Genomic DNA, 55,440 nt, shown 5'->3' with positions numbered 1-55,440 from the left:
GCGTAGCTGTTATGGCTGGAGCGGGCAAAAAAAGTTTCCTTCGAGCTGCCATTCATGTACACGCGCAATTCACCGGTGCCGGCCACCGCTGACCAGTCGGCGCGCACCACCATGCAGTGCCAGCTGCCCAGGGTTGCCTGGCCCGCCCACACCGTGCGGCGCGCGGAATTGGCTGGCGTGATATCGCCGGTCCGATGATTGAAGTTCATGTTCAACATCAGTTGCTCACCATGTATTTGCAAGGCCAGCGGCGGCGCCAAGCCAACTGCCGCGCCACCCGCATCAACCTGCGCCAAGGTGATGGGGACAGTGGTAATACTCCAGTCTGCCGGCAGGAACACGCTCATGGCATACCAGCGGCGGGCCGCCTGCACGGGATGCTGTTTATTCAGCGGGTAAACATCGCTGTGGCGTATTGCATCCGTGCCGTACCAGTCAGTGCGCACCACGGGGCGTGCGACACCCCCCAAGTTGACCGTCGTAACAAGAACCCGTCCCTGAGCATGCTGGCGCACGCCATAGTAATCAGTGAAATGCTGGGCGACGTCCGTCGCTGGAACGGCGGGCAAGACGGCGGCCAGAACCGATGCGTGCCAATATGCCGTGGCCAATACAGGGATGAGGGCGAGACGAAATGGCTGCATGCATGCCTTTGAGAGTGGGCCATCGAAAGACGATGCATGCAATTATATTTAAATATACTATTTTTGACAATGCTGGCGTGATTTCCTGCTTGCTCGCCTCCATCCGCGCATTGCCTAGCGCAAGCCGCCGTGAAGTGACGCGATAGAAATGAACGGGCCCGCCATATTGCGACACATGGCGGGCCCATCAAGCATGACAGGACAGTGCCGGACCCGACTGGCGGGTGCGGCGAAAGCGGTCAGTGCTGGCCGATCTTCATGATCTTCAGCGCGTTCGTGCCGCCCACCTTGCCCATCGGCTCGCCCCAGGTCAGCACGACGGTGTCGCCCTTGGCCACGACCTTATGCTCCACCAGCAAGTCTTCCGCCTGCTGCAAGACCTTGTCGCGGTCCGTGCCGGACGTCAGTTCCAGGGTGCTGACGTTGCGGTACAGGGCCAGCTTGCGGCGCGTGCCCACGCTCGGGGTCAGGGCGACGATGGGGATGTCGATGTTGCAGCGGCTCATCCACAGGGCCGTAGAACCCGATTCCGTCAGGGTGGCGATGGCTTTTACGCGCAGGTGATGGGCTGTAAACAAGGCGCCGTAGGCGATCGACTGGTCGATGCGCGAGAATGTGGCGTTGAGGAAATCGGCATCGAGCTTGCAGGTATCCCATTTTTCCGCATCCAGGCAGATGGCGGCCATGGCTTCCACCGTTTCGATCGGATAGCGGCCGGAAGCCGTTTCCGCCGAGGTCATCACGGCATCCGTGCCATCGAGCACGGCATTGGCCACGTCGGACACTTCCGCGCGCGTCGGCACGGCGTTGACGATCATCGATTCCATCATCTGCGTGGCCGTGATCGCCAGTTTATTAGACGCGCGCGCCATCTTGATCATGCGCTTTTGCAGGGCCGGCACGGCCGCATTGCCCACCTCGACCGCCAGGTCGCCGCGCGCCACCATGATGCCGTCGGAGGCGTCAAGGATTTCCTGCAGTGCGGGAATGGCTTCCGCGCGCTCGATCTTGGCGATCATCATCGGCTTGTGGTCCCACGCCTCGCCGGCGATGTTCGCCAGCTGGCGCGCCATCACCATGTCGGTGGCGTTTTTCGGGAAGGACACGGCCACGTAATCGGCCTGGAAGCTCATCGCCGTCTTCACGTCTTCCATGTCCTTCGCCGTCAAGGCCGGCGCCGACAGGCCGCCGCCCTGGCGGTTGATGCCCTTGTTGTTCGACAATTCGCCGCCGATTTTCACTGTCGTATGGATTTCGCTGCCGATGACCTTATCCACCGTCAAGACGATCAAGCCGTCATTCAGCAGCAGCACGTCGGCCGTGCGCAAGTCGCGCGGCAATTCCTTGTAATCGAGGCCGCAGCGCTCGAGGTTGCCCAGTTCGCCGTTTTCGCCCCACTTCGCGTCGAGGATGAACTTGGCGCCGTTTTCCAGGAAAATCTTGCCTTCGTCAAACTTGCCAACCCGAATCTTTGGGCCTTGCAAGTCGGCCATGATGGCCACTTCGCGGCCGCACAGGGCTGCCGCTTCGCGCACCATGCGGGCGCGGTCGATATGGTCTTGCGCCTTGCCATGCGAGAAGTTCAGGCGCACGACGTCGACGCCGGCCTTGAACATGCGGACCAGGGTATCGATATCGTTGGAAGCGGGGCCGATGGTGGAAACGATCTTGGTGGCGCGTTGCTGTACTTGCATGGTCATGGTGTGCTGCCTTCTATTAATGAGTCGTGTTACTGCAAGGCCAGCCTCGTGGGCCGGCCGTCCTGGTGCGCTGGATCAGCGCTGGTACTGTGTGCTTATTTGGCCGCCATCAGGGCGACCGTGGTGTCGAGCATGCGGTTCGAGAAACCCCATTCGTTGTCGTACCACGACGATACTTTCACGAGGCGGCCCGACACCTTGGTCAGGGTCGCATCGAAATTCGACGAGGCGGGGTTGTGGTTGAAATCGATGGAAACGAGCGGTTCCGTCTGGTAAGTGAGGATGCCTTTCAGCGCGCCTTCCGAGGCCGCTTTCAGCAGGGCATTGACTTCTTCCACGGTGGTGTCGCGTTTGGCGATGAAGGACAGGTCGACCAGCGAGACGTTAATCGTCGGCACGCGCACGGCAAAGCCGTCCAGCTTGCCATTCAATTCCGGCAAGACCAGGCCAACGGCCGCCGCCGCCCCGGTCTTGGTGGGAATCATCGAATGCGTGGCCGAGCGGGCGCGGCGCAGGTCTTCATGCATCACGTCGGACAGCACCTGGTCATTCGTGTAGGCGTGCACGGTGGTCATCAGGCCCGATTCGATGCCGATGGCGTCGTTGAGCGGCTTGACCAATGGCGCGAGGCAATTCGTCGTGCACGAGGCATTCGAGATGACCGTATCGGAAGCTTTCAGCACATGCTGGTTCACGCCAAACACGATGGTGGCGTCCACGTCCTTGCCGCCCGGGGCAGAGATGATGACTTTTTTCGCCCCGCCCTTCAGGTGGGCCGACGCTTTTTCCTTGGTGGTGAAGAAACCCGTGCATTCGAGCACGACGTCGACACCCAGTTCGCCCCACGGAATCAGGGCCGGGTCGCGCTGGGCGAAGACGCGGATGCGGTCGCCATTCACGAGCATATTGTCGCCATCGATGGTGACGACGCCGGGAAACTTGCCGTGCACCGTGTCATGGCGCGTCAAATGGGCGTTCGACTTGGCGTCGCCCAGGTCGTTGATGGCGACGATGGCGATATCCTGCTGCTTGCCGCCTTCATAAAACGCGCGCAAGACATTGCGGCCGATGCGGCCATAGCCATTGATGGCAACTTTGATGGTCATGCTGTCTCCTTGTTGTTTTGCTAAAACCGTCCCAAGTACAAAGCTGGGGTCTGACCCCGGAATGTCGCTTGGGCGGTCCAACTAACACTCACGGCACCGAACAAAACCGTAGCGAGCGGAAGGGATTTGTGGCTGAGAAGCGAAACTGTGCTATGGCACAGTGAGCATCGCAGGCCGCAAATCACGACGCGCAGTAGGCTTGGTTCGGTGCCATCTAACCGCTGTTGCGCAACCCTGCCGCAATCCCATTGATCGACAAATGTATGCCCGTGCGCGCGGCCGCATCCTGCTTGCCCTCGCGGAAACGCTGCAGCAATTCCACCTGCACGTGATTGAGCGGGTCGATGTAGGGAAAGCGGTTGCGGATCGAGCGCTGCATCAGCGGGTTGGCTTGCTGTAGTTCTTCCTGGCCCGTGATCAGCTTCAGGGCGTCCAGGGTAGCCGCGTATTCGGCGCGGATGCGCGTGAAGATGGCCTCGCGCAAGACCTTGTCCTTGACCAGTTCCGCATACTTGCCGGCGATGGCGATGTCGCTCTTGGCCAGCACCATGTCCATGTTCGACAGCAAGGACGTGAAGAAGGGCCAGTCCGTATACATGCCGCGCAGCACGTCCGCGCCATCGGCAGGATGGGCGGCCAGGTAGGCTTGCACGGCGGAACCGAAACCGAACCAGCCCGGCAGCATCAAACGGCATTGCGCCCAGCTCAGCACCCACGGAATGGCCCGCAAGTCTTCGATGGACGTGGACTTCTTGCGCGAAGCGGGACGGCTGCCGATGTTCAGCGCGGCAATCTCCGCGATCACGGTCGATTCCCAGAAATACTGTTCGAAGCCGTCCGTGCCATACACGAGGTCGCGATAGGCGTTCAGGGCCGTGCCGGACAGCTCTTCCATGGCAGCCAGGTGGCCCGCGCCGGCCGAGGCCTTCGGCTGCAACTGGGCCTGCGGCAGCAGGGTCGACTGGATGGTGGCGGCCACCAGCACCTCCAGGTTGCGGCGTCCCACTTCCGGGTTCGCATACTTGGCCGTGATGACTTCGCCCTGCTCCGTCAGGCGGATCTGGCCTTGCACGGCGCCTGCCGGCTGGGCCAGGATGGCTTCATAGCTGGGTCCGCCGCCTCGGCCCACGGAACCGCCCCGGCCGTGGAACAATCGCAGCTTGATCTGGTACTGCTTGAACACATTCACCAGCTCGATCTCGGCCTTGTAGAGTTCCCAGCCGGACGTGAGGAAACCGCCGTCCTTGTTGCTGTCCGAGTAACCGAGCATGACTTCCTGCTGGTCGCCGCGCGAAGCCAGCAAGCCCCGGTAGAACGGCAAGCCGAAGGCGCGCGCCATGATGGCGGGGCCGGCCCGCAAGTCGGCTATGGTCTCGAACAGGGGAATGATGTTGACGTCCACTTCGCGGCTGTCCTGGCGCAGCAAGCCCACTTCCTTCAGCAGCAAGGCCACTTCCAGCAAGTCCGAGACGCTGGCCGCCTTCGAGATAATGCAGTTCGGCACGGATTCCTTGCCATACTTGACATGCGCTTCGCGCACGGCGCGGAAGATGTCCAGCTCGGAGGTGGTTTCTTCCGAGTATTGCGCGTATGGCGAAGTCAGCAGGCGTGGCGACGCCAGTTCGGCCAGCAGCAAGGCGATGCGCTGCTCTTCGTCCAGCTCCAGGTAGACGAGGCCGGGCTGGGCGCCGGCAAACAATTCGCCTACCACACGTTCGTGCACGTCGGAATTCTGGCGCAAGTCCAGCGGCGCCAGCGAGAAGCCGAAGACCTTCACGGCGCGGCGCAGCTGGCGCAACCGGCCACGCGCCAGCGAACGCAGGCCATTGCTGACCAGCGAATGCCGGACCACGTCCAGGTCGGCCAGCAGGTCGGCGGCGGCGGCGTAAGGCTGCACCCCATCGGCCTGCTTGCCCTTGCCAGCCAGAACGACCCGCGTCGCTTCCAGGCGCGCGTGGATGCCGTGCAAGGCGCGGCGGTACGGCTCGTCCACGCGGTGCGGCGACGCATCGGCCGAGCGTTCGGCCAGCGCGCGCAGCGGCTCGCTGCAGGAATTCAATATTTGCGCCAGGGACAGTTGCGACGCCAGCTTGCGCAGTTCCCCCAGATAAAAGTCCAGCACTTTGTCGGCCTGGGTTTGCAGGGTGCTGCGCAGGATGTCGGCCGTGACGAAAGGATTGCCGTCGCGGTCGCCGCCGATCCAGCTGCCGACCTTCATGAAGTTGGGCAATTCCACATCTTCCCAGCGTGCATCGCGCTGGGCCAGCATGGTTTCCAGCGAGGAATACAATTTGGGCAGTTCGCGCAGGATCGTGTGATCATAGAACGACAGGCCATTGGCCACTTCATCCATGACGGACAACTTGCTCGTGCGCAGCAAACGCGTTTGCCACAAGGTGACGATGCCGCGCCCCAGCGCTTCTTCGTTCTGTTCCGCCTCTTCCGGCGTCATCTGCACGCGGTCGCGCTCGTTCAACAGGCGCGCGATGGCCATCTGGCAATTCTGGATGCTCTTGCGCTGCACTTCCGTCGGGTGCGCCGTAAACACGGGACTGACGAAGGCATCGTCAAAGAAGCTTTCCAGCGCATCGGCCTGGCCGGCGTCGAGCACATTGCCCACGGCGTGGGCGAGGCTGCCCTGGCGCGGCGGCGAGCCGGCGATCAGGTGGGCGCGCGTGCGGCGGATGTGGTGCTGGTCTTCGGCAATGTTGGCCAGCAGCGAAAAATAGCTGAAGGCGCGCGTCAATTGGGTGGTTTCTTCCTGCGACAGCGCTTGCAGCGCGTCCGACAGTTGCGTGCCGGCCACGGCATCATTGTCGCGGCGGAAACGAATGGCCAGCTGGCGCACATGTTCGATGCGTTCGAAGGCGGGATCGCCCAGGTGGTTGCGGATGGCGTCGCCCAGCAGACGGCCCAGCTGGCGGATATCGCTGCTCAGCAGCTCGTCTTTCACTTCATTCATTTGCATGGTATTCATTTCCTGGGGCGGCCACCGTGCCGGCACCGCACAGATTGCGTAGTACGCGTTCCCCGGCCGGGAAACGCCCATCATCCAATTTGTAGTAAATTTACCTTATTGTTTCACCATCCTCTTGATTTCCATCAACAAAATCCATGCTCAAAGGGCTTTAAAGGGCGCGCGAGCTGTTTGCCAGGGCAACAATATGAAAATTTACTACGCATTTGAGCGAAAGGCAACCAACTTTTGTCTTTCTCGAATGAAAAGTGAGGCGAAAATGCGCAAGGCGCCGGCGCTGCCGCGGCGCTTTTCCTGTATGCTGGCGGCTTGAAACAAGGATGTAATCCACATCTTTACTGACACCCGTGCCGATGCGACTGACTGCCTACACTGATTACACCCTGCGCACCCTGATGTATTTGGGCACGCACCGCGAGCGGCTCGCCACCATCCAGGACATTGCCGACCTGCACTCGATCTCGAAAAATCACTTGATGAAGGTGGTGCATCAGCTGGGCTTGTCCGGCATCGTGGAAACGGTGCGCGGCAGAAATGGCGGCTTGCGCCTGGCGCGCGACCCGGCCGAGATCAACATCGGCACCGTGGTGCGCGAAACGGAGAGCGACTTCTTCATGGCCGAGTGCTTCAACAAGGACAGCAACACTTGTCCGCTGACGCCCGACTGCCTGCTGAAGGCCAAACTGGGCCAGGCTACGGCCGCCTTCCTGGCCGTGCTCGATACGCTGACCCTGGCAGCCATCCTGGAACCGGCTGGCAACGCGCCCGCACCGATGGCAGGCGTGATCCGCCTGCACGTGGAAAATACGCAATGAGTGCCTGGACTAGGCAATCAGTCCGGATAGGCTCGATGTGCGCCACCTTGCATCGTGGTGAAGGGGGCTGCGCAGCAGAGCATGCTTGCTATTTTTTAATTTTCTGCTTTGTATGTTTTGTCTGCTTTTTCGGCTTTGTTTTTGAAGCGCTGCTCTTGGCATTGGCAGCGGGCTCCTCCTTCCCTGCAATCGCCTTCGCAAAATCCGCATTAAACTTCCCGCTATCTATTAACTCGTCCACAATCCCTGGATAATCCTTCAATTCGGGCACCCAAGCCCTGATCTCCGCAAAAAGGCCTGCCATATGCCCTTTTTGCCTGTATTTGACAACCATCTCATTCCATTCCTCAGCATACGTGTTCGGTTTCGAATATTCAGAGAATGTTTGATAGAAAATGGCGTTGGCGCGGAATGGATCGGCCAGTTTCAGGTCGAAACTTTGCCTTAACGGGTTATGTTCCACATGCAGACCATTATGGATTTTACGTACGTGTGGGCGGTCACCGGGTTTGTCCGGGTGTAGGAAAGCATCCGTATTCGATTGAAGATCGTCGCTATTAAAAAATAGCGGCCGCGTTACGCTGGCCCGCATTTTCTTGGCATGGTAATGAAGTTTGCTGAATTCCCCTGCCAATTCTTCGCTTGTCTTTCCGCGAAGCATGAATTTCGCTGCTTCATTGTAAGCGTTGAATCCGGCATTCAGATTCTCGGGCAAAAGGGCGGCGGCTGTACCGCGTTCCTTTAAAAATACAACATTAGGTTGATCAGGATCAGGGTAAAGCAATGACGATGGAGAAGCGCCAAGCGAAGGCAGGACCGACCCTGGCAATTTGCTTTGCTGCTTGTAATGCCTGAATTTTTCGGGGTCGAGCACGGTTTTGAGATTATCGGCGCCAACAAGTTCCCTCCCGTCAGCCTGTGACGCCCCTAGGCCGGTGGAGACGGAAATATGGCTAGGCGCATGCCATGTTCTGTAAACAAGCCGAGTCTCGTCAAATGCCTTGTCAAGCGTATCGCTAGCCTCATGCTTATCGATATCTTCTTCAAGCAGGTGTCCAATTTCCTGCAATTGCGCGGCTGACAAGCTTTTCAGCTGATGGTAAAAGTCAGAAAGCAGGCGTACTTTCATCGCCTGTTTTTTCTCTGCCTCCATGTCCAAGCCATCGGCCGCAGCAAGCGCCTGCATGAATCCACTATACATGTTGTCGGAATCGTACGGTTGCGCTGGTAGGTGCTGGGGAAGCACGCTGCACCATTCCACGCCCAGCTCGATCGGATGCTGATCGCCGTCCTTGTACTGTCTCTGCGGGCCGATCATATTGGGATCGGCCTCCAATTCCGGCAATGCGCGTCCCGTCGCCACGGACACCCAGGGGTTGAGCTTTGCCTGGACTTCAAAACGCCCGCTCGAGGCTGATATGATGCGCGTTGCCTGCGGACGAAGCACACCTAGCTGATGGGCGATCGCCGCCGGATCGCCTGCACCGCCGATGCCCGGCATCCGCACCCGCCCATTGCCGATGCTGGCCGAGCCCGATTGCAAGGCGTCGGCCACCGGCCTGCCAGGCGCAGTGGCCGTCGCTTCCAGCGATTGGGCGAGATGACGCAGCTGCATGGGTCCGAGGTCGGGCCGCTGCATCACTTCCACCTCGCCATCGCGCAGCCTGCCTTGCCGGGCCCTGGCCAGCAGATCCTGCACCCGGGCCTGATCGGCCATGCCATGCATGGCATGCCTACTCATACCGCCAGCCCGGTCCGCCATGCCCGGCCATTTACGCGAACCTGTGGCTTGCGGCAGGTCACTGCCGGAATGGAATGCCGCGGCCAGCCGCCCTGCTCCAGGGCCAGCGCCGGGGACGAGCAAACGCTCCCCACTACCCTGTCTTTTTACCGCGTATGTGTGCTTCATTGGCTCTCTCACGTTGCACTTAATGACAGTAACAACAACAAGCGGACCTACTTTGGGCGAGCGTACACCGGCTGATCCGATCATGCAAATCGCAGGCAAAAAAAAACACCCCTGCGAAAGGGGTGTTCCAGGTCTGGAGCGATTCTACATGCTCAATGCGCGCTGGCACCCGCCGCGCCGATGCCCGTTTCCGAGCGCATCTGCTGCGCTTCGTAGCCGGCACGGTCGATGCGCGCGCGCGGGCTCCTGTCGAGCACGGAGAACAGCCAGATGCCGGCGAAGCCGGCCGTCATCGAGAAGATGGCGGGCGAGGCATACGGGAACAGCGCCTCCGCATGGCCCAGCACGTCGACCCACACGGACTTCGACACCACCGTCAAGCCCACGGCCGTGATCAGGCCCATGAAGCCGCCGATGGTGGCGCCCCGCGTGGTGCAGTCTTTCCACAGCACCGACATGAACAGCACGGGGAAATTGGCCGAGGCGGCAATGGCGAAGGCCAGCGAGACCATGAAGGCGATGTTCTGCTTTTCAAAGGCGATGCCCAGCACCACGGCAATGATGCCCAGCACGATGGTGGTCACGCGCGACACCTTCAATTCATTGGCGCCCGTCGCCTTGCCCTTCTTGATGACGGTGGCGTACAGATCGTGCGACACGGCCGAGGCGCCGGACAGCGTCAGCCCCGCGACGACGGCCAGGATGGTGGCAAAGGCGACGGCCGACATGAAGCCGAGGAAGACGTTGCCGCCAACGGCCTTGGCCAGGTGCACGGCCGCCATGTTATTCCCGCCTAACAATTTACCAGCGGCATCCTTGAACTCGGGATTGGTGCTCACCAGCACGATGGCGCCAAAGCCGATGATGAAGGTCAGGATATAGAAATAGGCGATCCAGGTGGTGGCCCAGAACACGGATTTACGGGCTTCCTTGGCATTTGGCACCGTGAAGAAACGCATCAGGATGTGCGGCAGGCCGGCCGTGCCGAACATCAGCGCCATGCCGAATGAGATGGCGGAAATCGGGTCCTTGATGAAGCTGCCGGGCCCCATGATGGCTTCCTTGGTGGCATGCACTTCCACGGACTTGGCGAACAGGGCTTCCGGGCTGAAATTGAATTGCGCCAGCACAGCGATGGCCATGAAGCTGGCACCGCCCAGCAGCATCACGGCCTTGATGATCTGTACCCAGGTGGTGGCCGTCATGCCGCCAAACAGCACATAAATCATCATCAGGGTACCGACCAGCACGACGGCGATCCAGTACTCCAGGCCGAACAGCAGCTTGATCAGCTGGCCCGCGCCCACCATTTGCGCGATCAGGTAAAAGGCCACCACCACCAGGGTGCCGGAAGCGGAGAAGATGCGGATCGGCGCCTGTTTGAAGCGGTACGCGGCCACGTCGGCGAAGGTAAAGCGGCCCAGGTTGCGCAGGCGCTCGGCCATCAGGAAGGTGATGACGGGCCAGCCGACGAGAAAGCCGATGGCGTAGATCAGGCCATCGTAGCCGTTCAGGAAGACGGCGGCGGAAATGCCGAGAAAGGATGCGGCCGACATGAAGTCGCCGGCGATCGCCAGGCCATTCTGGAAGCCCGTGATGCCGCCGCCCGCCGTGTAGAAGTCGGCGGCCGACTTGGTCTTGGCGGCCGCCCATTTGGTGACGAACAGGGTGAAGACGACGAAGACGGCGAACATGATGATCGCCGTCCAGTTGGTGGGCTGCTGCTGGGCCTGGCCCAGGTCGGCGCCGGCCGCCAGCGCGCCGTTGCTGGCCGTGGCGCCCAGCAATACCAGGGCCGCCAGGCGGGACAGTGTGCGCGGCATCGGGACGGCGCCGCTCATGCCTGCACCCGCGCCTGGATGGCTTGCGTCAGGTCATCGTATTGCTTGTTGGCGCGGCGCACGTACACGCCGGTGATCAGCACGGTAAACACGATGACGAACAGGCCGATCGGCATGCCCCAGGTCATCACGCCAGCGCCAGTCTTGGAAGCGAGAAATTCCTTGTTGAACGCGATGAGCAGGATGTAGCCGTAGTACACCAGCATCATCAGGGCTGTCAGCGTCCAGCCGAAACGGGAGCGCACCTTGACCAGCTCGTGGTAGCTAGGGTCGCGCTTGATTTGTTGCACCAGATCGTCATGCATTGTATTGCCTCCTGTTATGTAAAAGCTGCTCTTTTGTTTTCGAGCTTGGATTCACAGTACAGCGCGAGGCTTACCCGCCCCTTACGGCAAGCAGTTTTTCTCGCCGAGGCAACACACGGTGCGCAAGGACAGTCCGGTATCAGTTCAGCGCCGAGGCCGGGCCGAAGAATTCATGATGCGTCTGCTGTTCCGGCACGCCCAGCTCGCGCAGGGATTGCTTGACGGCCCGCATGAATGGCTGCGGTCCCAGGAAATAGGCATCCACGTCGCGCGACGCGGGCAGCCACTGCGCCAGGCGATCCTTGTCCAGCAAGCCGACGGCGTCCGGCGCGGTGCCGTCCGGCGCGCCCTGCCCGCCGCCATGTTCCGCGTAGCAGTAATAGCGTTGCAATTGCGGATGCTGCGCGGCTAGGTCATCGATCTGCTGGCGGAACGCATGCACGCCGTGGTGGCGCGCCGCATGGATGAAATGCACGGGGCGCTTGCCGCGCAGCGCGGCCGCCAGCATGGCCAGGGTCGGCGTGATGCCCACGCCGCCGCTGATCAGCACCAGCGGCTTGTCGCTGTCTTGCAGCACGAAGTCGCCCGATGGCGGCGTCAGCTGCACGGTGTCGCCTGGCTGCACATGGTCGTGGAAGAAATTGGACACCTTGCCGCCCTGCTCGCGCTTGACGCTGATGCGGTAAGTCTGGCCATTGCTGGCGGCCGACAGCGAATACTGGCGGCGCATCGGCACGCCATCGACAGTGACCACCACGCCGATGTACTGGCCCGGCGCAAAGTCGAGCACGGGCTGGCCATCGGCGGGCGCCATCAGGAACGAGGTGATCTCCCCGCTTTCCACCGTCTTGCCTTGCACGAGAAAATCGCGCGCGCCGCTCCAGCCGCCCGGCGCGGCCGCTTGCGCCTGATAGATGCGCCCTTCCTCGCCGGCCAGGATGTCGGCCAGCTGGCCGTAGGCCGCGCCCCAGGCATCGATGACGGCGTCGCTGGCCACTTCCGCCCCCAGCACCTCGCGGATGGCTTGCAGCAGGCTGGCACCCACCAGCGGATAGTGCTCGGCGCGGATCTGCAGGGCCACGTGCTTGTTGACGATGGTCGACACCAGGCCGCCCAGCGCTGCGAGCCGGTCGATATGCTTGGCATACATCAGCACGCCATTGGCCAGGGCGCGCTGCTGCTCGCCGCTGTGCTGGTGCGCCTGGTTAAAGTACGGCAGCACCTCGGGATGGTCGCGGAACAGATTCTGGTAGAAATGGCGGGTCAGCGTTTCGCCGCCCTGCTCGAGGATGGGAACGGTGGCGGTGATGATGGCGCGTTGTGCTTGGGTCAGCATGTGGAACTCCTGTGTGAATGTCAGTAATCGGTGTCAGGCCAGCGTCTCGACAGCTGGATACAGCTCGGCGTCTTCGCGCCGCATGCGCTGGTACAGCGCGTGCAGCACGGTGTTGGCTTCGCTGCGGAAGGCTTCCGGTTCGGCCGCCAGCCGCACGGGCGTATTCCAGCGAGCGGCAAATGCCAGGTAGGCGCCGGCGATGCCGTGCATCTCGCTCTCATACTGGCGTCCCAGCTGGGCAACTTTTGCCACCCCGCATGCTTGCGCGGCCGGATACAGGTAGCGCTGCTCCACGGCCAGGTGCAGCTTGATGAGGCCGCTCATGGCGATGATCTGGCTGGCGATCGCCTGGGCCTGGACGGCGACACCGCCGCGCGCCAGCTGGCGCAAGTCATCGATGGCGGCCAGGATGGCCAGGTGCTGCTGCTTGAACTTGTCGATATTCATGGCGCGCTTCTCTTGTTGAGTGCGCCCAGTGTAGCGGAATTCCCTTAAACATGCAAATCATCTACATCTTTAAAGGCGCGCATTTTTTTGATCGAAATACAGATCCGGAAATATTGGTCCGCCTGCAGCAATATGTGCGCCAAAGAACATAATAATTTGTTCATTGTCGCCTATAATCACGCAGACAGCGCGGCCGGGTATTTCACTCTGTGTGGCCGTGCAGCACCTTCCACTCCAGCCAAGGATCAGCATGAAAAACAAGACGGGGACGGGTCAGCCGCAACAACTGGCCAGCATCATTAGCGCACACCACACGGAACTGCTGGACGGCTGGATGGCCAGCCTCATCGCAGGCCTCGTTCGCCGCGACAAGATTGCTGAAAATGAATTGCGCCAGCAGGCCTCGCAATTCCTGCCGCTGCTGGTGCGCACGCTGGAAAGCAGCGACTCGTTCGACATCGAAGGCGGCGCCTGGGACGACACGCGCCAGCTGCTCAGCGAAATGTCGCAGTCGCGCGTGCGCCAGGGTTATTCGCCGATCGATACGGCCAGCTTCGTGTTTTCACTCAAGGAACCGCTGTTCACCTATCTGCGCAAGGAAATCGGCGAGCAGCCGCAGCAGCTGGGCGACGCCATCGTCAGCACCAGCAAGCTGTTCGACGAGCTGGGCCTGCTGACCATCGCCATCTATCAAAAGGCGCGCGAACAGGTGATCCTGCGCCAGCAGCAGGAGTTGCTGGAACTGTCCACCCCCGTGGTGCAGCTGTGGCAAAACGTGCTGGCCCTGCCCCTGATCGGCACGCTCGACAGCGCCCGCACGCAGGTGGTGATGGAAAGCCTGCTGCAAAAGATCGTCGATACGGGCGCCCTGATCGCCATCATCGACATCACGGGCGTGCCCACCGTCGACACCCTGGTGGCGCAGCACTTGCTGAAAACCATCGCGGCGGCGCGCCTGATGGGCGCCGACTGCATCATCAGCGGCATCCGTCCGCAGATTGCGCAAACCATCGTGCACCTGGGCGTCAACCTGGAAGACGTGATCACCAAGGCCACCCTGGCCGATGCGTTCGTCGTGGCCCTGAAACGCACGGGCTCCACGATCACCTACCAGCAGCAGCAACACTGAGGCGCCCATGGAGAGAATCCCCATTTTACGCATGGGTCGTCTGCTGCTGGTGACGATCCAGGTGGACATGCACGACCGCCTGGCGATGACCTTGCAGGATGACCTGACGACACGCATCGTCAAGGACCGCGCCACGGGCGTGCTGATCGACATTTCCGCGCTCGACATCGTCGATTCCTTCATCGGCCGCATGATCAGCAACACGGCGGCAATGGCGAAAATCCTCGATGCGCGCACGGTAGTGGTCGGCATGCAGCCCGCCGTCGCCATCACCCTGGTCGAACTGGGCCTGGCGCTGGAAGGCGTGAGCACGGCCCTGAATGTGGAGCTGGGCATCAAGCTGCTGGAACGAGGCAGCCTGTGGGAATGACGCGCGCGGGTGTCGCGTGTTAGGCGCGGGCGCGAGGGAAGGCCCGCAGGCGGGCATGCAGGAGGCGGTGCAAGTGCTGCCGCTGCATACCGATGAAGACGTGGTGCGCCTGCGCAAGCAGGTGCGCGACAGCATGGTCGCCATGGGTTTTGGCCTGATCGAACAGACCAAGATCATCACGGCGGCCAGCGAGCTGGCACGCAACACGCTGCGGTACGGCGGTGGCGGCGAGGCACGCATCGTGCGCCTGCGCGACAGTGCGCGCCAGGGACTGGAACTGAGTTTTGCCGACAAGGGAGCCGGCATCGAAGATATCGACCAGGCGCTGACCGATGGCTACACCAGCGGTGGCGGACTGGGACTGGGGCTGGGTGGCGCCAAGCGCCTGGCCGACACATTTCACATCGACACGGCGCCCGGCATGGGCACCACCGTCACCATCGCGAAATGGAAGCTGTTTTGAATCACCAAGCGTCGCACCCTGACCAGCGCAGGCAACAAAGTTTTTCCATCGGCGAACCAAGCGAGATCGCCGCGGCCCGCCGCGCCGGCAACGAGCTGGCGCGCCACGTCGGCTTCGATGACGTACGCGCGGGCCAGCTGGCCATCATCATCAGCGAGGCGGCCACGAATATCGTCAAGCATGCGCGCCGCGGCGAAATCCTGCTGCGCAAGGTGCTGCGCGGCGGCGTCAGCGGCATCGAGGTGCTGTCCATCGACAATGGCCCCGGCATGGCCAACGTGCGCCAGCACATGCAGGACGGCCATTCCACCACGGGCACATATGGCGTGGGCCTGGGCGCGATACGCCGATTGAGCCAGGAATTCGACCTGTACACGGCCCCCGGCAAGGGCACCGTGCTGATGATGGTGGTATGGGGGCCGCACGCCAGCAGCACCATTCCCGCCAGCCCCAACTGGCAAATCGGCGCCGTGTGCCTGCCGCTGCCATCGGAACAGGTCAGCGGCGACGCCTGGAATGTCGTCTGCGAAGGCCATGAACTGAGCCTGATGGTGGCCGATGGCCTGGGCCACGGCCCGCTGGCGGCGCAGGCCTCGGAACTGGCCGGCGCGCTGCTGGAAAACAGCGCGCCCGGCCTGCCTCCCCTGCCCGCCCCGTTCATCGAATTGGCCCACGGCGCCCTGCGGGGCACGCGCGGCGCGGCGCTGGCCGTGGCGCACATCGACAGCGCGCAGCGCGAACTGCGCTTTGCCGGCGTGGGCAATATCGCCGCCTGCGCCTTCGACGCGCAGCAGCGGCGCCATCTGCTGTCACATAACGGCATCGTCGGCAGCAATCTGCGCAAGGTACAGGAATTCCGCTATCCATGGCAGCCGGGCACCATGCTCATCATGCATTCGGACGGCCTGCACACGCGCTGGGACCTGGAACAGTATCCGGGCCTGGCGCACTGCCATCCCAGCCTGATTGCCGCCGTGCTGTACCGCGACTTTTCGCGCGGACGCGACGATGTCACGGTGGTCGTGCTGCGGGAACACGCAGGACACGAAGCAGTATCAAGTGAAGGAGAAGGTGCAGCATGACGCAACGCATATTGACGGCGAATATCGCCAGCGAACTCGATGTGGTGGGCGCGCGCCAGCGCGCGCGGCAGATCGCCGCCCTGTGCGGCTTCGGCGTGCAGGACCAGGTGCGCATCGCCACGGCCGTGTCGGAACTGGCGCGCAATGTCTACAACTACGCGGGCAGCGGAAAGATCCATTTCGCGATCGACGGCATGACGGCGCCCCAGCTCCTCACCATCCGCATCGAGGACCAGGGGCCGGGCATCAAACAGCTCGAGCAGATCCTGGGCGGCACCTACCGCTCGCAAACGGGCATGGGCCTGGGCATCCTCGGCGCGCAGCGCCTGATGGATCGCTGCCATATCCACAGCGTGCCGGGCGAAGGCACGGAAATCACCTTGCAAAAGCTGTTCCCGCGCGACGCGCCCCTGCTCGACGGGCAGAAAATCGGCGCCCTGGGCGGCAGCCTGCAGGCGCTGCCATCGGATATCACCGTGGCCGAAGTGCAGCAGCAGAACCGCGAGCTGCTGGCCACGCTGGACGAGCTGAGAACGCGCCAGGAAGACCTGCTGCAGCTGACGCGCGAGCTGGAAGACACCAACCGCGGCGTGGTGGCGCTGTACGCGGAGCTCGATGAAAAAGCCGACCACCTGCGCCGCGCCGACCAGATGAAGTCGCGCTTCCTGTCGAACATGAGCCATGAATTCCGCACGCCGCTCAGCTCCATCCGCGCCCTGTCCAAGCTGCTGCTCGACCGCGTCGACGGCGCGCTGACGGACGAGCAGGAAAAGCAGGTGCTGTTCATCCTGCAGGGCGCCGTCAGCCTGAACGACCTGGTCAACGACTTGCTGGACCTGGCCAAGATCGAGGCGGGCAAGGTCGACGTGCACGCCAACAGCCTCCGGGTGGCCGACCTGTTCAGCGCCCTGCGCGGCATGCTGCGCCCGCTGCTGGTATCCGAATCGCTGACGCTCACCTTCATCGACCCCGATCCGGCCCTGCACATTTACACGGATGAAGGCAAGCTGTCGCAAATCCTGCGCAACTTCATTTCCAACGCGCTCAAGTTCACGGAAGCGGGCACCATCGTCGTCAGCGCCACGCCGCTGCCGAAACAGGATGCGATCCGCTTTTCCGTCGCCGACACGGGCCTGGGCATCGACACCGAAGACCTGCAACTGATCTTCGAGGAATTCAGCCAGGTGGAAAACCACATGCAGCGCAGGGTCAAGGGCACGGGCCTGGGCCTGCCCCTGTGCCGCAACCTGGCGACCCTGCTCAATGGCACGGTGGCGGTGGAAAGCACACCGGGCAAGGGTTCGCTGTTTTCCGTCGTGCTGCCCACCAGTTATCACCCGCCCGAAGGCAGCCTGCCAGCGTGCGCACCCGCCAACGACGACGGCAACGACCAGCGCATTCCCGTGCTGGTGGTGGAAGACAACCCGCCCATCCGCCTGCTATATGAAAAATTTTTGGCCGGCAGCGAGTTTCGCGTGGTGGCCGCGCGCAGCGTGCGCGAGGCGCAGGACCGCTGGGAACAGCAGCGCCCCGCCGCCGTCATCCTCGACATCCTGCTGCACGGCGAGAACGCCTGGCACTGGCTGGCGGAGCTGAAGAACGACCCGCTGCGGCGCCAGGTGCCCGTCATCGTCGCCACCGAGATCGACGACAAGCGCAAGGGCCTGGCGCTGGGCGCGGACGCGTATTACGTCAAGCCCCTGCTGCGCCAGCAATTGCTGACAACCCTGCGCACGCTGATCGGCCATACCCACCACCGGCAAGAGCCGGCCCCGCCGCGAGGCACCACCACCAGGGATAATGCGCATGCTACCGGATAACAACAGCGATGCTCTGATCCTCAACGTCGATGACAGCGACGGCGCACGCTACGCCAAGTCGCGCATCCTCACGCGCGCCGGCTTCAAGGTGATCGAGGCCTCGAACGGCGGCGACGCGCTGCTGCGCGCGCGCCAGGAGCGCCCCAACCTGATCCTGCTCGACGTCAAGCTGCCCGACATCAACGGCCTGGAAGTGTGCCGCCAGCTGAAAGGCGGCGCCGAGACGAACACCATCCTGGTGCTGCAAACGTCGGCGTCGTGCATCGGCACGGCCGACAAGATCCGCGCCCTCGACGGCGGCGCCGACAATTATCTGGTCGAGCCGATCGAGGCGGACGAATTGATCGCCAACGTGCGGGCGCTGCTGCGCCTGGGCCAGGTCGAGCGCGAACTGCGTGAAGTCGACCGCCGCAAGGACGAATTCCTCGCTACCCTGGCGCACGAACTGCGCAACCCGCTGGGTCCCATCCGCACGGCGCTGGCCCTGCTGTGCAAGCTCGACCCGGTCGTGCCGGCCATGCAGGACAATGCGCGCCGCACCATCGCCCGCCACACGGACCACCTGGTGCGCCTGGTGGACGACCTGCTCGACGTGTCGCGCATTTCGCTGGGCAAGATCTCGCTGCAGTGGGAAAGCGTGAGCCTGGCCGGCGTGATCCGCAGCGCGCTGGAAACGAGCTCGCACAGCATCGAAGCACGGGGCCATGCGATCGACATCGACCTGCCCAAGGAAGAACTGTGGGTCTGCGGCGACGCCGTGCGCCTGTCGCAGATCGTCGCCAACCTGCTGCTCAACGCGGCCAAGTTCACGGCGCCGGGCGGACGCATCGCCATCGGCGCCGCGCGCGAGGGCGACAACGTGCGCATCCGCCTGAGCGACAACGGCATCGGCATCGCCGCCTCCAGCATCGACAGCATCTTCGGCCTGTTCGCGCAGAGCGGCCATTCGCCGGACCGGGTGCAGGATGGCCTGGGCATCGGCCTGTCGCTGGTGCGCACCCTGGTCGAACTGCACGGCGGCCAGGTCAGCGTCAGCAGCCCCGGCGTGGGATTGGGCAGCACCTTTGAAGTCCGTCTGCCGCTCGACGCCAACGTGCCGCTGCCGGCCGCAGCACCGCCGCCAGCGGCGGCCGGCAGCAGCCAGCGCATCCTCGTCGTCGACGACAACAGCGATGCGGCCGACACCCTGGCCGAATTGCTGGAAATGTACGGCCACACGGTGCGCACGGCCTACACGGGCGCGCAGGCGGCCGAGCGCACGCTGGAATTCAAGCCCGACATCGTCTTCCTCGACATCGGCCTGCCCGACATGAATGGCTACGAGGTGGCCGTCAAATTGCGCCAGCTGCCGATCCCGCAGCAGTTCCTGCTCGTCGCGCTGACGGGCTACGGCCAGGAGCACGACCGGCAGGCGGCCCTGGCGGCGGGCTTCAATGAACACTTTGCCAAGCCAGTCGATTTCGGCAAGCTGGCGTCACTGGGACTGCACATCGGCCAGTAATGCCCGTCCGGCCGCGCGCCTGGTTTTTTATATAACGCTTCGGCTATAATCGGGCCGTGCGAAACGCGACAGTTTCGGGACACCTGGGATGATCAATTGCAGCTTCAACCGATGTACGATGGCGCAGTTGCGCCGGTTCCCCGATCCTTCCGCCGTGGCCCGTGGCGGCTGGCCGCCGCGCTGGCCACTTCCGTCCTGCTGATGGCGGCGCCGGCCAGCGCCGACGCCGGCGAGAGCTTGCCGGCACGGCTGGTCTGCCACGACGACGTCTTCGTGCCCTACTTCATGCAAAACCAGGGACGCGTCGAAGGCTTGAACGTGGACGTGCTGCGCGAGGCGGCATCGCGCCTGGGCATCATCATCGAATTTCGCGCCATGCCGTGGCGCCGCCTGGAGAGTGAACTGGCCCGGCCGCAAGGCACGGTCGATTGCGCCTTCGCCATGAGCCGCACCCCGGCGCGCGAACAGTACCTGGAATTTGGCAAGGTCCCCTTGCAGCCGACCGAGTATGTACTGTTCGTGCGCCAGGCAGCCGCCGCGCGCGCCATCACCCGGTTCGATGACCTGGCCGGCAAGGTGATCGGCGTGCGCGCGGGCTTCCGCCTGCCCGAAGCCATCGCCGCCGGCGCGGCGCAAGGCCGCTGGAGCATCGCCGAAGTGCCGACGGATGCCGCCAACTTCCAGAAACTGGCGCTGCACCGCATCGACGCCGTGCTGGCGGACGGCATCGTCGGCCAGTACACGGTAAGACAGCTGAAACTGGACGGCATCGCGCGCATGGCGCCCGCCTCGCCATCATTGCCGTCCATGCGCTTCGATACCTATATCGTGTTTCGCAAGAACGCGGCCTCACCGGCGCTGGCCGCCGCCTTCGACCGCGTGCTGCGGCACATGCGCCAGGATGGCAGTTTGGCGCGCATCACTTCCGCCTATCTGGGCACCCCACTTCTGGAACCATGACATGAAAACCCGCACGCCCCTGCTGCGCATCACCATGATACTGGGCGCCCTGCACGCCCTGCTGGGCTGGTTGCTTCTGCCGGCGCTGCCCGTCGGCCTGGCCGGCTGGCTGCTGGGCGGCCTGGTCTTGCTGGCCTCGACCATGCTGATGCCGATGACGATCTTCGCCCGCGCCGTCACCAGCGATGCGCGCCTGGCCGACCGCCTGAGCTGGGCCGGTTCGCTGAGCATGGGCTTTTTTTCCTCGCTGTTCGTGCTCACCGTGCTGCGCGCGCTGCTGATGCTGATTCCCGCCGCGCGCCCGCATGCGCAGGCGTCCGCCGTGGCGGTCCTGGCCCTGGCGCTGCTGGCCACCGTCGTCGGCTTCATCAATGCCCGCCGGGTGGCGCGCGTGCGCGAGGTGACGGTGCCCATCGCCGGCCTGCCGCCGGCGCTGCACGACTTCACCATCGTGCAGCTGAGCGACATCCACGTGGGGGCCACCATCAAGCGCGCCTACGTGGAAGCCATCGTCGCGCGCGCCAACGGCCTGCAGGCCGACCTCATCGCCATCACGGGCGACGTGGTCGATGGCACGGTGGCGCAGCTGAGCGCGCACACGGCGCCGCTGGGTGAACTGCGCGCGCGCCATGGCGTGTTTCTGGTGACAGGCAACCACGAATACTATTCTGGCGCCGCGCCGTGGGTGGCGGAATTTCGCCGCCTGGGCCTGCGCGTGCTGATGAACGAACATGCCATCCTCGAACACGGCGGCGCGCGCCTGGCCGTCGCCGGCGTCACCGATTTCAATGCGGCCGCCTTCGACCCGGCCCAGGCAAGCGACCCGCAGGCGGCCATCGCCGGCGCGCCGGCGACCATCCCGCGCATCCTGCTGGCGCACCAGCCGCGCAGCGCGCCCGAGGCGGATGCGGCCGGCTACGACCTGCAACTGTCCGGCCACACGCACGGCGGCCAGTTCTGGCCATGGAACCTGTTCGTGCCGCTGCAGCAGCCCTACGTGGCGGGCCTGCACCGGCGCGGCCGGCTGTGGATTTATGTCAGCCGCGGCACCGGCTACTGGGGCCCGCCAAAGCGCATCGGCGCGCCGGCGGAGATGACGAGAATCCGGCTGGTGGCGGCGTAATATTTAGTCCGCCCAGCTGGCCATCCACGCCTCGTAACGTGCGACCACGGCCGGCGGGTTCAGGCGCGCCATGGCGCCGTCCACCGGCTCGCTGTCGCTGACGTCGAACAACAGCACGAACTCGTCGCGCTGGGCAGCCGTGCCGAATATGCCTTCCGTGTCGAGCCGCGCCAGCGCCGCGATGCAGGCGTCGAACACGCCGCTGCGGAAGGTGGCGAAATCCACGTCGAACGGCAGCTCGCGGTGCGCTTGCAGGAGCAGGCGGTAGGCGCTGTCGAAGTAGGCGCCGCCGTCCTCGAACGCCCATTCGGCGGGATTCCACAGCATTTCCTCGCCATACTCCGAGGCGGCCAGCGCCTCGCGGCTATTCGCCATGAGACCGATGGTCATGGCGCTGTCGTCGCTCACCAGCGCGACAGCGTCGATGTGCTGGCCGGGATGCGCGCGGCGCACGGCGGCGAGAGCCAGGCGCGCGGCATCCGCCAGCAGGCCTTGCAGCAGCGCGAAATCGAACATGGCGGGGTCGATGACCGTGCTGCGCGCTAGCGCATGGCCATCGGCAAGGGCGGCCTGGCAATGCGCCAGGTAGGCGGCATGCGCTTGCGCTGCGCTGGCGTAGTCATTGCGCGTCTCCTCGCCCCACGTCATGGCCGCGCCGCTGGCCGTCCAGACGGTCGTGCCGAATACGCGCACTTCCCGGAAGCGGGCCGGCCGGTCGCCGTCGAAGGTGTAAAACAGGCTGTAATTGCTATGCATGGGAATTGTTCATCGTTTAATCGGGCCGCATCTGCGCGGCGAAATCGCGCTGGCGGAACTGTTCCAGCAAAAAATCGACAAACACGCGCGTCTTCGCGGGCAGCAGCTTCTTGCTGGGATAATACACGGACAGGGGGCCGGAATCGGCGTGCCAGCCAGGCAGCAGCCGGACCAGCGCGCCGCTGCGCAAGTGCGCCAGCGCGTGCGGCATGGGCAGCAGCGCCACGCCCACGCCCAGGATGGCCGCCTGCGCCATCGCTTCCGGGTCGTCGAAGATGGCGCGCGGGCGCGATTCGGCCACGCCTTCGCCGCCGCGGCCGTCGCGCAGTATCCAGCTGCGCAGCCGTCCGCTGCCGGCCGAGCGCCGCGCCACGCCGTCGAATTGCGCCAGGTCCGACGGATGCGCGGGCATGCGCTTACCCTGCATGTAGGCGGGCGACGCCGTGGCGACGATGTGCGCGTGCCCCAGCTCTCGCGCCACCACGCCCGGCGTCAGCTCGATGCCGCCGCCGATGGCGACATCGAAGCCTTCGCCGATCAGGTCCACTTGCCGGTTGTCGAAATGGCAGTCGGGGATCACGCCCGGATAGCGCGCGATGAATTCGCCCAGCAAGGGCACCACGTAGCTGCGCCCGAACGACGGCGCCAGGCTGATTTTCAGGATGCCCGCCGGCTGCCCGCCCTCTTCGGCCACGCCGGCGATGGCTTCCTGCAAGGTCGACAGGGCGCCGCCTATCTGCTGCAGGAAGCGCTCGCCCCCTTCCGTCAGGGTCAGTTTGCGCGTGCTGCGCTGGAACAGCCGCAGTCCCAGTCCCGCTTCCAGACGCGCCACGTTCTTGCTGACGGCGGCCGGCGTCAGGCCCAGGCGGCGCGCAGCCGCGGAAAAGCTGCCCAGCTCGGCGGACAGCACGAATGATGGCAAGTGATTGAATGCATCCATGCGCCTATTCTACCCGCTCATTTGATCCAAATGGTTGAAAGTAATTGTAGCGATTCATGGCTAGCGCGGCAGGAATGAAAGGCAGATACTGAACTCCTCGACACTCCACACAGAAAGCCCATCATGCAAACCCAAGCCACCACCAGCACCGCCCTGTCACTGCAAGACAAGATCGCTTTTGTGACGGGCGGCTCGCGCGGCATCGGCGCCGCCATCGTGCAACGCCTGGCGCGCCAGGGCGCCACCGTCGTCTTCACGTACCAAAGTTCGTCCGCCGAGGCGCAGGCGCTGTCCGCCAAGGTGGAAGCGGCCGGCGGCAAGGCTCTGGGCGTACAGGCCGATGCGGCCGACGCGGCCGTGCTGGCGGCGGCCATCGACAAGGTGGCGGCGCAGTTTGGCCGGATCGATATCCTCGTCAACAACGCGGGCGTGTTCCTGCCCGGCGCCATCGACGATTTTTCGCTGGCGGATTTCGACAAGACGGTGGCCGTCAACGTGCGCGCCGTGTTCGTGGCCATCAAGGCGGCCGTGGCGCACATGCACGCGGGCGGGCGCATCATCAACATCGGCAGCACGAATGCGCACCGCATGCCGTTCGGCGGCGCGGCCGCCTACGCCATGAGCAAGTCGGCGCTGAGCGGCCTGACGCAGGGCCTGTCGCGCGACCTGGGACCGCGCGGCATCACCATCAACAACGTGGAACCGGGTCCCGTCGCCACCGACATGAACCCGCCGACAGGCGACTTCGCCGACCTGATGCACGGCCTGATGGCGCTGCCCCGCCATGGCACGGCCGAGGAAATCGCCGGCATGGTGGCCTACCTGGCCAGCGAAGAAGCGGCCTTCGTCACGGGCGCCGGGCTGAAGATCGACGGCGGCTTCGCGGCGTAAAAAAAGGGCCAGACTTTCCAGTCTGGCCCCAGCGTCTGCTTCAGGGTTTGTTTTTCTTAACGTGCCTATGCATCCCTGCGCCGGCGCGCCCGCCACCACAGCAGCAATGCCAGCAGCACCAGCACGCCGACGATGATGCCCGCGCGAGCCAGGCCGATCAGGTTCGAGGCAGGACCGCCGTTGCGCAGGGTCGTCACCTGTTCCGCCGTCACCTTGACGTCTGGATTGCCGTACATCTTCTGCACATAGTTACCGAGGGTGACGATCTGCTCGTCCGACAGGGTCTGGCGGAAGGCCGGCATCAGGTGGCCCGCGGCATGATTCCCCTTGCGGTCCTGGCGCTCCACGCCATCGAGGATCGCCATCACCAGGTTGTTGCTGTTGCTGCGGCCCGTCACCGAGTTGTGGAACAGCGGCGGCAGGCTGCCGTCGAAACTGCCCTCGCCCTTGGCCTGGTGGCAGCTGGCGCACTGCGCATCGTACAGCTGCGCACCCGACATCTTGTTCAGGTTTTGCGGCAGCGGCACGCCGCGGATGCTGGCCAGGTCGTCGCCCGCCTTGCCCCATTGCGTCACCGGCTGCGTGTCGGCCTTGTCGCGGATGGCCGGCACGCCCTTGACGTAGTGGGCGATGGCGTTCAGGTCGGCGTCGCTCAGGTGCTTCAGGCTATGGTCGATGGCTTCGGCCATCGGTCCCGCGGCCTGCGCCTTGTTGGCGGCGCGGCCCGTGCGCAGGTAGTCGACCAGTTCCTGCTGGCTCCAGCCGCCCACGCCGCTGTTGATGTCCGAGGTGATGTTCGGCGCGTACCAGGTGCCCAGGTCGGCGCCGCCCAGTTCCTTCGACAGCTGTTCCGCCATCAGCGCATTGCGCGGCGTATGGCAGGTGGTGCAGTGGGCCAGGCCTTGCGCCAGGTAGGCGCCGCGGTTCCATTCCATGCTCTTGGCCGTATCGGCCACGAAGGGCTTCTTGTCCAGGAAGAGCATGTTCCAGCCCGCCATCGACAGGCGGATATTGAACGGGAACGGCAAGTCCGTCGCCTGCGCCGGCGCCGCGTCCACCGCCGCCACGCCATGCATGAAGTAGTCATACAGGGCCGCAGTGTCCTCGTCCGTCACCTTGGCGTAGGCCGTGTAGGGCATGGCCGGATACAGGTTGGCGCCGTCGGCGCGCACGCCGTGGCGCACGGCGTCGGAAAACTGCTTGAGCGTGTAGCTGCCGATGCCGTGCGTGGTCGATGGCGTGATGTTGGTGGCGACGATGGCGCCCAGCGGCGTGGCCAGGGCCAGGCCGCCGGCCATCGGTTTACCGCCCGGCACGCTGTGGCAGGCGATGCAGTCGCCGGCTGTGGCCAGGTAGCGGCCCCGCTCGATCGCCGCCGCGTCCGGACGCACCGCGTCGGCCGCCAGCACGGGCAAGGCCAGGGACAGCAAGGCGGCGCCGGCCGCCATTCTGAAGGTCGCCATCATGCTGTTCCTCCCTTTTGTTCGTCGAGAATGTGCTTGACGGTGCGCAGTGCCACGGCCAGGCCGTTTTCCGTCGAATTGCAGGTGCCCGACGTGGGCAGCACGCCGGTGCTGCACAGGAACAGGTTGGCGTGGTCGAAGGTGCGGCCCCACTGGTCGCAGACGGCCTTGGCGGGGTCGGAGCCCATCGACAGGGTGCCGCAGATGTGCTGGTTGTTGGCAAACACGCCTTCCTTGCTGTGACGCAGGTTGGTACCGCCCATCAGCTTGGCGATCTTCTCGAAATCCTGCTTCGATCGTTCGTGGCCGCGCTTGGTATACTCGTCGATCGAATAATGCGCCTGCGGCTTGGGGATGCCCATGGCATCCTTTTCGCTGCTCAGGGCAATGCGGTTTTCCGGGTTCGGCAGCACTTCCAGCACGTTTTTCAGGCTCATTTCACGCGCCGAGCGGAAACGCAGCTGCTGCTCGAACTCTTCGCCGAACACGCCCTTGCCGATCAGTTCCTTGGTGGTGCCATCGACGCGCGAGATGTTCGTGAAGTCCAGGCGGTACGGCGAATGCTCGCTGCGGAAGTCGCCGTCGCGCATGGTGTTGATGGAATTGGGGCTTTGCGGGCCACGGCCCAGCCATAGGTCTTCATCGGCGTCGAAGGTGATCGAGGTGCTCGGATGGTCCATCAGGTTGCGGCCCACCATGTCGCTGCTGTTGGCCAGACCGTTCGGATATTTGTCCGAGGCGGAAACGAGCAGCAGGCGGGGGCTTTCGATGCCGTTGGCGGCCAGGATGAAGGTCTTCGCCGTGACGCGGTGGCTCTTCTTGTCGACGTCGTAGTACAGGGCCGCCGTGATGCGGCCCTGGGCGTCGTGTTCCAGCTTGTAGACGTTGGCATTGCAGACGATCTGCACGCCAGCCGCTTCGGCCTGCTGCGCGGCGATGCCGCCGTGGTATTGCGCGTCGATGGGGCAGATCGGCTGGCAGCTGTTGTTGCCGCAGCAGGCCGGGCGTCCATCGTAGCTGACGCTGTTGCGCGCCACCGTGTTGCCCACCACCTTGAACGTGGGGTCGAGGCGCTCGCGGATGCGGCGCATGGCATAAGGCTCGGCCACGGAATCCATCGGGAAGGGCTGCTTGCGCGGCGAACCCGTGTTCTCGGCGCCCGAGACGCCCATGATTTCTTCCGCTTCCTGGTAGAACGGCTCCAGGTCTGCATAGCTGATCGGCCAGTCCACGCCCACGCCGTACAGGGTGTGGATGCGGAAATCGTTCGGCACGTTGCGCCACGCCTGCGCGGCCCAGTGCCACGAGGTGCCGCCCAGTTGGCGGATGTATTCGGCCGGGTACGGATACGGGCCGGCCTGCACCAGGTAGCCGTTGTCCTTGGGCTGGTAGATCGGGTGCGGCGCCGTGGCGATGGACGGATACGGCGACATCCAGTCGCTGCGGCGCGTCGTGTTGCGGAAACGAGCGACGATTTCGCCGCGCGAGACGCGCGGTCCCGCTTCCAGGATCAGCACCGAGGCGCCCGCCAGCGCCAGCTTGCGCGCGGCCAGGGAGCCTATGATGCCGGAACCGATCACGAGGTAATCGGCGGAGAGTTGTTCAGCCATGGTGGCTCCTTAAATTGGTTTTCTGGCCCAGCTGCCGTAGGCGCCGTAGGAATACGTGGGAGGCTTGAGCACGTCGGCCACGACGGCCGCGTTCAGCGCCTGCTCGTAGGCGACGCAGACGGCCGCCTCGCCCGTGCCGACGATGCCCAGGTACCAGGCGCTGGCGATCTGGCGCGGCAAGGCCGCCAGCGGCGACTGCGCCGCGTCCAGCGCCTGCTGCAAGCCGGCGGCCTGCAAGCCTTGCGCGTTGATCAGCGCCAGCAGCGCGCGCACGTTGGCGGGGAAGGCGGCGTCCTGCGCCGCCAGCGCATCGTACAGACGCCTGGCCAGCGCCGGGTCGAGCACCTGGCGTCCCACCAGCATGGCCGACACGCCGAGGAAAGCGCCCTGCTCCGCGTTGGCGACCGGTTCGGCCAGCGCCCAGGGAATCAGCGCCGCGGCCGAAGCCGACAGCAAGCCGGCCAGCACCATGCGGCGGCCGGGATTCAGAGGGCCGCGGCCCTCCTTGTTATGTGTAGCGTCCAATTGAAGCTCCCGTGAGTTCAGCAACCGTTCAGAAAGAATGCTTGAGACCGACCATGACGACCGTCTGGCCGCCGTTCGACGATGGCGTGCCGTTTTGCGCATCGCCGACCGAGGCGACGGCATCGACGATGGCGCCGTTCTGGCCCAGGGTCTGGCCGCTCGCCAGCTGGCGCGCTTCGATCAGGTAGACCGAGGTGCGCTTCGACAGCGCGTAGTTCTGCTCGAACGACAGCTGGCGGTAGCGCGCGCGGTCCGTGATGCCGTTGGCGCGGCTGGCGAAGGTGTCGCTGTAGCCGGCGGCCAGGAACCACTGCGGCGTCAGCTGGTAGCTGGAGATCAGGCCGGCCGTGTTGAAGATGGCCGTGTCGCGGAAAGCGGAACGGGTGCCGGCCTGGTACTGCACGTTGCTGGCATTGGCGCCGACCATCCACTTGCCCATGGTGTAGCGCGCGCTGGCGGCGATGTACTGGATGCTGTCGGCCGTGGCATAGCCCTGGTTGACGGCGGAGATGCCGAAGCTGCCCGAGGCGTTGCTGTTCCAGCCGCCCTGGCCGCTCATGGCCATGTTGCTGGCGGCATTCTCGCCATTTTTCAGTTTCAGGTAGCCGAGCGCGAATTCCGCCGGCGAGGTGCTGTATTTGACGGCGGCGCTGAAGCTGCTGCCCACGGCATTGCTGTCGGCCGCTTCGCCGAAACCGTATTGCGCGCTGGCCTGCAGGCCGCGCCATGCGGGCATGCTGTAGCTGAGGGAATTGCTGATGCGCACGGTCGTATCAAGGCCGTCGATATCGCCGGGATGCGCGCCCGTGGCGCCCGTCAGGATGTTGCTCGACGCCAGGGAACCCACCAGCAGGTAGTACGGCGTGTACTGGCGGCCGGCCGTCAGGGTACCGTAGGCGTTCGATTGCAAGCCCACATAGGCCTGGCGGTTGAACAGCGTGCCGGCGGAACTCATCGCGCCCGTGTCGCTTTCAAAGCCGCTTTCCAGCAAGAACAGCGCCTTCAGGTCGCCGCCCAGGTCTTCCACACCCTGGAAGCCGATTTTGCTGGCGGACAAGTTGCCGCTGCGCATGTAGGTATTCGAGTCGCCGCCCTGGTTGCTGGTGTACGCCATGGCCGCGTCGACCACGCCGTAAATGCTGACGTTGCTCTGCGCGCAAACGTTTGCGCCGACGAGCGTGGAGAGGGCCAGCGCGATGGTGCGCATGCAAGTATTTTTCATTTTTTCCTGACTTTCCTGTTTTATTGTACGCCGGCCAAGTTTTTCCGTCTGACGGGGAAATACGGGCGATAGCGCCGCGTTGCCGCCCCCGCTTGACGACGGGAACGTCCGCTTTTCTTCTTGATTTGGATCAAGTGGGGCAAATTATACGCTTAATTACTCATATGTAAGTGATTGACTGTAAGGCATAGTCTTATAGCAAAACATTCCTTTGTCTTATAGCAAAACTTGTTCACGCGGGCGCACAAGCCCGGCACGCTGCGGAAATTATCAAAAACAGCATGGAAAATGCAGCGGCGGCGCGTGCGGAAAAACACGCGCCGCGGGGGCAGTCAGGCGGGGAGAAAAACGGCTGGCGGCGGAGGCCGCTCAGCGCAGGATGGCGGGCGCCACGGGCAGGGTTTCCAGGGCGATAAAGGCGTCCAGCGCGCGGCGCATGTCGTCGAACACCTGCTTGCCATAGGCCGCCTCCAGGCTTGCGTACTGCAAGTCGATCAGCTTGCCCATCTGCAGCAGCAGGCTGGCGCCCGCCTCCGACAGGTGCACCTTGCGGCGCCGCTGGTCGCCCTCGAACTTGCTGCGCCCGATCAGGCCGATTTCCTCCATGCGCGCCAGGATGCCGCTCATGCTGGGACTGGAAATCTGGCAGATGTCGCACAGCTCGCGCGGTTCCAGGGTCGGGCTTTCATTGAGCGCGCGCATGATGCGCCACTGCTGCTCCGTCACGCCGAAGTGATTGAGGATGGGACGGAAATGCTGCAGCAGGCTCTCGCGGGCCTTCAGCAGCAATTGCGGCATGTTCGGATAACGGATCGGTAACTGCAAGCGGAACTCCCGGGGTGGCCAGAAAAATTAGCGTAATTATACGACCCGCCACAGGAGAATGGCAGGCGAAAATGCCGGGGCGCGCATCACCACCCGCCCGCCGCGCTCACGCCGCCACGGCATGGCGGGCAGGTGGCGATTGCGACGTCAGCCCCCGGCTTTTTTCTGCTCGGGGATGAAATGCTCGCGCACGGCCTTGGCCAGCAAGTCCGGCGGCAGCAAGCCCTGGCCCAGCAGGAAATTGTTGAACGCCAGGCGGTCGAACTTCTCGCCCAGCGCCAGCTCGGTTTCCGCGCGCAGCTGCAGGATGCGCGTATAGCCATAGAAATAGCTGCCCGCCTGGCCCGGCATGTTGAAGGTGTAGCGGTCCAGCTCCTGGCGCGCCATCGGTTTCGACAGCATCACTTCGTCCGTCAGGATGCGCCCCGCTTCCTCGCGCGTGACCTGCCCCAGGTTCAGCATCGGGTCGAGCATGGCGCGCGCCGCCCGCAGCATGCGGAACTGCAGCGCGATGAACTGGCCTTCGGCCGGCTCGTAAGGAATCATCTCCGCTTCCGCATACAGGGCCCAGCCTTCCACGTTGACGCTGTTGAACGCATACAGGCTGCGCGCCTGCGACACGCCCCGCTCCACCATGGCGCTGAACTGCAGCTCGTGGCCGGGACGGCCCTCGTGCGCGCTCAGGGTCCAGGCGGCGCCGGCAAAATTGAAGTCGTCATACGCTTCGCCCTTGCCGCTGCTGGTCGGATTGCTGACGGGCAGGACGAACTGGCCGTGTTCGCCCGTATTGCCGATCAGCGGAGGCGGACGCATGTGCGGCGCCGGCTGGGCCGCCGATTCGGCCGCCGAGGCCAGGCGCATGGTCATGGCGCGCTGCGGCACATCGACCACGCGCTGCGCGCGGATGCGCTCCTCCAGCTGGGTATTGACGCCCTTGTAGTGCGCTTCGAGCTGCGCATCGGGGATGGAATCGCCTTTCAGCGCGCGCAGCACCTGGCGGTAATCCGTCCCGTCGACGCCCTTCAAGGCCAGCTTGGCCGCCACCACGGGCGCCAGCGCCTGCATGGCCGCGCGCGTCTCCAGGTAGGCCACTTCGGCCCGTTCCACCAGCGCGCGCGGCGCGATGTCGATGCCCACCTGTTTCAGGCGGAAGGCGTACAGCTCGGGCGCCATGCGGAAATCCGTGCGCGACAGGGGCAGCACCACCTGCTTTTCCCACGCCGCGTAGTCATTGAGCTGCTGTTCCATGGCCGCCAGCGCGCCTTCCGCGCCGGTGATCTGCATGTCGGCGAACAGCTTGCGGATGCCGGCGATATACGTCGGCACGTTTTCCAGCGACTGCTCCACCTGCAGCCGCACGGGACCGGCCAATCCCTTCTGGCCGATTTTTTCCGTGAAGCGCGCCTTCGCCTGCTGCGTGATCGGCGTGCTGCCCGGATACTGGCCCACGTAGCGCTGCAGGCGCTCGAGCGCCTTGGCGCGGCGCGTTGCCGGGCGCTGCTCCTGCAGCAGGCTTTGCATGCTGCCAAAGACCATTTGCGGCACGTCGACCCATGGCAGGGCATATTTGGCTTCCAGCTGGGCGCCGGCGATTTCCTGGTCGACGGCGTTCGTCAGGATCTGCAAATCCTGGCGGATGCGTTCATCCTTTTCCGTCGCCAGCTTCTGCTGCAGCTGCGCGCGCGCCTGCCGCATGGCGGCCACATAGCGATCCGTGATCTTGGGCCCCAGGTCGGCCGCCAGGCCATCGTATTGCGCCAGGCCCGTGTCGGAGGCGTTTTCGGGCGAGAACTGCGCCTGCGCCGCCAGCACGATGGCGGCGTTGCGGTTGCTGGCCTCGACCCAGGCGGCAGTGGCGCTGGCGGCGGCCGGGGCGGCGGCAGCCATGGCGGGCATGGCAAAGGCGGTGGAGAGCAAGGCGGCAAGCACGGTCTGATGCAATTTCGGGATGACGGACATCGGGTGATTCCTTCCTGAGGTGAGCGATGAGCGAAGCGACGAGTATCGGCGAGCGCCGCACGCCTGTCAATTCAGGCCATTCAGGGGTGGCAGGTTCCAGGGCGTGACGACCTGGATGGCCGACAGCGACGCCGGCTGCGCCAGTGGCGGCAGCGCGCCCTGCGCCCGCAGCAGCTCCTGGCATGCGCGGCGCATGTCCTGGCCAAGGTCGTGGTGCAGCACGGCGTGGATGGCCCCCGATTCGAGCAGCGCCAGGTTGTCCGCATCGAGGTCGTGGCCGATGAACACCTGGCAGCGCCGCCCCGCCTGCGCGAAGGCCTGCACGATGGCGGCATTGCCGCCGCCAATCGAATACACGGCGGCGATGCCGGGATGGTCGGCCAGGGCCCGGCGCACCAGCGCGCCCGTGGCGCCATCGATGCCGTGTCCTTCGCTCACTTCGACGATGCTCACATGCCGGTGCCGCTCGCGCAGCGCCCGGCGAAAGCCGATCTCGCGCTCCTCCTCGCCGTGAAAACGGTTGCTGCTCAGGGTCACGAGCACCTGCTGTTTCTTCCTCGCGCCGCCCAGCCACTGGCCGATCAGGTAAGCGGCCGTCTCGCCCGCCGCGCGGTTATCCATGCCCACATAGCCGCAGCGCGCGGAAGCGGGCAAATCCGTCACCAGCGTCACGACGGGAATGCCGGCCGCCGCCAGGCGCCTTACCGCGTCGCTCACCGGCGGCAAGTCGGGGGCTTTCAGCAGCACGCCATGGCTGCCGTTCTTGCGGATGCGTTCCAGCAGCAGGGCGATGCCCTCCGCTTCCAGCGTTTCGTGCAGGTGAAAGCGCGAACGCAGCACGGCTGGCTGCAGGGACGGCAGTTGCGCTTCGAGCGCGCCGCGCACGGCATCGGTGAAGCGGCGCGGCGCCACCATCAGCACGTCGAGCATGAATTTTTTGCCGGACAGGCCCACCTGCGTGCTTTGCCGCGCCAGCTCGTCGAGCGCCTGCATCACGCGGCGCACGGTGCTGGCGTGCACGCCGCCGCGCTGCTTGATGACGCGGTCGACGGTGGCCACGCTGACGCCGGCCTGCAGCGCCACGACCTTGACGGGAAAGGGATGCGTCATGCCGTCTCCATTGCCTTGATGGTTTTTTGATGGATTTCCTGATGAAAAATGCGGCTTTTCATCCCTATACTGATTCTACAACATCCTTGACAACATCCACACCAGGAGACACCGCATGCATACCACCGAGGCCCGCGCTGCGCCGCCCGCCCCCTATTGGCTGACGCCGGAAAGCTGCGACCTGCAGGACTTCATCGCCACCGTCAGCCGCAGCACGGCGCTGGCCGACTATCCCCATGCCGCCGCCGTGCTAGAAAATATCGTCTTGTACGACTGCGATGCCGTGCGCGCGCTGGCCGCCAATCCGGCCGCGCTGCGCGCGCTGCAGGCCGAATGGGGCCAGGCGCTGATGGACGGCCCCGGCGTCATCGTGCTGCGGCGCGCCGTCGCCGACATGGACAACCTGGAACAGGTGAACGGCATTTTTTACGCCCTGATCGCCGAACAGCATGCCAGCGGCCAGGCGGGCGGCGACCATTTCGCCAAGCCGGGAGCGAATGACCGCATCTGGAACGCCCAGCAAAAGCTCTGCCTGCGCGCGCCGGAAGCATTCGCACGCTATTACGCCAATCCCGTCTTCGCGTGGATCTGCCAGGCCTGGCTGGGACCGGCCTACCAGATGACGGCGCAAGTCAATGTCGTCAATCCGGGCGGGGCCGCCCAGGCGCCGCACCGCGACTACCACCTGGGCTTCCAGAGCGCCGCCGCCTGCGCCGCGTATCCCGCGCCCGTGCACCAGATGTCCGCCCTGCTCACGCTGCAGGGCGCCGTCGCCCACTGCGACATGCCGGTCGAATCCGGCCCCACCCTGTACCTGCCCTATTCCCAGCGCTACCAGGCCGGCTTTCTCGCCTGGCAGCAGCGGCCTTTCCGCGATTATTTTGCCCGGCATTGCGTGCAGCTGCCCCTGTCCAGGGGCGACGCCGTCTTCTTCAACCCCGCGCTGTTCCATGCGGCGGGCCATAACCGTTCGCCCGATATCCGCCGCATGGCCAACCTGCTGCAGGCGTCGTCGCCGTTCGGCCGCGCCATGGAAGCGCTGGACCGCCGCGCCATGAGCGCCGCCCTGTACCCTGCCCTGCAAGCCTTGCGCGCAAAGGGAACGCTGTCGGCCGACGGCATTGCTCACGCGGTGGCCGCCTGCGCCGAAGGCTATGCCTTCCCCAGCAATCTCGACCGCGACCAGCCCATCGATGGCATGGCGCCGCCCACGCAGCAGCAGCTGGTGCTGCAGGCGCTGGACCAGGACTGGCCCGCGGCGCGCCTGCGCGATGCGCTGGACAGCCACGCCTGGCGCCAGCAAGCCTGAATCCCATCCCGCGACACCTTCGGAGACTCCCTATGCAAGATATCAATATCGGCCTGATCGGCGCCGGCTACATGGGCAAGGCCCACACCATCGCCTACAAGGCCGTGCGCAGCATTTTTCCCACGGCCCGCAACCCCGTGTGCGCCTGCATCGCCACCAGCAGCGCGGAAGGCGCGGCCCGCAGCGCGCGGGAACTGGGCTGGAACAGGTCCACGGGCGACTGGCGCGCGCTGGTCAACGACCCCGCCATCGACGCCATCATCGTCGCCACGCCGCCGGCCACGCACAGGGACATCGTGCTGGCCGCGCTGGCCCTGGGCAAGCCCGTGTTCTGCGAAAAGCCGCTGGGCATGACGGCCGGGGAATCGCTGCAGCTGGCGCAGGCGGCGGAAAAGGCGGGCGTGGCCAACATGGTCGGCTATAACTACATCCGCACGCCGGCCAGCCAGCTGGCGCGGCAGATCATCGCATCGGGCGAAATCGGCGAGATCATCCACGTCGCCGCCGAGCACGTGGAAGACTATCTGCACGACCCGCGCGCGCCGGCGTCGTGGCGCACGCGGGAAGCCACGGCAACGCGTGCCGGCGCGCTGGCCGACGTCGGCTCGCATCTGATCAACCTGGCCCTGCGCCTGGGGGGCCCGATCGATGCGCTGGTGGCCGACATGAACACCGTGCATGCGCGGCGCGACGGCCCGCAAGGCATGGAAGCGGTGGAAAATGACGACCAGGGCAACCTGATGCTGCGCTTTGCCAGCGGCGCGCTGGGCGCGCTGACCTTCAGCCGCGTGGCCGCGGGGCGCAAGATGGGCTACACCTACCGCATCACGGGGACGAAAGGCGCGCTTGCCTTCGACCAGGAAGAGCAGAATGCCCTGTGGCTGTACGACGCGGGCCGGCCGGCGCAGCGCCAGGGTTTCCAGCGCATCCTGATGGGGCCGGCCCACCCCGACTACCTGGCATTTTCCCAGGGTGCGGGGCACGGCACGGGCTACAATGAGCAGATCGTCATCGAGGCGCGCGACTTCCTGCACGCCATCGCCAGCGGCGAACCGGTCTGGCCCACCTTCCGCGATGGCTACGAAGTGGACAAGGTGATCGCCGCCGCGCTGCGCTCCATGCAGGAGCGCAGCTGGATTGCACTGCGCTGACGACAGGGTCGCCTAGTACCCCAGCCCGTAGCCGAACTTGTACAGCGGATGCGCCGTGTCATACGGCACGTCCGATTTCTGTGCCTGCACTTCGGCCATCGACGAGGGCAGCTCGAACGGCAGCTTGCCTTGCGGCTTGGCCTTGCCCGTCAGGACATCGAACAGCGCGCCGTCGCTGACGCCGAAGTTGGCGAGAATCGCGCTGGCCTTGTCCTGCACGTTGCCGAGGATGGCCGGCCGGTCCAGGTAGACGGTGACCACCGTCTTCGGCGCGAATGTCGCCGCGTTCTTGATCGCCTCGTAGTCGGCGTCGCCATCGACATAGTTCAGGCGCCCTTCATGCTGCATGCTGCCGAAGATGTAGTTCGGGTGCAGTATCTCGAAAGGCGCGGCCACGCGCAGCAGGGCCACGTCCGCTTCCTGCGGCGTGGCCACCACCGTGTAGCCATACTGCTTCGCCACGGCGGCGTCAATGCCGTACAGGTAGACTTTCTTGACGCTGGCCGCCAGCGGCAGGACCTTGTCCTTGTTTTCCAGCAGGACCAGCGAGCGGCGCTGCGCCTCCAGACCCGCCTCGACGAACTCCGCCTTGCCCACCGTGGCCGCCGCCTTGGCCGCATCGACGAACGGGTGCTCGAACAGGCCCTGCTTGAATTTCTGTACCAGGATGCGCCGCGCCGAGGCGTTGATGCGCGCTTCCGTCAGCTGGCCGCGCTGCACGGCCTGCGTCAGGTACGGCGCTTCCGTCACGCCGCCAAACTGGTCCATCCCCGCCGTGACGGCCTTCACATAGCGCTCGGCCTTGGTGGCGTCTTCCATGCCCCACGGCGTGCCGAAGCCGATGAACGACGGCGCCACGCCCGGCGGCGTGCCGTTGCGGCAGTTGGCGTCGCAGTCGGACGTGATGCCCCAGTCCGACAAAATCACGCCCTCGAAGCCGTATTTTCCGCGCAGCAGATCCGTCAGCATGGTCTTGCTGAAGCCGGCCGCCACCTGTTCCAGGGTGATGCCATCGATGGTGATATTGCCGTCCGGCAGCGCATACGTGGGCATGACGGAAGCCGCCCTGGCCGTGAACGCCCCTTCGAACGGTTTTACGTGATACGCAAAATTATTGCCCGGGTAGGTCATGTAGCGGCCATAGTAATTGTGGCCGTCGAAGCCTTCCTTCGTCGCGCCGTAGCCCACCCAGTGCTTGACGACGGCCACCACGCTGCCGTCATGCAGGCCCGTGTTGCCGTCCTGGAAGCCCTCGATATAGTGCTGCACCATGCGCCTGGCCAGGTCCGCATCTTCGCCAAAGGTGCCGTTGATGCGCGACCAGCGCGGCTCGGTGGCCAGGTCGGCCTGCGGCGACAGGGCCTGCGTGATGCCGACGGCCAGGTATTCCTGGCGCGCGATGTCGCCGAAGCGGCGCACCAGCGCATCGTCGCCGATGGCCGCCAGGCCCAGGGTTTCCGGCCATTGCGAAAAACCCTTGGTGCCGGCGCTGGCGCCCACCGTGTACTGGAAATGGTGGCGCGGATCCGTGCTGATGGAAACGGGGATGCCATGGCGCGACGTTTCGCTCAGGGCCTGCAGCTTGTTGTACTGCGCCGCCATGTTGGCCGTGTCGCCCGCCATGCGCGTGATGAAGGTGTTGACGTACTGCCTGACGATCAGGTCCTGCAGGGCCGTCAGGTCATACGCGCCGCCGAGGCCGATGCCGGACGGGTCTGACAGGGTGGGCGCCGTGCCGTGCATCATCAGGCCGGCCTTTTCATCGAGGGTCATGCGCGCCAGCAGGTCGTCGGCGCGCGCCTCGGCGGACAGGCGCCAGTCCTCGTACGGGTCGATCTTGCCGTTGCGGTTCATGTCCTTGAAGGTATAGCCATCGACCTTGACCAGATTGAAGGTGGTGGCGCCAAACACGGGCTGCGCGTATTCCTCGCTGACGGTGTCGTTGCCGCAGGCGGCCAGGGCAAGCGTGGCGACGCAGCCGGCAACCACGCGGGCCATCGGTTTCATTGTGCAATTCATCATTATCTCCAAGACTGTTTTTGTAGGTATCCGGGCGGTATCAGGACCGGCCCGAAAACAATATAGCGTGGGAATGCGTGAGTTTCTTGACTGCGCAGCACGCGTTTTGTACCTGCGAAAACAATTTTTGGTTAGATGGCACGACAACCAACAATCTCCTACAAAGTGCTAATATTTGTGAAAAATTACTACAACAAGCAGGAGACACCCTTGCACAAATCCGATACGCGCACGGTTTCGAACCGGGTCGCGCAGCAATGCGCGCGCGCCATGCAGGCCGATGGCCACGATCCCGCCGACTTTTTCCGCCACACGGGCATCACGCCGGCGCAGCTGGACGAACCGGGCGGGCGCATCAACGCCGAGCGGCACCGCCGCATGACGGCCTACGCGCAGCAGCTGGCGCCGCACCGGGGCATCCTCGACCTCGACGTGACGCACTGGTTCGCGCATTTTTCCGCCATCGCCCACGTCTGCTTCAACCGCCCCACTTTGCGCGGTGCGCTGCACGAGCTGCTGCACTTGCGGGGCCTGATCGGTGAATTCGATTTCATGCTGATGAGTGAAAGCGGCACGCGCATCGAGATCGAATACCTGTCCGAGTTCTGCCTGGCGGGCGGCGCCATGCAGGCGCTGGCCAATTTCCGCATGCTGTCGCTGGTCACGCGCGCCTACGATACGGGCGCGCCGACGGCCTTCCGCGCCGCTTTCCGCGGCAAGGCGCCGTGGTTCGCACCAGCCATGTCGGAATGTTTTGGCGCAGCCGCCACGTTTGGCCAGGCGCGCAATACCCTGACCTTCGACGCGCCGGGGCTGGACCTGCCCTTCGCCCAGTTCAACGCCATGCTGGCGCCGCACGCGCTGCGCCACGCGCAGGGGCAATTGCAAAAGCTGCAGGGAGCGCAGCTGTTTTCGGCCCGCGTGGAGCAAGCCATCATCGATTTGCTGGGCCGCCAGGCGGACGCGGACGGCGCCTCGCTGCTGCCGGCCCTGTGCGATGGCCTGGCGATGAACCGCTGGACCCTGCAGCGCCAGCTGCAGCAGGAGCAAACTTCGTTCCGCGCGCTGGAGCTGCGCGCCAAGAGCCGCGAATCGCGCCGCCTGCTGCGCGAAACGAGCATGAGCGTGGCGGAAATCGGCGACCGCCTGGGCTTTTCCTCGCAAAGCGCGTTCACCCGCTTCTTCAAGACCCAGTTCGAGCTGCCGCCCGCGCGCTACCGGCACGACATGCAAGGCAATTAACAGAAGTGGCACATGCCCGCCATCACGCCATGCCGATGGCGGCCGCGCCGTCGTTGTGCATGCGGCCGATGGCGCCGTAGAGCGCCGTAGACGTCCGCGCGCCTGGACAGATGAGTGGTCAGGCGCATGGTGGCCAGGGAGGAATCGCTGGCGCCGCGCCGCACGGGCAGCCGGGCGGCCTGTCCATCGAGCGCCGACGCCTGGGCCCGTGGCGCGTCGTCGCCGAGATAAAGCCCATCGCCACGGCAGCGTGCCGCTGCGCGCTGCGCATGCAGGAGCACGCAGCGTTCCGCATCCTGCCCCTGCCGGTGCAGCTGCCCGGTTTTTCAGTCAAGCAGCACTGGCGCGCGCGCGACCACGAGGATGCGTCGAACCGCTGCCGCGCCAGACGATGGCGCAGCTGTCCGGGACAGGCGGTGGCGAGGCATTGCTTATTGAGTAACTTTTCCCCATACTCGCACACCCGACCTTTTCATCACCTTCGAACATGACCATCAGCCTGCGCGCCGTCACGGCCGACAATTTCGACATCCTCAGCGAACTCCCCCTGCTGCCACAGCAACGCGACTATCTGGCCAGCAACGACTATTCCATCGCGCAAGCCAGCTTTTACCCCGCCACCATGCATACGCGCGCCGTGTATTGCGATGAGGAGGTGATCGGTTTCCTGATGTTCGTCTCGCCCGACGACGACGACGACCCGCCCGGCCACTACCGGATCTGGCGCTTCATGGTCGACCACCGGCGCCAGGGGCAGGGACATGGCCGGGCCGCCCTGGGCCTGGCGCTGGCGGAAATCCGCGCACGGCCGGATGCGCGCAGCATCGAAATTTGCTACAAGCCCGGCAATGCCAATGCCAAGAAATTCTATGCCAGCATGGGTTTCGTGGAAACGGGCATGGATGCGGAGGGCTGTGACATGCTGGCCGTCATCGACCCAGCTTAATCGCCCGCGGGCAGCTGCTCCCCTGCCCTGGCATCGAACGCCAGCCGCGCCGCATCGATGGCGTCGCGGTGGCCATACGCCCAGGCGCCCAGCGCGCTGATGGGAATCAGCAGGGAACGGCCCAGGTCCGTCAGCGCATAGTCGACGCGCGGCGGCACGGTGGCAAACACGGTGCGCGTGACGAGGCCGTCGCGCTCCAGGCCGCGCAGGGTCAGGGTCAGCATGCGCTGCGAAATGCCGCCGATCACGCGGCGCATTTCGTTGAAGCGCTTGGTGCCGTTGCCAAGCAACATCACCACCATCACGCTCCATTTGTCGCCCACACGGGTGAGAATGTCCGTGATCGGGCGGCAGGAGTCCGCCACGCCCGCATGGCCGCCCTGGTCGCGCATGCGCCGCTCCAGCTCGGCCCCGCGCGCGGCCACGTCGTCCATGGTTACCTCCGTGTGCCCCAGTGTGGAAAAAGTGCCTTCTTGTGCGTTCATTTTATAGTCACTATATTAGCCTCGGTAACAAATCCATACCGTGATAAATCATACCACCCAACGAGGCTACCATGAACATCCTGCACATCGATTCGAGCGTTCTCGGCGAACATTCCATCAGCCGCCAACTGACTGCCGCCATCGCTGCCCGCCTGCAAGCGGCCGCGCCGGGCGCCACCGTCCACTACCGCGACCTGGCCGCGCAGCCGCTGCCGCAATTCACGGCCGCCCCCAGCGATGCCGATGGCGCCGCCCTGGGCGCGGCACTGGCGCAAGTGCTGGCCGCCGACGTCATCGTCATCGGCGCGCCCATGTACAACTTCGCCATTCCCAGCCAGCTGAAATCCTGGCTCGACGCGCTGGCCGTCCCGGGCAAGACGTTCCAATATGGCGCGAACGGGCCGGAGGGCTTGCTGGGCGCCAAGCGCGTGATCATCGCCTCGACGCGCGGCGGCTACTATGGCGCCGACACGCCGATGGCCGCGCTGGAGCACCAGGAAAGCCATCTGCGCAGCTTCCTCGGTTTCCTGGGCATCACGCAGATCGAGATCGTGCGCGCCGAAGGCGTCAAGGTCAGCGACGCCGCCAGGGCGCAAGCCTTGCGCGCCGCGTTCGAGCAGATCGGCGCGCTGCAGGCGGCATAACGGCCCGCCAATTGTCTGGCTGCGCCGGAAAGTGTTTCAGCGCAGCCAGACTGTGAGTGTCCGGCAAGAAAGGGCAAACTGCGCTAAGCTGCACCCGCCCCCTACTTCACAAGGACCACCATGACCCTGACCGTCGTCGCCACCATCGATGCCCAACCTCAACATATCGACGCCGTGCGCGCCGCCCTGGAAGCCGTCGTGCCGCCCAGCCGCGCGGAAAGCGCCTGCCTGCGCTACGAGCTGCATGTCGACAACAAGACGCCCACGCGCTTCGTCATGCTGGAAGAATGGGCCGACAAGGCCGCCCTGACGGCGCACGAAGCGACGCTCCACTTCCTGGCCCTGGTCGCCGCCACGGACGGCAAGGTCGCCGGGATCGACGTGGCGGAATTGAGCAAGCTGAAGTAACGGCCACGGGCGCGTTCAATCGCGCGATCCCCCAAGAAAGTTGCCACTTATAATATGGCAACTTTTTTTTGATGGCCATCATGACACTATTTTCCAAGCTAGCCGGCGCTGCTGCGGCCGCCACCTTTGCCCTCTGCACCGGCGCCCGGGCGCAGGCGCCCATGTCCACGCTGGTGGGCGACTACAACCTCGCCTCCTCGGCAACCGTGCCGGCCAGCAGCTGGGGCTATTCCAAGGGACGCATTTCGATCAAGGCACTCGACGACAAGCATCTGCTGATCGTCCTGTCGTGCGAATGGAAGCGCGAACCGAAGGCCGTCTGCGGCGATTATTTCTATGCCCAGCAGCGCGACGACGGCCTGTACCTGCAGGACATGAATACCTTCGCCATGCGCCTGTACTTCGATCCCGCCGCGCGCAAGCTCACCATCATTTCGCGCGGCGCCGACGCCAAGGCCAGCGTGCGCCACGACATCTTCAGCGCCACGACCGCGCCGCTCGCCGATCCGGCATTGATCCGGCGCATGAAACGCGAACAGTCGAATGCCGACAGCAAGGAAAACCGGCGCGTGTTCGGCCCCTACACCAAGTGGGCCTACCAGGAAAACCGCATCGAATTCCAGCGCCAGGACTTGACGGCGCCGTGATGTCGCGCCTGATCCATCCCATGCGCCGCCAGCTGCTGCGCCTGCTCGGCACCGTGCTGTGCTCACCCATGCTGGTGCACGCGGCCGACCGCTCGCTGTCCGGCGCCGTGCGCCGGCGCATCCTGGCCACGCTCGACGCACCGCTGCCCAAGGTGCTCGATGTGCAGCATCTGGCGCTGATACGGCTTTTCAACATCGGCTGGTCGCCCGTGGAAAGCGGCGCGCCCATGCTCAATCCGGCGTATCCGCTGGGCAAGGGCGACACCGTGGCGCTGGCCATGCAGGCCATTGCCAGCAAGGATGCGCCCCTGGCCGCGCAGCGCCTGATGGAAGCGGCGCAGCTGCTGCCCCATTTCGTGCAGATGGCAAATGTGAAACCGGGCAGCCATGCCATCGGCACGACGCCATTCACCTTGACCACGCGGCATCTGATACTGCTGCGCCAGCAGTCGTGGCTGCCACTGGAAATGCTGGGCATGGGCGCGGCCGAGGACTACCTGGCCGAAGGCTGTTGGCCCACGCCATCCGTGGATGGCAAGCGGCCGTATGGCAATTTTACGAATTACACCGTGGAAATGGCACAGGCGCTGGGCCTGCCCGTGCACCGCCAGGCCGACGGCAGCCTCGTGGTCACACCCGCGCTGCGCACGGAGCTGGAAGCGCTGCACCAGCAGACCATGCCCGCGCTGCAAGTATTCGTGCGGCAGGCGGGGTTGCTGCGCAATACGGGGTGACGCCGGGCTGGCCGGCTATGGCTGGGCTGCCGCCGGGCGTATCAGCACCTCGGCCGGAATACCCAGTTCCTGATGCAGGCGGCGGATCATCGGCAAGGTCAGCTGGCGCGTGCCCTTGAGGATTTCGTAGACGCGGTTCAGGCGGCCGATCATCGGCTCCAGATCCCTGGGCGTCAGCGACTTTTGCTCCATGCTGAATTTGATCGCATCGACGGGGTCTGGAAACTCCATGACAAAGTGGCGTGTTTCATAGGCATCGACGAGGGTGGCCAGCACATCCAGGCGGTCTCCCTCCGGCGTGCCAAGCTGTGCGGACATCAGGGACTCGACTTCCCGCAACGCGGCACGGTAGTCGTCTTCCGTGCGGATGGGCTTGATGTGCATCATATGTCCCTAGATTGTCTGTGCGTCGATGGCATCATATTGCCGGTGTGTCCCGACAAATTTGATGTACAAGATGCCATACGGATAGTTGATCGATGCGACAAGCCGATAGTTGTTACCGCCAATATTGAACACCACCCGCCCCTCTTTCAAGATGCTCGCCGTGGCAAAGTCCGCCTTCAACGCTGCGGGGCCGGACCACGACGCCCTGAGCACGTGGCCATACCACGACAATAACGGCGCCTTCGAATCTGCGTGGATTGCTTGCTCATAGAATGCAATCAATGTCGGCTTGGCCAGGATGCGCTTGCATTGACGTTAGTCCCATTTTGGGACTAACATCAATCTTGGCATCCCGCCCTCCGACAATCGGGCCGGCGTAGCGGCACTTAACCTTGCGGCACCGGCTGCGGATTCGGCGCAGGCGCAGGCACCGGTGCGGGCTCCGCCTCCGGTACCGCCTTGCCATGCGCTTCCTGCCCATCGGCCGCTTCGGCCGGCATGGCCAGCGGCGCCGGCGGCGCGCCTTCCGGCAGCAGGTCGCCCGGCTCTTCCACGGGTTCATCCTGCGGTTCTTCCACCGGTTCCACGTGGCGCAGCGGTGGCGGCGGCTTGCCGCCGGGGAAGATGGCGTCGCGCGCGAGCTTGCCCGTATCGAGCGCCGTCTTGAAGAAGTCGCCCACCACCAGCACGGCATTATGCCCGCCCTGGCCCCAGTAGTTGCTGCGCATGGTGACGCGCGCGTCGTTGAAGCCCACCCAGGCGCCGCCCACCAGTTCCGGATGCATCAGGATAAACCAGCCGTCCGCATTGTTTTGCGTCGTGCCGCTCTTGCCGGCCACGTCGGAGCGGATGCCGAAGCGGCTGCGGATGGCCGTGCCCGTGCCGCGGTCGATGACGCCGCGCATCATGTCCGTCAGGGTCGCAGCCGATGTTGCCTGCATGGCGCGCTGCGGCTTGTCGTCGCCGAAGCGAGCGATGATCTTGCCTTCGCGGTCAGTGATGTGCGTGACGACGAACGGCAGGCGCGCCTCGCCCTGCGCCGCGATGCTGGCGTAGGCGTTGACCATTTCCAATAAGGTGACGGGGCTGGTGCCCAGCGCCAGCGACGGCACTTTTTCCAGCTTGCTGTCGCGGATGCCCAGCGCGCGCGCCAGCTTGATGATCGGCGGCAAGCCGACGTCCTGCATCACCTGCGCCGTGATGGTGTTCTTTGAATACACGAGGCCGTCGCGCATGGTCATGTCGCGCCCCGTCGTGCCGCTCATGTCGGTGGGGCGCCATTTGGTGCCGTCGGCCGCCTTGATATCCATCACGGCATCGCGGTAGACGTGGTCGGGACTGAGGCCCTTTTCCAGCGCCGCGCCATACACGATGGGCTTGAAGGTCGAGCCGGGCTGGCGCGCCGCCTGCGAGACGTGGTCGAATTGCTCGCGCGCAAAGTCGCGGCTGCCCACCCAGGCGCGCACGGCGCCCGTGGCCGGGTCCATGGCCGCAAAGCCCGCTTCCAGGCGCGTCTTCGACTTGCGCAGGGCCGCCATGAAGACGCGGTCGCCTTTCAATTTTTCCAGTGCTTCATCGGGGGTGCTGCCGGCCGCCGTCAGCTTGCGGTAGTCGCCCGATTCACGCACGAAAGCGTCGAGCAAGCCCGGATGCGATTTCCAGAAGTAATCAAATGCCACGCTGCCCGCCTGCATGCCCGCGTACATGCCCGTCGAGGTGGACGACGGCACGCCGGCGCGGCTCCATTCCACGTCGGCGATGGCTTGCAAGGCATTCGCCTGGCGCTCGACGGCGCGCTCGGCCGCCTGCTGCAAATCGTGGTCCAAGGTGGTATGCACGATCAAGCCGTCGCGTTCCAGGTTGTAGTCGTTTTCATCGGCCCAGTCGATCAGCCATTTGCGCACATAGGCCGTGAAGTGGCTGTCCGACTGTACCCGCTCGCTCTGGCGCTCGAAATGCAGGCGCAGCGGCCGCTTCACCAGCTGCTTGTAGCGCGCCTCGTCGATGACGTCGTGCTTGCGCATCTGTCCCAGCACCACATTGCGGCGCTGCAAGGAGCGCTCCGGATTGCCGACGGGGTTGTAGTAATTCGTGCCCTTGAGCATGCCCACCAGGGTGGCGCTTTCCAGAATATCGAGACGCGAGGCGGGCTTGTCGAAATACGTGCGGGCCGCCATCTCGATGCCGTACGTGTTGTACAGGAAAGGCACCGTGTTCAGGTAGGCTTCCAGGATTTCCGTCTTGCTGTAGGTGGCCTCGATCTTCAGGGCCGTGATGAGTTCCTTCAGCTTGCGGTTCAGGTTGCGCGAGCGCCCGATTTCCTCAGGAAACATATTGCGCGCCAGCTGCTGCGTGATGGTGGAGCCGCCCTGGGCATTGCCCTGCAGGCTGTGCACGATGGCGCCGGCCGTGCGCGTGAAGTCGATGCCGTGGTGCTCATAGAAGCGGTGGTCTTCCGTCGAGATCAGCGCGCTGATGACGTTCGGCGAAATCTGCTGCAAGGTGACGCGCTCCTGCAAGCCCTGGTCGAAGCGCACCAGTTCCTTGCCGTCCGCGCTGACCATGGTGCTGGGCGCGGCGGCCCGCGCCTGGCGCAAGTCATGGATGCTGGGCGTCAAGGGAATCAGCAGCAGCATGTAGAGGATCACCAGCGCCAGCAGGGCCAGGAAAGACCACAGCCCCAGCACCAGCGCGCGCCGCACGGGCGGCAAGGTCATCAAGTGCGCATGGCCGCGCCGGTACAGCGCCACCGTTCTTGCCCACACCACGCCCGCCGCGCGGACGGCTTGCGTACGCGCCACTGCCAGCGCCTGCCGTGTTTTTTCCTGAAACTGCTCCATGCCTGATGCCATGCTTGTAACCTTGTCTGATGCCGGATGATCCGTTTCAGCAAGTATATAGGGCTGTCACTCAGGTGGCGGAAAATTTACCGGGGGAATCTGTATTCACTTGGCGCTAAACCAGGGACCACAACGAGGCGAAAAAGCCGCGGTAAAAACGCCGAGACAATTCCTTGGAGAAGACTGCATTGAGCTCATTGAAAAACAAGCGATGCTGTTGCTGCATGTTCGACTCCGCCAGTGCTTGTTCGGTCTGCAGCTTCGCCAAATCATCGTAGTTGACTATCTTCAATGCTCCGGCCGCCGCTTGAGGATCGCCGGACAGCATCGCCGCATACAGCATCTGCGGGTCTCCCACGTCTCTGAGTCTGGCCCGGCTGGCTTCCAACGGCGCTTGCAGCGCCGTTATTGCCGAGGAATTTTTCCGCGCCATTACTTTATAGTCATCGGACAAATTAAGGACAAGTGCAAGATTGTCATATAGCGAACTCAGATCAGCATAACAGTTGCGCGCTTTGCGTCCATTTTCATGGATATTATCGAGTGACTTGCTATAAGTATCTATCGTGCTTTTAAACACGATCACGGCATGCTGAGACATGCCATTTTTTATTACATCATCAAAGTTAAAATTTTTGTGCAACAGCTGGGCGGTGCCAGCATTCGTACTGACCGCATCCAGAAAATCCGTATGTATGCGGTCGCATTCGCTATGCTTCATTTTGGCCAACTTGTAATCCGATTCATAAATCATTTTTGTAATATCGGACCGCTGCGAAAAAATTCCAAGCACGGCGGGAAAAACAAGAGAGACAATCAATACAATCAAAAGATTATCTCGCATCCATTTCAGTACAATGTATACGTTACTCATATTCATATCTATCTCATTCCTTATAAAATCATCAGTCCACGCATTAAAGAAGCGAACTTTGACATGGAAATTGAAATAGATATTGATATACATCAACATATGACCTTGCCGATGTGCAGATACGTTGGCAATGCATGGGCAAAGGAAGCGATTGCCGTGTAAGCCGAACCCGCCGTCGTTCTAAGCAGCGAGAGGCTGTCCAGACGATGAATAGCTGGCCTGACTCCTTTCATACCATCTCATGCCTGGCACAACTTCGCGCCAATAATCCAGAAGTAATAGGGATGCCGGCAGCGGCCGTTTGCCACTGCCTGGCAACCTGCCACAGATATGCTCAGGGCATTGACTACCGCACATCAGGTCGCGCTGCCAGCACGCCCGGCTCCCCTGCCGCCATCTATCAGCCTCGGCAAGCATCCAGTCGCGCCAATGTCACGCCGACATACGCGCCCACGCAGCGCGCGTCGCGCGTATGAAACGCGTCTTCCACCCGCAGCAGGCCGCAGTCGCAGACGACCGGATCGACGCTGACCACCTGACCCAGCGCCAGGTAGCGCCAGCCGTCGAGGCGGCGCAAGCCTTTTTCTGCACCGGGATTGGCGCTGAAGATGGCGTCCCAGTCATCGACCTCGCTGGCCATGGGCCACAGCTGGGCCTGGAATTGCGCACCGGCGGCCAGCTGCGAACCGCCGAACTCGTCCATGACGTGCAGGCGCTGGCCCGCCACCTCGATGACGGCTTCCAGATACTCGCCTTGCGTGGCGATGAAGGTTGCCGTGACGGCTGGCTGCGTCATTTCTGCGCCTGCTCCAGCAGCGCCGGCAATTCCTTCAGCATGGCTGCGCGCGTGCGGATGCCGGCCGATTGCTCGCCCTTCTGCTCGTCCTGCACCAGGCGCGCGAAGACAATCGACTTTTCCCCCTTGCTGGCCCAGCCCACGAACCAGCCGTAGCCGTGCGCTTCATCGAAGCTGCCATCGGTCTTGCGCGGGTAGGCCGCGCCCGTCTTGCCGTGCACTTGCCAGCCGTCCACGTCCGCCAGGCGCGTCAGCCGGCGCGTCTGTTCCATCGCCTGTTTACTCACTGGTAACTGATTATTCACCAGCTTGCGCAAGAAGCCTACTTGTTCCAGCGGTGAAATCTTCAGCGACGAGCTGATCCAGGATCGCTCCAGGCTGTTGTCCTTGCCCGCGTCGCCCAACACGTCGGCGTTACCGTAGCGCAAAGCCTTGGCGTACTTCTGGAAGCGCTCGGCGCCCAGCGCCTGGGTGATCTGCTGCGAATACCAGACGACGGAATACTGCATCCAGCGCGACGGGTCCGTGTCCTGGCGCCACTCTTCGCCGCCCCAGTCCACATAGCCCTGGCGGTAAGGCAGGACAGGCTTGTGCTCATCCTTGAGGAAACCCGCGTCATAGCCCATCAGGCTGAGGGCGATCTTGAAAGTGGACGCGGGTGTCACGCGGTGGATGCAGTTGCCTTCCTGCAGCAAAACCGTGCCTGTCCTGGCGTCGGCCATGGCGGTGCAAATGGTGGCGGCCTGGACCGGCGCAGTGCCCAGGAAGGCAGACAGTGCCGCCAGAGAAATCAGTCGCAGAGGTGGAATAGGCATGGGTTCTCATCTATAAAGTCGGTCGCCAGGCCTGGACACGGCGCGCGGCGCCATGCCCGGCACGCCCGGGCGCCAGATTGGAATCGCAAGAATTATAAGCGCTTGCGGCAGCGAAAAAACACCCGTGCGCAAGATATGGCAGGAGAGGCCCGCCAGGATGTCAAAAATGAAATATATACTATACAATAATTTTCTTTATTGATAATATCAGGCCATGAAAATCGCCATTTGCGCCCTGCTGTTCTCGCTGGCAAGCTCCTCGGCATGCGCCGCTGGCGACGCCTTGCCACCCGACTCGGTCGCGCAGCGCGCCCACCCGCGTTCGGCCTACCACATGCGGGAAAAGGGCAATCGCCACCTCAACATAAGCCTCACGGGCGTCGAACAGGCCAGCATGGAGCTGGTACTGATGGGCACCATCGACGTGGGCATGGCGCAGGCCGTCAAGGACTATACCGAGCGCTATCCCATACGGGCCGTCGTCGTCGACTCCTATGGCGGCAATATCGACAGCGCCATGGACATCGCCGCCATCCTGCGCGCGAAGAAACTGGACCTGATCGTCGACGGGCGCTGCCTGTCCGCCTGCGCCAACTACCTGTTTCCCGCCGCCGCGCGCAAGACCGTGCTGCCCGGCTCAGTCGTCGGCATCCACAACCTCCGCGTCACCTATCAGGACAAGGGCGCCGTCGCCGTGGTGCCGTCCACCGATGCGGCCCAGCTGTTCCAAAGCAGGGGCGACATGGGCAGCCTTGAGCAATTCGAGCGCACGCAGCGCCGCGAACAGGCGTTTTACCGCGACATGGGCATGCGGCAGGATAACTACCAGGCCTACCTGCGCTACCTGGCCAACCGCAAGGCCAATTTCGGTACAGAAACGATTGCGCGCAAGGAGGGCACGCACGACGGCTGCCCACCCGTCGAGATGTGGGCGCTGGACCGTGCGCAACTGGAGGCGATGGGCGTGCAAGGCATCGGCGAGTTCTGGTTTCCCGTGACGGACAGCGAAAAGCAGGAACTGGCGCTCGACCTGGCGTTTTCACCCACCTTTCTGTACTTCGGCAGCGCCAAGGGCATGGCCCAGCTGTGCAGCACGCCGCCCACCTATCTTTCAAGGCTGGGACGGCGTTTTATGGATGCGTACGCTGGCTTGCGGCGGTGGAGCCAGCCGCACTAGCGGCGGCTTGCCGGCGGAAGCGGCAGGATGTCATCCTTGAGCCGCTCCTCTTCCAGCTCATCCATGCCAAGCTTCTCTTCATCGATCAGCGCATGCTCGCGCCGTTCGCGCTCCAGTTCCTGCTCCAGTGTGCCGTCCATGGCGTCCTGCTCGATTTTCTCCGGCATGCCGTTCTCCTCCAGAATGATGATTAAAAAGCGCCGGCCTGCGCCACGGCGTCGTGCGGATGCAGGCTTTCCATATGCCGCACGGAAACGCCAGCCTGCGCGTAGCGTGGCGCCAGCGCCGCCTGCACGCGGCGGGCCGCATCTTCCACGTACATCAGGTTAGCACCATTGAGGCGCGCGAAGGCCTGTTCGTCGGCGCGTTTCACGGCCGTCTGCAGCGGCGTGGCCAGCGCCGCCTCGACCAGGTCGATCAGGGGAAACAGGTCCAGCTCCGCTGTGTCATCGAGAGACAGGGTGACGCTGGCCGTGCTGCGCTGGCTGTGCGGCGTGGCCAGGCTGGCGTGTTCCAGCAGCCAGTCGCGCGCGGCGGCGGCGTCGATGCTGCCCGCGCCAAACCGCGCCGCGAAGCCATCGGCCAACAGTTGCCGCGCCAGCGCCGCCGAGCAGGGACACGTCGAGGAGTAGCCCACTTCCAGCGTGAGGGAAAGCGAAAAGCCTTGCGGCGCCAGCGCGGCGTGCAGGCGCACGGGATACGATTTCCAGCCTGCCAGGCCGGCCGTCAGCAACGCTGGCTGGCGCCGCAGCAACGGAAAGGACAGCGCCAGGCGCGCCTGCGTGCTGGCGCAATCGGCATGGCTGGCCACCATGCGCCGCAGCAGGGCAGCCAGCTCGGCCGCATCGAGCGGCCCGCCGGCGGCAAATGCATCGAGCAGCATATACAGGCGCGACATGTGGATGCCCTTCACTCGCGGATCGGGCAAATCCACGTGCACGTCCGCCCAGGCATGGACCTGCTGCGCCTGGCCACCCTCTTCCAGCCACAAAGGCAGGGCGATGCCCTGCATGCCCACCCATTCCAGGGGCAAGAGACTGCCGGCATTGCCGCTGCTGGCGACATCGGGCAAGGGAACTGCATGGTCATCGCGTTTCATGAAAATTCATCCTGGATATGCAAGCGAATTGCATATGATGCAGACATTTCCCCATATTTGCAAGATAGTTGCATTTAAAACGATACGCACGGTGCGCGCCCGCACGGAAAATACCTGTGTCATGGCGCTATCTTGCAGTTCGCCCTCACACAAGGAGACGCATCATGCCCATCCTGAACGCCATCGCCAGCCTCGCCGTGCGCGACTTGCACGCGGCAAGCGCCTGGTACGCCACCCTGCTGGACAAGCAAGCCGACTCGCGGCCCATGCCGGGAGTCGCCGAATGGAAATTTGACCGCGGTGGCTGGCTGCAGCTGTACCAGCAACCCGAGCGCGCCGGCGGCGGTTCCGCGACCCTGGCCGTCGATGACATCGATGCGCTGGCCACGCATTTGCAGCAGCTGAACGTGGCGCATGGCGCGCTGACGACAACGGCGCAGGTGCGCACCATCATGCTGACCGACCCGGACGGCAACCACATCGCCTTTGCCCAGGCACTCGATCGCGCCATGGCGCGCTAGCACCCGCAAGCGCCCCCCTCTTGCGCGCATATTTTGCTTGACTCGCTGTCATGTGTCAGATAATGTTGACACATGACAGATTCAAACACTCCACCGACCGGAGACCGCTTGCTGGCCATGCTGGCGGCGCTCGACAACCCGCACCGGCTGCGCATCGTCGCCGCGCTGGCGACGGGCGGGCGCAACTACATCAGCCAGCTGGCGCGCGACCTGGGCATCAGCCGTCCGCTGCTGCACCTGCACCTGCAAAAGCTGGAAAGCGCGGGCCTGGTCAGCAGCCAGCTGGAACTGTCGCACGACGGCAAGGCGCTCAATTATTTTGAAGCCAGCCCGTTTCACCTGCTGCTGACGCCGGCCAGCATCGCCGCGGCCGCGTCGTCGCTTACCCCCAACCCTGAATAACCGAGGCCATCATGACCGAAAATGCATTTTTCGCGGCGTTCTTCTTTAGCTGCACCGCCGCCGTCCTCATCTTCGCATTCAAATATGCATCCGGCGTGGCGCAAGCCCGCGCGCGGCTGGCGCAGGACAGCGCCTACCAGGAACTGGCCCAGTCCCTGGCCGCCTCGCAGGCGGAAACGGCGGCCGCCCTGGCGGCGCTGAGCGCCTCGCTGGCGCAGATCGAAACGCGCATGGGCGGCCTGGAAAAGATCCTCAAGGAAGTCGAGTAGTTGCCCCATTGCCCCCACCCAGGAGACCTGACCATGAACACGAATACCGTATCGACCGCCCGTTTGTATGCGCTGCGCGCCATGTATCTGCTTGTCGTCGTGGGACTGGGCAGCGTGCTGTGGCCCGGCATTATCATGCCGCACCAGCCTTGGGGCTTGATGCAGGGCACCGTCAACTGCATGCTGGCCGCATTCTCGCTGCTATGCCTGCTGGGCCTGCGCTACCCGCTGCAGATGCTGCCCGTGCTGCTGTGGGAAGCGCTGTGGAAGACCCTCTGGCTGCTGCTGGTGCCGCTGCCGCAATGGCTCAATGGCCAGCTCGACCCGGCCACCGCGGCCACCGCATTTGAATGCTCGCTCGTGGTGCTGGTGTACCTGGCCATTCCCTGGCGCCACGTGTATGCGCAGTATGTCCTGAAGCCGGGTACGCCATGGCGCCGGGCCAGCCATGGGCCGGCGCATGAAACGCCGGCGGTTTGAGACCACGCCGCGCTAGCCGGCCTGGCGGAAAGTCAGGTTGATGCGCTGCGCGCCCAGCAGCGCATGCTCGCCCTCTTTCAGCGGCGCCACGCCGTGAAAGCGCAGCCGGTCCACGCCGCCCCACACCACCACGTCGCCATGCAGCAGGGGAATGCGCGCCGCCTTGTCGGCCCGCGTGGCGCCGCCGAATAAAAAGGTGGCGGGCAAACCCAGCGAGACGGAGACGATGGGCGCGGTGAAATCGCGCTCGTCGCGGTCCTGGTGCAAGGCCATGCGCGCGCCCGGCACGTAGCGGTTGACCAGGCAGGCATCGGGCACGAAGCGCGCATAGCCGGCGGCCAGCGCCGCCGCTTGCGCCAGGCGCAGGAACACGGCCGGCATTAGCGGCCAGGGCTGGCCGGTGGCGGGGTCCAGCGCTGCGTAGCGGTAGCCGCGCCGGTCCGTCACCCAGCCAAGCTGCCCGCAACTGCTCATGGCCACCGACATCGGCAAGCCGCCTGGCGTGAGCATGTGGCGCAGCGGCGCGGCGCGCGCGATGTCGTCCAGCGCCGGCAGCAGCGCGCCCACCTGCGGCAAGGCGAAGCCGCGCAGCAGCATCGACGCGGTCGTGCCCGGCACCAGCGGCGCGGGGGCGGCTGGCTCCAGGTCTTCATCGGCAAACAGGGACAGGTTCATGCCGCGTATTTTAGCCGCGCGGCAGAAAAAGCGCGCGCAGGTCCCCGGGTGCGCTACAGTAGCGCTTCCAGCCACTCTTGCCTTTTATACCGATGGATCACTACGCCGATTTGCTGCAAACCCTGGCGCAGCAGGAAGAATCCCTGCAGTTCGACCGCTTCGACAACGATACCGCGCTGGCCGTGGGCCTGTGGATCGTCGAGGAAGTGCGCAAGCGGGGCAAGGCCGTCACCGTCAACATCACGCGCAACGGCCAGGTCCTGTTCCACCACGCCATGACGGGCGCCACGCCGGACCAGGCGGACTGGATCCGCCGCAAGAACAACACGGTGCAGCGCTTCTGCCGCAGCTCCTATTACATGGGCATTTCCTACAAGAGCCGCGGCAGCAGCTTCGAGGACGTGAAATATCTCGACGACGTCGAATACGCGGGCCACGGCGGCGCCTTCCCCCTGCTGATCCGCGGCGTGGGCATGGTCGGCACCGTCAGCGTGTCGGGCCTGGCGCAGGCTGACGACCACGCGCTGGTGGTTGCCGCGCTGCAGACGCAGCTGGACGCGCACTGACCCCGGCGCTGCCCCATGCGGGCAGGAACCCTGGGCTGCCAGCGCTTTGCGCAGGGCGGCGCGCGCCAGCGGGCGCGTGGAATCGCGCGCGGGCAGCGGCGAATTGGCGTCGCTGATGGTCAGCGGGATTTCCGCGCAGCCCGGGATGACGGCATCGCGGCCCTGCTGGCGCAAACCGCCGATGACGGCCTGAAAGCGCCGGACGCTTTCAGGCTTGACCACGCCGGCACCAGTTCTTCCATGATGATGCGGTTGATGTCGCCGCGCGCTGCCTCGCCAGGGCGCACGCAGGCGATGCCGATATGTCGCGTCATGCCGCTGCGCCTTCCTAAATGCGCTGGCCGCCGTCGATGGGTATTTCCGCGCCCGTGATGTACGAGGCGCGCTCGCTGCACAGGAACTCCACCAGGTCCGCCACTTCGGCCGTCGTGCCCAGGCGGCGCAGGGGAATTTGCGTGTCGACGATGTGCGAGGTGCCCGGCGACAGGATCGCCGTGTCGATCTCGCCCGGCGCGATGGCATTCACGCGCACGTTCATGGGCGCCATGTCGTTGGCCATCTCGCGCGTCAGCGAGGCGAGCGCCGCCTTCGAGCTGGCGTAGGCGGAGCCGGCAAACGGGTGCACGCGGTAGCCGGCGATCGAGCACAGGTTCACCACGGCGCCGCGCGCGTTCGACAATTCCTGCGCAAAGCCGCGCGTCAGCGCCAGCGGGGCAAAGAAATTCGTGTTGTACATTTCCTGCCACGTCTGCATGTCCGTCGTCAGCGAATTGACGCGCGAGCCGCCCGGCCCCTTCGGCGACACTCCCGCATTGTTCACCAGCGCATGCAGTTTCGATTCGCCCAGCATGGGGCGCAGCATGTCGACCATCTGGCCGATCTGGCTCAGGTCCGACAAATCCATGCAAAAGTGCGTGTTGTGCTCCTGGCTGCGGGGACAGCCTCCCGGTATCGGGCTGCGCGAGACGGTGATGACGCGCCAGCCCAGGCTGCGGAAGCGCTCCGCGACGGCGTGGCCGATGCCGCGGCTGGCCCCCGTGACGATGGCGGTTTTCTGTTCGATCTTCTGTCCGGATTTCTGCTCGCTTCCGAGCGCGTTTTTATGCGTCATGGTCTTCCTTGTCTTGTACGGCTGCGCCAGCATGGACGCGTTCCAGGCGCATCACATAGGCCAGCATCTGCGCGCCGCCGTCGAGAATGTCCCGTTCGATGGCGCGCCGGGCCGCCGCGCTGTCGCGCTGGCGCAGCGCGCTGATGATTTCCCTGTGATGGCCCACCCGCATGTCGGGCGTAAAGGCCGCATAGCCGGCGGCGATCAGGGGCGCCGTCTGCATCCACAGATGGTCGACGAACCGTTTCAGGGTCGGCATGCCGGCCGCCTGCGCCAGGCCCAGGTGAAATGCCTGGTTGCATTGCAGGGCCGCCGCCAGGTCGTGCCGGGCGATGGCGTCTTCATTTGCCTGCAGCAGCCGTTCCAGGTCGGCCAGGGTGGCGTCGTCGATGCGCTGCGCCGCCTCAGCCGCCCCCAGTCCTTCCAGTTCCAGACGCAGCGCACGGATTTCCAGGTAGCGCGCCACGCTCAGCACGGGCACGCGGAAGTCGCGCGGCGAACGCAGCACCAGTGCTTCCTCCTGCACCAGCTGCAGCATGGCGTCGCGCACGGGCGTGACGCTGGTGCCCAGCTGCAGCGCCAGCTCGCGGATGCGCAGGCGGTCATTGGGCTGGAAGCGCCCCGCCGCCAAGGCTTCGCGCAGCATGGCGTAGACGGACTTGCCCAGATTGACGTGCGAGAGGCTTTCCAATGGCGTATTCATGCGTGGCGTTGATCTCCTGAAATTATGATGCATCATACATCAAGAGGGAAAACACTGTTTTTCAGCCGTGCGGAGACAGCATGGGCCGCTGCAAGAACGTACAATCTGCCGTCCATCCACCGAAAGGAGCTCCATTGAACTGGGATTACCCGCATGCGCACACCCTGCCCCTCACGCCTGAAGCGGGCGACATCGACGGCCTGCAGCACACCAACAACGCCGTCTACGTGCGCTGGTGCGAACATATCGCCTGGCACCACTCGGCCAGCCTGGGACTGGACCTGGACGATTACCGCCGCCTGGACCGGGCC

General features: G+C 64.4%; 57 protein-coding genes (2 of these 57 running past the window's edge). 25 read left to right on the top strand and 32 right to left on the bottom strand.

Annotated elements, in window-relative coordinates; translation table 11 throughout:
* From ACZ92H_RS14545 to ppc, 4 genes are all read right to left on the bottom strand, one after another.
* Positions 1-644, bottom strand: partial view of a heparin lyase I family protein gene (locus tag ACZ92H_RS14545; protein WP_465049908.1) — the 5' portion only. It extends 154 nt beyond the left edge of the window; 644 of the gene's 798 nt are visible here — the first part of the coding sequence; the start codon lies at positions 642-644; its stop codon lies beyond the left edge, outside the window.
* Between the two features lie 239 nt (positions 645-883).
* Positions 884-2,344, bottom strand: a complete 1,461-nt coding sequence (gene pyk / locus ACZ92H_RS14540) for a pyruvate kinase (RefSeq protein WP_465049907.1) — start codon at positions 2,342-2,344, stop codon at positions 884-886.
* A gap of 95 nt (positions 2,345-2,439) precedes the next feature.
* A complete protein-coding gene (gene gap, locus ACZ92H_RS14535) occupies positions 2,440-3,450 on the bottom strand; it encodes a type I glyceraldehyde-3-phosphate dehydrogenase (RefSeq protein WP_131368946.1) in 1,011 nt (336 codons plus the stop codon).
* 214 nt (positions 3,451-3,664) lie between these two features.
* Entirely contained in the window at positions 3,665-6,418 is a 2,754-nt protein-coding gene (ppc, locus tag ACZ92H_RS14530; protein ID WP_465049906.1) for a phosphoenolpyruvate carboxylase, read from the bottom strand.
* A gap of 362 nt (positions 6,419-6,780) precedes the next feature.
* Here ppc and ACZ92H_RS14525 point away from each other — a divergent pair, with 362 nt between their 5' ends.
* Positions 6,781-7,242: an RrF2 family transcriptional regulator gene (locus ACZ92H_RS14525; RefSeq protein ID WP_131368945.1), complete on the top strand. Its 462-nt coding sequence runs from the start codon at positions 6,781-6,783 to the stop codon at positions 7,240-7,242.
* An 88-nt stretch (positions 7,243-7,330) separates the two neighbouring features.
* Here ACZ92H_RS14525 and ACZ92H_RS14520 read toward each other — a convergent pair whose 3' ends face one another.
* From ACZ92H_RS14520 to ACZ92H_RS14500, 5 genes are all read right to left on the bottom strand, one after another.
* The gene (locus ACZ92H_RS14520; protein WP_465049905.1) at positions 7,331-9,151 is read right to left on the bottom strand and encodes a hypothetical protein; all 1,821 of its coding nucleotides are present in this window, start codon (positions 9,149-9,151) and stop codon (positions 7,331-7,333) included.
* A 152-nt stretch (positions 9,152-9,303) separates the two neighbouring features.
* Entirely contained in the window at positions 9,304-10,974 is a 1,671-nt protein-coding gene (locus tag ACZ92H_RS14515; RefSeq protein ID WP_465050059.1) for a cation acetate symporter, read from the bottom strand.
* Between the two features lie 14 nt (positions 10,975-10,988).
* Positions 10,989-11,297: a DUF485 domain-containing protein gene (locus tag ACZ92H_RS14510; protein ID WP_465049904.1), complete on the bottom strand. Its 309-nt coding sequence runs from the start codon at positions 11,295-11,297 to the stop codon at positions 10,989-10,991.
* Between the two features lie 139 nt (positions 11,298-11,436).
* Positions 11,437-12,633 carry an NO-inducible flavohemoprotein gene (hmpA, locus tag ACZ92H_RS14505; RefSeq protein ID WP_465049903.1) on the bottom strand — a complete coding sequence of 399 codons (1,197 nt, stop codon included), beginning with the start codon at positions 12,631-12,633 and terminating at the stop codon, positions 11,437-11,439.
* 33 nt (positions 12,634-12,666) lie between these two features.
* Positions 12,667-13,080, bottom strand: a complete 414-nt coding sequence (locus ACZ92H_RS14500; protein ID WP_465049902.1) for a hemerythrin domain-containing protein — start codon at positions 13,078-13,080, stop codon at positions 12,667-12,669.
* A gap of 250 nt (positions 13,081-13,330) precedes the next feature.
* Between ACZ92H_RS14500 and ACZ92H_RS14495 the strand changes: the two genes are divergently transcribed.
* The 8 genes from ACZ92H_RS14495 to ACZ92H_RS14460 all read left to right on the top strand — a co-directional run bounded on the left by ACZ92H_RS14495 (position 13,331) and on the right by ACZ92H_RS14460 (position 21,528).
* A complete protein-coding gene (locus ACZ92H_RS14495) occupies positions 13,331-14,209 on the top strand; it encodes an STAS domain-containing protein (RefSeq protein WP_465049901.1) in 879 nt (292 codons plus the stop codon).
* A gap of 7 nt (positions 14,210-14,216) precedes the next feature.
* The gene (locus ACZ92H_RS14490; RefSeq protein ID WP_092797902.1) at positions 14,217-14,579 is read left to right on the top strand and encodes an STAS domain-containing protein; all 363 of its coding nucleotides are present in this window, start codon (positions 14,217-14,219) and stop codon (positions 14,577-14,579) included.
* Between the two features lie 55 nt (positions 14,580-14,634).
* Entirely contained in the window at positions 14,635-15,042 is a 408-nt protein-coding gene (locus tag ACZ92H_RS14485; protein ID WP_465050058.1) for an ATP-binding protein, read from the top strand.
* A complete protein-coding gene (locus ACZ92H_RS14480; RefSeq protein WP_465049900.1) occupies positions 15,039-16,124 on the top strand; it encodes an ATP-binding SpoIIE family protein phosphatase in 1,086 nt (361 codons plus the stop codon). Before ACZ92H_RS14485 ends, ACZ92H_RS14480 begins: the two co-directional genes overlap by 4 nt.
* Positions 16,121-17,944 (top strand): ATP-binding protein, encoded by a 1,824-nt coding sequence (locus ACZ92H_RS14475; protein WP_465049899.1) that lies wholly within the window; start codon positions 16,121-16,123, stop codon positions 17,942-17,944. The genes ACZ92H_RS14480 and ACZ92H_RS14475 overlap by 4 nt, the downstream gene beginning before the upstream one ends.
* Positions 17,931-19,445, top strand: coding sequence for an ATP-binding response regulator (locus ACZ92H_RS14470; protein ID WP_465049898.1), 1,515 nt, complete (start codon positions 17,931-17,933; stop codon positions 19,443-19,445). The genes ACZ92H_RS14475 and ACZ92H_RS14470 overlap by 14 nt, the downstream gene beginning before the upstream one ends.
* Before the next feature lie 96 nt (positions 19,446-19,541).
* On the top strand, positions 19,542-20,405 hold the full coding sequence (locus ACZ92H_RS14465) for a substrate-binding periplasmic protein (RefSeq protein WP_465049897.1): 864 nt from the start codon (positions 19,542-19,544) through the stop codon (positions 20,403-20,405).
* 1 nt (position 20,406) lies between these two features.
* Positions 20,407-21,528, top strand: coding sequence for a metallophosphoesterase (locus ACZ92H_RS14460; protein ID WP_465049896.1), 1,122 nt, complete (start codon positions 20,407-20,409; stop codon positions 21,526-21,528).
* A 3-nt stretch (positions 21,529-21,531) separates the two neighbouring features.
* Here ACZ92H_RS14460 and ACZ92H_RS14455 read toward each other — a convergent pair whose 3' ends face one another.
* A complete protein-coding gene (locus ACZ92H_RS14455) occupies positions 21,532-22,284 on the bottom strand; it encodes a DUF4303 domain-containing protein (RefSeq protein WP_465049895.1) in 753 nt (250 codons plus the stop codon).
* Positions 22,285-22,300: 16 nt separating this feature from the next.
* Positions 22,301-23,224, bottom strand: coding sequence for a LysR family transcriptional regulator (locus tag ACZ92H_RS14450; RefSeq protein ID WP_465049894.1), 924 nt, complete (start codon positions 23,222-23,224; stop codon positions 22,301-22,303).
* 123 nt (positions 23,225-23,347) lie between these two features.
* Here ACZ92H_RS14450 and ACZ92H_RS14445 point away from each other — a divergent pair, with 123 nt between their 5' ends.
* Complete coding sequence (locus tag ACZ92H_RS14445; protein WP_131368930.1) at positions 23,348-24,115, top strand: SDR family oxidoreductase; 768 nt, start codon at positions 23,348-23,350, stop codon at positions 24,113-24,115.
* A gap of 65 nt (positions 24,116-24,180) precedes the next feature.
* Here ACZ92H_RS14445 and ACZ92H_RS14440 read toward each other — a convergent pair whose 3' ends face one another.
* The 7 genes from ACZ92H_RS14440 to ACZ92H_RS14410 all read right to left on the bottom strand — a co-directional run bounded on the left by ACZ92H_RS14440 (position 24,181) and on the right by ACZ92H_RS14410 (position 32,829).
* Positions 24,181-25,581 (bottom strand): c-type cytochrome, encoded by a 1,401-nt coding sequence (locus ACZ92H_RS14440; protein ID WP_465049893.1) that lies wholly within the window; start codon positions 25,579-25,581, stop codon positions 24,181-24,183.
* Entirely contained in the window at positions 25,578-27,188 is a 1,611-nt protein-coding gene (locus tag ACZ92H_RS14435; protein ID WP_465049892.1) for a GMC family oxidoreductase, read from the bottom strand. Before ACZ92H_RS14435 ends, ACZ92H_RS14440 begins: the two co-directional genes overlap by 4 nt.
* 9 nt (positions 27,189-27,197) lie before the next feature.
* Positions 27,198-27,713, bottom strand: a complete 516-nt coding sequence (locus ACZ92H_RS14430; protein WP_465049891.1) for a sugar dehydrogenase complex small subunit — start codon at positions 27,711-27,713, stop codon at positions 27,198-27,200.
* Positions 27,714-27,741: 28 nt separating this feature from the next.
* Positions 27,742-28,935, bottom strand: a complete 1,194-nt coding sequence (locus tag ACZ92H_RS14425; protein WP_465049890.1) for a porin — start codon at positions 28,933-28,935, stop codon at positions 27,742-27,744.
* A gap of 369 nt (positions 28,936-29,304) precedes the next feature.
* On the bottom strand, positions 29,305-29,760 hold the full coding sequence (hpaR, locus tag ACZ92H_RS14420; protein ID WP_254786083.1) for a homoprotocatechuate degradation operon regulator HpaR: 456 nt from the start codon (positions 29,758-29,760) through the stop codon (positions 29,305-29,307).
* 147 nt (positions 29,761-29,907) lie between these two features.
* Positions 29,908-31,719: a DUF885 domain-containing protein gene (locus tag ACZ92H_RS14415; protein ID WP_465049889.1), complete on the bottom strand. Its 1,812-nt coding sequence runs from the start codon at positions 31,717-31,719 to the stop codon at positions 29,908-29,910.
* 66 nt (positions 31,720-31,785) lie between these two features.
* On the bottom strand, positions 31,786-32,829 hold the full coding sequence (locus ACZ92H_RS14410; RefSeq protein ID WP_465049888.1) for a LacI family DNA-binding transcriptional regulator: 1,044 nt from the start codon (positions 32,827-32,829) through the stop codon (positions 31,786-31,788).
* 115 nt (positions 32,830-32,944) lie between these two features.
* Between ACZ92H_RS14410 and ACZ92H_RS14405 the strand changes: the two genes are divergently transcribed.
* Positions 32,945-34,138: a phytanoyl-CoA dioxygenase family protein gene (locus ACZ92H_RS14405; protein ID WP_465049887.1), complete on the top strand. Its 1,194-nt coding sequence runs from the start codon at positions 32,945-32,947 to the stop codon at positions 34,136-34,138.
* Between the two features lie 32 nt (positions 34,139-34,170).
* On the top strand, positions 34,171-35,289 hold the full coding sequence (locus tag ACZ92H_RS14400; protein ID WP_465049886.1) for a Gfo/Idh/MocA family protein: 1,119 nt from the start codon (positions 34,171-34,173) through the stop codon (positions 35,287-35,289).
* Between the two features lie 12 nt (positions 35,290-35,301).
* Here ACZ92H_RS14400 and ACZ92H_RS14395 read toward each other — a convergent pair whose 3' ends face one another.
* Positions 35,302-37,296 carry a glycoside hydrolase family 3 protein gene (locus tag ACZ92H_RS14395; protein ID WP_465049885.1) on the bottom strand — a complete coding sequence of 665 codons (1,995 nt, stop codon included), beginning with the start codon at positions 37,294-37,296 and terminating at the stop codon, positions 35,302-35,304.
* A 222-nt stretch (positions 37,297-37,518) separates the two neighbouring features.
* Here ACZ92H_RS14395 and ACZ92H_RS14390 point away from each other — a divergent pair, with 222 nt between their 5' ends.
* Together ACZ92H_RS14390 and ACZ92H_RS14385 are read left to right on the top strand one after the other, a co-directional pair.
* A complete protein-coding gene (locus ACZ92H_RS14390) occupies positions 37,519-38,550 on the top strand; it encodes a helix-turn-helix transcriptional regulator (protein ID WP_465049884.1) in 1,032 nt (343 codons plus the stop codon).
* Between the two features lie 487 nt (positions 38,551-39,037).
* Positions 39,038-39,496, top strand: a complete 459-nt coding sequence (locus ACZ92H_RS14385) for a GNAT family N-acetyltransferase (protein WP_465049883.1) — start codon at positions 39,038-39,040, stop codon at positions 39,494-39,496.
* Here the strand turns inward: ACZ92H_RS14385 and ACZ92H_RS14380 are convergent.
* Positions 39,493-39,888 (bottom strand): winged helix-turn-helix transcriptional regulator, encoded by a 396-nt coding sequence (locus ACZ92H_RS14380; RefSeq protein WP_465050057.1) that lies wholly within the window; start codon positions 39,886-39,888, stop codon positions 39,493-39,495. The two genes, ACZ92H_RS14385 and ACZ92H_RS14380, sit on opposite strands and share 4 nt — an antisense overlap.
* 164 nt (positions 39,889-40,052) lie before the next feature.
* Here ACZ92H_RS14380 and ACZ92H_RS14375 point away from each other — a divergent pair, with 164 nt between their 5' ends.
* From ACZ92H_RS14375 to ACZ92H_RS14360, 4 genes are all read left to right on the top strand, one after another.
* Positions 40,053-40,625 (top strand): FMN-dependent NADH-azoreductase, encoded by a 573-nt coding sequence (locus ACZ92H_RS14375; protein WP_465049882.1) that lies wholly within the window; start codon positions 40,053-40,055, stop codon positions 40,623-40,625.
* A 120-nt stretch (positions 40,626-40,745) separates the two neighbouring features.
* Positions 40,746-41,033 carry a putative quinol monooxygenase gene (locus ACZ92H_RS14370; RefSeq protein ID WP_465049881.1) on the top strand — a complete coding sequence of 96 codons (288 nt, stop codon included), beginning with the start codon at positions 40,746-40,748 and terminating at the stop codon, positions 41,031-41,033.
* Positions 41,034-41,113: 80 nt separating this feature from the next.
* Positions 41,114-41,680: a hypothetical protein gene (locus tag ACZ92H_RS14365; RefSeq protein ID WP_465049880.1), complete on the top strand. Its 567-nt coding sequence runs from the start codon at positions 41,114-41,116 to the stop codon at positions 41,678-41,680.
* Positions 41,680-42,414 carry a hypothetical protein gene (locus tag ACZ92H_RS14360; protein ID WP_465049879.1) on the top strand — a complete coding sequence of 245 codons (735 nt, stop codon included), beginning with the start codon at positions 41,680-41,682 and terminating at the stop codon, positions 42,412-42,414. Before ACZ92H_RS14365 ends, ACZ92H_RS14360 begins: the two co-directional genes overlap by 1 nt.
* Positions 42,415-42,429: 15 nt before the next feature.
* Here the strand turns inward: ACZ92H_RS14360 and ACZ92H_RS14355 are convergent, their stop codons facing one another.
* The 6 genes from ACZ92H_RS14355 to blaOXA all read right to left on the bottom strand — a co-directional run bounded on the left by ACZ92H_RS14355 (position 42,430) and on the right by blaOXA (position 48,126).
* Positions 42,430-42,798, bottom strand: coding sequence for a helix-turn-helix domain-containing protein (locus tag ACZ92H_RS14355; RefSeq protein ID WP_465050056.1), 369 nt, complete (start codon positions 42,796-42,798; stop codon positions 42,430-42,432).
* Positions 42,799-42,807: 9 nt separating this feature from the next.
* On the bottom strand, positions 42,808-43,032 hold the full coding sequence (locus ACZ92H_RS14350; protein ID WP_465050055.1) for a type II toxin-antitoxin system HigB family toxin: 225 nt from the start codon (positions 43,030-43,032) through the stop codon (positions 42,808-42,810).
* Between the two features lie 155 nt (positions 43,033-43,187).
* The gene (locus ACZ92H_RS14345) at positions 43,188-45,653 is read right to left on the bottom strand and encodes a penicillin-binding protein 1A (RefSeq protein WP_465049878.1); all 2,466 of its coding nucleotides are present in this window, start codon (positions 45,651-45,653) and stop codon (positions 43,188-43,190) included.
* Positions 45,654-45,756: 103 nt separating this feature from the next.
* The gene (locus ACZ92H_RS14340) at positions 45,757-46,521 is read right to left on the bottom strand and encodes a hypothetical protein (RefSeq protein ID WP_465052360.1); all 765 of its coding nucleotides are present in this window, start codon (positions 46,519-46,521) and stop codon (positions 45,757-45,759) included.
* 394 nt (positions 46,522-46,915) lie between these two features.
* On the bottom strand, positions 46,916-47,311 hold the full coding sequence (locus tag ACZ92H_RS14335) for a hypothetical protein (RefSeq protein ID WP_131368913.1): 396 nt from the start codon (positions 47,309-47,311) through the stop codon (positions 46,916-46,918).
* A complete protein-coding gene (gene blaOXA / locus ACZ92H_RS14330; RefSeq protein WP_465049876.1) occupies positions 47,308-48,126 on the bottom strand; it encodes a class D beta-lactamase in 819 nt (272 codons plus the stop codon). The genes ACZ92H_RS14335 and blaOXA overlap by 4 nt, the downstream gene beginning before the upstream one ends.
* 214 nt (positions 48,127-48,340) lie before the next feature.
* Between blaOXA and ACZ92H_RS14325 the strand changes: the two genes are divergently transcribed.
* Positions 48,341-49,303 (top strand): hypothetical protein, encoded by a 963-nt coding sequence (locus ACZ92H_RS14325; RefSeq protein ID WP_465049875.1) that lies wholly within the window; start codon positions 48,341-48,343, stop codon positions 49,301-49,303.
* Here the strand turns inward: ACZ92H_RS14325 and ACZ92H_RS14320 are convergent.
* On the bottom strand, positions 49,300-49,470 hold the full coding sequence (locus ACZ92H_RS14320) for a hypothetical protein (RefSeq protein WP_465049874.1): 171 nt from the start codon (positions 49,468-49,470) through the stop codon (positions 49,300-49,302). The two genes, ACZ92H_RS14325 and ACZ92H_RS14320, sit on opposite strands and share 4 nt — an antisense overlap.
* A 23-nt stretch (positions 49,471-49,493) precedes the next feature.
* Positions 49,494-50,402 carry a GTP cyclohydrolase FolE2 gene (gene folE2 / locus ACZ92H_RS14315; protein ID WP_465049873.1) on the bottom strand — a complete coding sequence of 303 codons (909 nt, stop codon included), beginning with the start codon at positions 50,400-50,402 and terminating at the stop codon, positions 49,494-49,496.
* Positions 50,403-50,566: 164 nt separating this feature from the next.
* Between folE2 and ACZ92H_RS14310 the strand changes: the two genes are divergently transcribed.
* The 4 genes from ACZ92H_RS14310 to ACZ92H_RS14295 all read left to right on the top strand — a co-directional run bounded on the left by ACZ92H_RS14310 (position 50,567) and on the right by ACZ92H_RS14295 (position 52,074).
* On the top strand, positions 50,567-50,923 hold the full coding sequence (locus ACZ92H_RS14310) for a VOC family protein (RefSeq protein ID WP_465049872.1): 357 nt from the start codon (positions 50,567-50,569) through the stop codon (positions 50,921-50,923).
* A gap of 72 nt (positions 50,924-50,995) precedes the next feature.
* Positions 50,996-51,325 carry an ArsR/SmtB family transcription factor gene (locus ACZ92H_RS14305; protein ID WP_131368908.1) on the top strand — a complete coding sequence of 110 codons (330 nt, stop codon included), beginning with the start codon at positions 50,996-50,998 and terminating at the stop codon, positions 51,323-51,325.
* Positions 51,326-51,336: 11 nt separating this feature from the next.
* Positions 51,337-51,594 (top strand): hypothetical protein, encoded by a 258-nt coding sequence (locus ACZ92H_RS14300; RefSeq protein WP_131368907.1) that lies wholly within the window; start codon positions 51,337-51,339, stop codon positions 51,592-51,594.
* 33 nt (positions 51,595-51,627) lie between these two features.
* Entirely contained in the window at positions 51,628-52,074 is a 447-nt protein-coding gene (locus tag ACZ92H_RS14295) for a hypothetical protein (protein WP_465049871.1), read from the top strand.
* A gap of 12 nt (positions 52,075-52,086) precedes the next feature.
* Here ACZ92H_RS14295 and alkB read toward each other — a convergent pair whose 3' ends face one another.
* On the bottom strand, positions 52,087-52,749 hold the full coding sequence (gene alkB, locus ACZ92H_RS14290; protein ID WP_465049870.1) for a DNA oxidative demethylase AlkB: 663 nt from the start codon (positions 52,747-52,749) through the stop codon (positions 52,087-52,089).
* Between the two features lie 92 nt (positions 52,750-52,841).
* Between alkB and ACZ92H_RS14285 the strand changes: the two genes are divergently transcribed.
* Positions 52,842-53,315: a heme-degrading domain-containing protein gene (locus tag ACZ92H_RS14285; RefSeq protein WP_465049869.1), complete on the top strand. Its 474-nt coding sequence runs from the start codon at positions 52,842-52,844 to the stop codon at positions 53,313-53,315.
* 119 nt (positions 53,316-53,434) lie between these two features.
* Here the strand turns inward: ACZ92H_RS14285 and ACZ92H_RS14280 are convergent, their stop codons facing one another.
* Genes ACZ92H_RS14280 through ACZ92H_RS14270 form a run of 3 tightly spaced genes read right to left on the bottom strand, consistent with a single transcriptional unit; the run spans position 53,435 to position 55,129 of the window.
* The gene (locus tag ACZ92H_RS14280; protein WP_465049868.1) at positions 53,435-53,629 is read right to left on the bottom strand and encodes a hypothetical protein; all 195 of its coding nucleotides are present in this window, start codon (positions 53,627-53,629) and stop codon (positions 53,435-53,437) included.
* 14 nt (positions 53,630-53,643) lie between these two features.
* A complete protein-coding gene (locus ACZ92H_RS14275; RefSeq protein ID WP_465049867.1) occupies positions 53,644-54,426 on the bottom strand; it encodes an SDR family NAD(P)-dependent oxidoreductase in 783 nt (260 codons plus the stop codon).
* A complete protein-coding gene (locus ACZ92H_RS14270; RefSeq protein WP_465049866.1) occupies positions 54,416-55,129 on the bottom strand; it encodes a GntR family transcriptional regulator in 714 nt (237 codons plus the stop codon). Before ACZ92H_RS14270 ends, ACZ92H_RS14275 begins: the two co-directional genes overlap by 11 nt.
* 134 nt (positions 55,130-55,263) lie before the next feature.
* Here ACZ92H_RS14270 and ACZ92H_RS14265 point away from each other — a divergent pair, with 134 nt between their 5' ends.
* A protein-coding gene (locus tag ACZ92H_RS14265; RefSeq protein ID WP_465049865.1) for an acyl-CoA thioesterase crosses the window boundary here: on the top strand, positions 55,264-55,440 show its start. 264 nt of this gene lie beyond the right edge of the window; 177 of the gene's 441 nt are visible here — the first part of the coding sequence; its start codon is at positions 55,264-55,266; the stop codon falls past the right edge of the window.

The organism is Janthinobacterium foliorum, assembly GCF_978021625.1.
The sequence above is the reverse complement of the archived record's forward strand: the minus strand, read 5'-3'. Positions and strand labels throughout refer to the sequence as shown.

Bases quoted from the DNA above. Each gene is read 5' to 3' on its own strand.
- pyk (WP_465049907.1), bottom strand. From the start codon at position 2,344: ATGACCATGCAAGTACAGCAACGCGCCACCAAGATCGTTTCCACCATC.
- gap (WP_131368946.1), bottom strand. From the start codon at position 3,450: ATGACCATCAAAGTTGCCATCAATGGCTATGGCCGCATCGGCCGCAAT.
- ppc (WP_465049906.1), bottom strand. From the start codon at position 6,418: ATGCAAATGAATGAAGTGAAAGACGAGCTGCTGAGCAGCGATATCCGC.
- ACZ92H_RS14525 (WP_131368945.1), top strand. From the start codon at position 6,781: ATGCGACTGACTGCCTACACTGATTACACCCTGCGCACCCTGATGTAT.
- ACZ92H_RS14520 (WP_465049905.1), bottom strand. From the start codon at position 9,151: ATGAAGCACACATACGCGGTAAAAAGACAGGGTAGTGGGGAGCGTTTG.
- ACZ92H_RS14515 (WP_465050059.1), bottom strand. From the start codon at position 10,974: ATGCCGCGCACACTGTCCCGCCTGGCGGCCCTGGTATTGCTGGGCGCC.
- ACZ92H_RS14510 (WP_465049904.1), bottom strand. From the start codon at position 11,297: ATGCATGACGATCTGGTGCAACAAATCAAGCGCGACCCTAGCTACCAC.
- hmpA (WP_465049903.1), bottom strand. From the start codon at position 12,633: ATGCTGACCCAAGCACAACGCGCCATCATCACCGCCACCGTTCCCATC.
- ACZ92H_RS14500 (WP_465049902.1), bottom strand. From the start codon at position 13,080: ATGAATATCGACAAGTTCAAGCAGCAGCACCTGGCCATCCTGGCCGCC.
- ACZ92H_RS14495 (WP_465049901.1), top strand. From the start codon at position 13,331: ATGAAAAACAAGACGGGGACGGGTCAGCCGCAACAACTGGCCAGCATC.
- ACZ92H_RS14490 (WP_092797902.1), top strand. From the start codon at position 14,217: ATGGAGAGAATCCCCATTTTACGCATGGGTCGTCTGCTGCTGGTGACG.
- ACZ92H_RS14485 (WP_465050058.1), top strand. From the start codon at position 14,635: ATGCAGGAGGCGGTGCAAGTGCTGCCGCTGCATACCGATGAAGACGTG.
- ACZ92H_RS14475 (WP_465049899.1), top strand. From the start codon at position 16,121: ATGACGCAACGCATATTGACGGCGAATATCGCCAGCGAACTCGATGTG.
- ACZ92H_RS14470 (WP_465049898.1), top strand. From the start codon at position 17,931: ATGCTACCGGATAACAACAGCGATGCTCTGATCCTCAACGTCGATGAC.
- ACZ92H_RS14460 (WP_465049896.1), top strand. From the start codon at position 20,407: ATGAAAACCCGCACGCCCCTGCTGCGCATCACCATGATACTGGGCGCC.
- ACZ92H_RS14455 (WP_465049895.1), bottom strand. From the start codon at position 22,284: ATGCATAGCAATTACAGCCTGTTTTACACCTTCGACGGCGACCGGCCG.
- ACZ92H_RS14450 (WP_465049894.1), bottom strand. From the start codon at position 23,224: ATGGATGCATTCAATCACTTGCCATCATTCGTGCTGTCCGCCGAGCTG.
- ACZ92H_RS14445 (WP_131368930.1), top strand. From the start codon at position 23,348: ATGCAAACCCAAGCCACCACCAGCACCGCCCTGTCACTGCAAGACAAG.
- ACZ92H_RS14440 (WP_465049893.1), bottom strand. From the start codon at position 25,581: ATGATGGCGACCTTCAGAATGGCGGCCGGCGCCGCCTTGCTGTCCCTG.
- ACZ92H_RS14435 (WP_465049892.1), bottom strand. From the start codon at position 27,188: ATGGCTGAACAACTCTCCGCCGATTACCTCGTGATCGGTTCCGGCATC.
- ACZ92H_RS14425 (WP_465049890.1), bottom strand. From the start codon at position 28,935: ATGAAAAATACTTGCATGCGCACCATCGCGCTGGCCCTCTCCACGCTC.
- ACZ92H_RS14415 (WP_465049889.1), bottom strand. From the start codon at position 31,719: ATGTCCGTCATCCCGAAATTGCATCAGACCGTGCTTGCCGCCTTGCTC.
- ACZ92H_RS14410 (WP_465049888.1), bottom strand. From the start codon at position 32,829: ATGACGCATCCCTTTCCCGTCAAGGTCGTGGCGCTGCAGGCCGGCGTC.
- ACZ92H_RS14405 (WP_465049887.1), top strand. From the start codon at position 32,945: ATGCATACCACCGAGGCCCGCGCTGCGCCGCCCGCCCCCTATTGGCTG.
- ACZ92H_RS14400 (WP_465049886.1), top strand. From the start codon at position 34,171: ATGCAAGATATCAATATCGGCCTGATCGGCGCCGGCTACATGGGCAAG.
- ACZ92H_RS14395 (WP_465049885.1), bottom strand. From the start codon at position 37,296: ATGAAACCGATGGCCCGCGTGGTTGCCGGCTGCGTCGCCACGCTTGCC.
- ACZ92H_RS14385 (WP_465049883.1), top strand. From the start codon at position 39,038: ATGACCATCAGCCTGCGCGCCGTCACGGCCGACAATTTCGACATCCTC.
- ACZ92H_RS14380 (WP_465050057.1), bottom strand. From the start codon at position 39,888: ATGCGCGACCAGGGCGGCCATGCGGGCGTGGCGGACTCCTGCCGCCCG.
- ACZ92H_RS14375 (WP_465049882.1), top strand. From the start codon at position 40,053: ATGAACATCCTGCACATCGATTCGAGCGTTCTCGGCGAACATTCCATC.
- ACZ92H_RS14370 (WP_465049881.1), top strand. From the start codon at position 40,746: ATGACCCTGACCGTCGTCGCCACCATCGATGCCCAACCTCAACATATC.
- ACZ92H_RS14365 (WP_465049880.1), top strand. From the start codon at position 41,114: ATGACACTATTTTCCAAGCTAGCCGGCGCTGCTGCGGCCGCCACCTTT.
- ACZ92H_RS14360 (WP_465049879.1), top strand. From the start codon at position 41,680: ATGTCGCGCCTGATCCATCCCATGCGCCGCCAGCTGCTGCGCCTGCTC.
- ACZ92H_RS14355 (WP_465050056.1), bottom strand. From the start codon at position 42,798: ATGCACATCAAGCCCATCCGCACGGAAGACGACTACCGTGCCGCGTTG.
- ACZ92H_RS14345 (WP_465049878.1), bottom strand. From the start codon at position 45,653: ATGGCATCAGGCATGGAGCAGTTTCAGGAAAAAACACGGCAGGCGCTG.
- ACZ92H_RS14340 (WP_465052360.1), bottom strand. From the start codon at position 46,521: ATGAATATGAGTAACGTATACATTGTACTGAAATGGATGCGAGATAAT.
- ACZ92H_RS14335 (WP_131368913.1), bottom strand. From the start codon at position 47,311: ATGACGCAGCCAGCCGTCACGGCAACCTTCATCGCCACGCAAGGCGAG.
- blaOXA (WP_465049876.1), bottom strand. From the start codon at position 48,126: ATGCCTATTCCACCTCTGCGACTGATTTCTCTGGCGGCACTGTCTGCC.
- ACZ92H_RS14325 (WP_465049875.1), top strand. From the start codon at position 48,341: ATGAAAATCGCCATTTGCGCCCTGCTGTTCTCGCTGGCAAGCTCCTCG.
- ACZ92H_RS14320 (WP_465049874.1), bottom strand. From the start codon at position 49,470: ATGCCGGAGAAAATCGAGCAGGACGCCATGGACGGCACACTGGAGCAG.
- folE2 (WP_465049873.1), bottom strand. From the start codon at position 50,402: ATGAAACGCGATGACCATGCAGTTCCCTTGCCCGATGTCGCCAGCAGC.
- ACZ92H_RS14310 (WP_465049872.1), top strand. From the start codon at position 50,567: ATGCCCATCCTGAACGCCATCGCCAGCCTCGCCGTGCGCGACTTGCAC.
- ACZ92H_RS14305 (WP_131368908.1), top strand. From the start codon at position 50,996: ATGACAGATTCAAACACTCCACCGACCGGAGACCGCTTGCTGGCCATG.
- ACZ92H_RS14300 (WP_131368907.1), top strand. From the start codon at position 51,337: ATGACCGAAAATGCATTTTTCGCGGCGTTCTTCTTTAGCTGCACCGCC.
- ACZ92H_RS14295 (WP_465049871.1), top strand. From the start codon at position 51,628: ATGAACACGAATACCGTATCGACCGCCCGTTTGTATGCGCTGCGCGCC.
- alkB (WP_465049870.1), bottom strand. From the start codon at position 52,749: ATGAACCTGTCCCTGTTTGCCGATGAAGACCTGGAGCCAGCCGCCCCC.
- ACZ92H_RS14285 (WP_465049869.1), top strand. From the start codon at position 52,842: ATGGATCACTACGCCGATTTGCTGCAAACCCTGGCGCAGCAGGAAGAA.
- ACZ92H_RS14280 (WP_465049868.1), bottom strand. From the start codon at position 53,629: ATGACGCGACATATCGGCATCGCCTGCGTGCGCCCTGGCGAGGCAGCG.
- ACZ92H_RS14275 (WP_465049867.1), bottom strand. From the start codon at position 54,426: ATGACGCATAAAAACGCGCTCGGAAGCGAGCAGAAATCCGGACAGAAG.
- ACZ92H_RS14270 (WP_465049866.1), bottom strand. From the start codon at position 55,129: ATGAATACGCCATTGGAAAGCCTCTCGCACGTCAATCTGGGCAAGTCC.